General features: G+C 58.7%; 47 protein-coding genes and 4 pseudogenes. 34 read left to right on the top strand and 17 right to left on the bottom strand.

Features of this window, described 5'->3' with window-relative positions; translation table 11 throughout:
• Positions 1–107 precede the first annotated feature (107 nt).
• From ASC96_RS16115 to ASC96_RS16085, 7 genes are all read left to right on the top strand, one after another.
• Positions 108–737 carry a TetR/AcrR family transcriptional regulator gene (locus ASC96_RS16115; protein WP_060504152.1) on the top strand — a complete coding sequence of 210 codons (630 nt, stop codon included), beginning with the start codon at positions 108–110 and terminating at the stop codon, positions 735–737.
• Between the two features lie 7 nt (positions 738–744).
• Complete coding sequence (locus ASC96_RS16110) at positions 745–1,545, top strand: pyrroline-5-carboxylate reductase dimerization domain-containing protein (protein ID WP_244482087.1); 801 nt, start codon at positions 745–747, stop codon at positions 1,543–1,545.
• A 67-nt stretch (positions 1,546–1,612) separates the two neighbouring features.
• On the top strand, positions 1,613–2,614 hold the full coding sequence (locus ASC96_RS16105) for an ABC transporter substrate-binding protein (protein ID WP_060504151.1): 1,002 nt from the start codon (positions 1,613–1,615) through the stop codon (positions 2,612–2,614).
• A 133-nt stretch (positions 2,615–2,747) separates the two neighbouring features.
• Positions 2,748–3,635, top strand: coding sequence for a proline/glycine betaine ABC transporter permease (locus ASC96_RS16100; RefSeq protein WP_060504150.1), 888 nt, complete (start codon positions 2,748–2,750; stop codon positions 3,633–3,635).
• Positions 3,628–4,734: a glycine betaine/L-proline ABC transporter ATP-binding protein gene (locus tag ASC96_RS16095; RefSeq protein WP_060504149.1), complete on the top strand. Its 1,107-nt coding sequence runs from the start codon at positions 3,628–3,630 to the stop codon at positions 4,732–4,734. Before ASC96_RS16100 ends, ASC96_RS16095 begins: the two co-directional genes overlap by 8 nt.
• Before the next feature lie 25 nt (positions 4,735–4,759).
• On the top strand, positions 4,760–6,745 hold the full coding sequence (locus ASC96_RS16090) for an FAD-dependent oxidoreductase (protein ID WP_060504148.1): 1,986 nt from the start codon (positions 4,760–4,762) through the stop codon (positions 6,743–6,745).
• Between the two features lies 1 nt (position 6,746).
• Positions 6,747–7,763: an Ldh family oxidoreductase gene (locus tag ASC96_RS16085; RefSeq protein ID WP_060504147.1), complete on the top strand. Its 1,017-nt coding sequence runs from the start codon at positions 6,747–6,749 to the stop codon at positions 7,761–7,763.
• A 26-nt stretch (positions 7,764–7,789) separates the two neighbouring features.
• Here ASC96_RS16085 and ASC96_RS16080 read toward each other — a convergent pair whose 3' ends face one another.
• On the bottom strand, positions 7,790–8,668 hold the full coding sequence (locus tag ASC96_RS16080; protein ID WP_060504170.1) for a LysR family transcriptional regulator: 879 nt from the start codon (positions 8,666–8,668) through the stop codon (positions 7,790–7,792).
• 124 nt (positions 8,669–8,792) lie between these two features.
• Between ASC96_RS16080 and ASC96_RS16075 the strand changes: the two genes are divergently transcribed.
• The 10 genes and pseudogenes from ASC96_RS16075 (at position 8,793) to ASC96_RS16025 (ending at position 21,692) form a co-directional block, all read left to right on the top strand.
• Positions 8,793–10,031, top strand: coding sequence for an aromatic ring-hydroxylating dioxygenase subunit alpha (locus tag ASC96_RS16075; RefSeq protein WP_060504169.1), 1,239 nt, complete (start codon positions 8,793–8,795; stop codon positions 10,029–10,031).
• A gap of 5 nt (positions 10,032–10,036) precedes the next feature.
• Positions 10,037–11,098, top strand: a complete 1,062-nt coding sequence (locus ASC96_RS16070) for a hybrid-cluster NAD(P)-dependent oxidoreductase (protein WP_060504146.1) — start codon at positions 10,037–10,039, stop codon at positions 11,096–11,098.
• Positions 11,099–11,721: 623 nt separating this feature from the next.
• The gene (locus ASC96_RS16065) at positions 11,722–12,468 is read left to right on the top strand and encodes a GntR family transcriptional regulator (RefSeq protein WP_060504145.1); all 747 of its coding nucleotides are present in this window, start codon (positions 11,722–11,724) and stop codon (positions 12,466–12,468) included.
• Positions 12,469–12,540: 72 nt separating this feature from the next.
• Positions 12,541–14,090: pseudogene (locus ASC96_RS33360) on the top strand (putative N-acetylmannosamine-6-phosphate 2-epimerase).
• Between the two features lie 12 nt (positions 14,091–14,102).
• On the top strand, positions 14,103–15,431 hold the full coding sequence (locus ASC96_RS16050; protein WP_060504143.1) for an extracellular solute-binding protein: 1,329 nt from the start codon (positions 14,103–14,105) through the stop codon (positions 15,429–15,431).
• 144 nt (positions 15,432–15,575) lie between these two features.
• The gene (locus ASC96_RS16045; RefSeq protein WP_060504142.1) at positions 15,576–16,457 is read left to right on the top strand and encodes a sugar ABC transporter permease; all 882 of its coding nucleotides are present in this window, start codon (positions 15,576–15,578) and stop codon (positions 16,455–16,457) included.
• The gene (locus ASC96_RS16040; protein WP_060504141.1) at positions 16,454–17,275 is read left to right on the top strand and encodes a carbohydrate ABC transporter permease; all 822 of its coding nucleotides are present in this window, start codon (positions 16,454–16,456) and stop codon (positions 17,273–17,275) included. Before ASC96_RS16045 ends, ASC96_RS16040 begins: the two co-directional genes overlap by 4 nt.
• A gap of 20 nt (positions 17,276–17,295) precedes the next feature.
• The gene (locus ASC96_RS16035) at positions 17,296–18,363 is read left to right on the top strand and encodes an ABC transporter ATP-binding protein (RefSeq protein ID WP_060504140.1); all 1,068 of its coding nucleotides are present in this window, start codon (positions 17,296–17,298) and stop codon (positions 18,361–18,363) included.
• A 605-nt stretch (positions 18,364–18,968) separates the two neighbouring features.
• Positions 18,969–19,244, top strand: coding sequence for a hypothetical protein (locus tag ASC96_RS16030; protein WP_156397517.1), 276 nt, complete (start codon positions 18,969–18,971; stop codon positions 19,242–19,244).
• A gap of 189 nt (positions 19,245–19,433) precedes the next feature.
• The gene (locus ASC96_RS16025; RefSeq protein ID WP_060504138.1) at positions 19,434–21,692 is read left to right on the top strand and encodes a methyl-accepting chemotaxis protein; all 2,259 of its coding nucleotides are present in this window, start codon (positions 19,434–19,436) and stop codon (positions 21,690–21,692) included.
• A gap of 372 nt (positions 21,693–22,064) precedes the next feature.
• On the opposite strand, the gene ASC96_RS16020 is transcribed toward ASC96_RS16025, so the two are convergent.
• The 3 genes from ASC96_RS16020 to ASC96_RS16000 all read right to left on the bottom strand — a co-directional run bounded on the left by ASC96_RS16020 (position 22,065) and on the right by ASC96_RS16000 (position 24,360).
• Positions 22,065–22,265 carry a CsbD family protein gene (locus ASC96_RS16020; protein ID WP_060504137.1) on the bottom strand — a complete coding sequence of 67 codons (201 nt, stop codon included), beginning with the start codon at positions 22,263–22,265 and terminating at the stop codon, positions 22,065–22,067.
• Positions 22,266–23,330: 1,065 nt separating this feature from the next.
• Positions 23,331–23,825, bottom strand: a complete 495-nt coding sequence (locus ASC96_RS16005; protein WP_060504134.1) for a ferritin-like domain-containing protein — start codon at positions 23,823–23,825, stop codon at positions 23,331–23,333.
• 157 nt (positions 23,826–23,982) lie between these two features.
• Positions 23,983–24,360: a DUF4112 domain-containing protein gene (locus ASC96_RS16000; RefSeq protein WP_060504133.1), complete on the bottom strand. Its 378-nt coding sequence runs from the start codon at positions 24,358–24,360 to the stop codon at positions 23,983–23,985.
• 259 nt (positions 24,361–24,619) lie between these two features.
• Here ASC96_RS16000 and ASC96_RS33835 point away from each other — a divergent pair, with 259 nt between their 5' ends.
• A complete protein-coding gene (locus ASC96_RS33835; protein WP_244482085.1) occupies positions 24,620–25,213 on the top strand; it encodes a hypothetical protein in 594 nt (197 codons plus the stop codon).
• Positions 25,214–25,267: 54 nt separating this feature from the next.
• On the opposite strand, the gene ASC96_RS34260 is transcribed toward ASC96_RS33835, so the two are convergent.
• The 5 genes from ASC96_RS34260 to ASC96_RS15975 form a co-directional block, all read right to left on the bottom strand.
• Complete coding sequence (locus tag ASC96_RS34260) at positions 25,268–25,393, bottom strand: hypothetical protein (RefSeq protein ID WP_280140012.1); 126 nt, start codon at positions 25,391–25,393, stop codon at positions 25,268–25,270.
• Positions 25,394–25,421: 28 nt separating this feature from the next.
• Complete coding sequence (locus ASC96_RS15990) at positions 25,422–25,838, bottom strand: organic hydroperoxide resistance protein (RefSeq protein WP_060504131.1); 417 nt, start codon at positions 25,836–25,838, stop codon at positions 25,422–25,424.
• A gap of 129 nt (positions 25,839–25,967) precedes the next feature.
• Positions 25,968–27,287 (bottom strand): HAMP domain-containing sensor histidine kinase, encoded by a 1,320-nt coding sequence (locus tag ASC96_RS15985; RefSeq protein WP_060504130.1) that lies wholly within the window; start codon positions 27,285–27,287, stop codon positions 25,968–25,970.
• The gene (locus ASC96_RS15980; RefSeq protein ID WP_060504129.1) at positions 27,284–28,024 is read right to left on the bottom strand and encodes a response regulator; all 741 of its coding nucleotides are present in this window, start codon (positions 28,022–28,024) and stop codon (positions 27,284–27,286) included. The genes ASC96_RS15985 and ASC96_RS15980 overlap by 4 nt, the downstream gene beginning before the upstream one ends.
• A gap of 88 nt (positions 28,025–28,112) precedes the next feature.
• The gene (locus tag ASC96_RS15975) at positions 28,113–29,153 is read right to left on the bottom strand and encodes an alpha/beta hydrolase (RefSeq protein ID WP_060504128.1); all 1,041 of its coding nucleotides are present in this window, start codon (positions 29,151–29,153) and stop codon (positions 28,113–28,115) included.
• A 319-nt stretch (positions 29,154–29,472) separates the two neighbouring features.
• Here ASC96_RS15975 and ASC96_RS15970 point away from each other — a divergent pair.
• Together ASC96_RS15970 and ASC96_RS15965 are read left to right on the top strand one after the other, a co-directional pair.
• A pseudogene (locus ASC96_RS15970) lies at positions 29,473–31,247 on the top strand (cytochrome c biogenesis protein DipZ).
• 47 nt (positions 31,248–31,294) lie between these two features.
• Entirely contained in the window at positions 31,295–32,047 is a 753-nt protein-coding gene (locus tag ASC96_RS15965; protein ID WP_060504127.1) for an alpha/beta hydrolase, read from the top strand.
• A gap of 248 nt (positions 32,048–32,295) precedes the next feature.
• Here ASC96_RS15965 and ASC96_RS15960 read toward each other — a convergent pair whose 3' ends face one another.
• Entirely contained in the window at positions 32,296–34,413 is a 2,118-nt protein-coding gene (locus ASC96_RS15960; protein ID WP_060504126.1) for a bifunctional diguanylate cyclase/phosphodiesterase, read from the bottom strand.
• Between the two features lie 631 nt (positions 34,414–35,044).
• Between ASC96_RS15960 and ASC96_RS15955 the strand changes: the two are divergent.
• Positions 35,045–35,611, top strand: a pseudogene (locus tag ASC96_RS15955) (LysR substrate-binding domain-containing protein); the annotation flags it as partial.
• Positions 35,612–35,800: 189 nt separating this feature from the next.
• Here the strand turns inward: ASC96_RS15955 and ASC96_RS15950 are convergent.
• Positions 35,801–36,460, bottom strand: coding sequence for a TetR/AcrR family transcriptional regulator (locus tag ASC96_RS15950; protein WP_244482083.1), 660 nt, complete (start codon positions 36,458–36,460; stop codon positions 35,801–35,803).
• A gap of 197 nt (positions 36,461–36,657) precedes the next feature.
• Between ASC96_RS15950 and ASC96_RS15945 the strand changes: the two genes are divergently transcribed.
• The 8 genes from ASC96_RS15945 to ASC96_RS15910 all read left to right on the top strand — a co-directional run bounded on the left by ASC96_RS15945 (position 36,658) and on the right by ASC96_RS15910 (position 45,685).
• Entirely contained in the window at positions 36,658–37,509 is an 852-nt protein-coding gene (locus tag ASC96_RS15945) for a uracil-DNA glycosylase (protein WP_244482081.1), read from the top strand.
• A 2-nt stretch (positions 37,510–37,511) separates the two neighbouring features.
• Positions 37,512–39,134, top strand: coding sequence for a choline dehydrogenase (locus ASC96_RS15940; RefSeq protein WP_060504124.1), 1,623 nt, complete (start codon positions 37,512–37,514; stop codon positions 39,132–39,134).
• 13 nt (positions 39,135–39,147) lie between these two features.
• Complete coding sequence (locus tag ASC96_RS15935; RefSeq protein ID WP_037103231.1) at positions 39,148–39,468, top strand: NIPSNAP family protein; 321 nt, start codon at positions 39,148–39,150, stop codon at positions 39,466–39,468.
• 58 nt (positions 39,469–39,526) lie between these two features.
• On the top strand, positions 39,527–40,582 hold the full coding sequence (locus ASC96_RS15930) for a BMP family ABC transporter substrate-binding protein (RefSeq protein ID WP_060504123.1): 1,056 nt from the start codon (positions 39,527–39,529) through the stop codon (positions 40,580–40,582).
• 61 nt (positions 40,583–40,643) lie between these two features.
• Positions 40,644–42,206: an ATP-binding cassette domain-containing protein gene (locus tag ASC96_RS15925; RefSeq protein WP_060504122.1), complete on the top strand. Its 1,563-nt coding sequence runs from the start codon at positions 40,644–40,646 to the stop codon at positions 42,204–42,206.
• A complete protein-coding gene (locus ASC96_RS15920; RefSeq protein WP_060504121.1) occupies positions 42,203–43,240 on the top strand; it encodes an ABC transporter permease in 1,038 nt (345 codons plus the stop codon). Before ASC96_RS15925 ends, ASC96_RS15920 begins: the two co-directional genes overlap by 4 nt.
• Positions 43,237–44,124, top strand: a complete 888-nt coding sequence (locus ASC96_RS15915) for an ABC transporter permease (RefSeq protein WP_060504120.1) — start codon at positions 43,237–43,239, stop codon at positions 44,122–44,124. Before ASC96_RS15920 ends, ASC96_RS15915 begins: the two co-directional genes overlap by 4 nt.
• 34 nt (positions 44,125–44,158) lie before the next feature.
• Positions 44,159–45,685 (top strand): amidohydrolase, encoded by a 1,527-nt coding sequence (locus ASC96_RS15910; protein WP_060504119.1) that lies wholly within the window; start codon positions 44,159–44,161, stop codon positions 45,683–45,685.
• A gap of 41 nt (positions 45,686–45,726) precedes the next feature.
• Here ASC96_RS15910 and ASC96_RS15905 read toward each other — a convergent pair whose 3' ends face one another.
• Positions 45,727–46,530: a LuxR C-terminal-related transcriptional regulator gene (locus ASC96_RS15905; protein WP_060504118.1), complete on the bottom strand. Its 804-nt coding sequence runs from the start codon at positions 46,528–46,530 to the stop codon at positions 45,727–45,729.
• Between the two features lie 199 nt (positions 46,531–46,729).
• Between ASC96_RS15905 and ASC96_RS15900 the strand changes: the two genes are divergently transcribed.
• The 5 genes from ASC96_RS15900 (at position 46,730) to ASC96_RS15880 (ending at position 51,656) form a co-directional block, all read left to right on the top strand.
• A complete protein-coding gene (locus ASC96_RS15900) occupies positions 46,730–47,812 on the top strand; it encodes an ABC transporter ATP-binding protein (protein WP_060504117.1) in 1,083 nt (360 codons plus the stop codon).
• Positions 47,813–47,853: 41 nt separating this feature from the next.
• On the top strand, positions 47,854–49,014 hold the full coding sequence (locus tag ASC96_RS15895) for a spermidine/putrescine ABC transporter substrate-binding protein (RefSeq protein ID WP_060504116.1): 1,161 nt from the start codon (positions 47,854–47,856) through the stop codon (positions 49,012–49,014).
• A 193-nt stretch (positions 49,015–49,207) separates the two neighbouring features.
• Positions 49,208–50,068, top strand: coding sequence for an ABC transporter permease (locus ASC96_RS15890; RefSeq protein ID WP_060504166.1), 861 nt, complete (start codon positions 49,208–49,210; stop codon positions 50,066–50,068).
• On the top strand, positions 50,068–50,898 hold the full coding sequence (locus tag ASC96_RS15885) for an ABC transporter permease (RefSeq protein WP_060504115.1): 831 nt from the start codon (positions 50,068–50,070) through the stop codon (positions 50,896–50,898). The genes ASC96_RS15890 and ASC96_RS15885 overlap by 1 nt, the downstream gene beginning before the upstream one ends.
• Positions 50,895–51,656 (top strand): SDR family oxidoreductase, encoded by a 762-nt coding sequence (locus tag ASC96_RS15880; RefSeq protein WP_037103217.1) that lies wholly within the window; start codon positions 50,895–50,897, stop codon positions 51,654–51,656. The genes ASC96_RS15885 and ASC96_RS15880 overlap by 4 nt, the downstream gene beginning before the upstream one ends.
• A 193-nt stretch (positions 51,657–51,849) precedes the next feature.
• On the opposite strand, the gene ASC96_RS15875 is transcribed toward ASC96_RS15880, so the two are convergent.
• The 5 genes and pseudogenes from ASC96_RS15875 to ASC96_RS15850 all read right to left on the bottom strand — a co-directional run bounded on the left by ASC96_RS15875 (position 51,850) and on the right by ASC96_RS15850 (position 57,648).
• Entirely contained in the window at positions 51,850–52,617 is a 768-nt protein-coding gene (locus tag ASC96_RS15875; protein ID WP_156397514.1) for a hypothetical protein, read from the bottom strand.
• Positions 52,618–53,179: 562 nt separating this feature from the next.
• On the bottom strand, positions 53,180–54,046 hold the full coding sequence (locus ASC96_RS15865; protein ID WP_348270803.1) for a caspase family protein: 867 nt from the start codon (positions 54,044–54,046) through the stop codon (positions 53,180–53,182).
• 278 nt (positions 54,047–54,324) lie between these two features.
• Positions 54,325–55,014 carry a hypothetical protein gene (locus tag ASC96_RS15860; protein ID WP_060504111.1) on the bottom strand — a complete coding sequence of 230 codons (690 nt, stop codon included), beginning with the start codon at positions 55,012–55,014 and terminating at the stop codon, positions 54,325–54,327.
• A 139-nt stretch (positions 55,015–55,153) separates the two neighbouring features.
• Complete coding sequence (locus ASC96_RS15855) at positions 55,154–56,308, bottom strand: Fic family protein (protein ID WP_244482079.1); 1,155 nt, start codon at positions 56,306–56,308, stop codon at positions 55,154–55,156.
• Between the two features lie 189 nt (positions 56,309–56,497).
• Positions 56,498–57,648: pseudogene (locus tag ASC96_RS15850) on the bottom strand (RHE_PE00001 family protein).
• Positions 57,649–57,671 lie beyond the last annotated feature (23 nt).

The following is a 57,671-nucleotide window of genomic DNA, read 5'->3' as shown; positions in this document are numbered from 1 at the left end:
CGCGGGAATGTACATATGTGTCAATGATCAAAACACTTCAGATCAAAAGATAGACAGTCATGTACATTTTGCTTGCGGCCGCAGGCGGGATTTGTTAGGAGGCATTCATGGAACAGACGACAAGCGACAGCGGCTGGCGCGGCTCCCAGGAAGGATGGCTGCAAGCCGCATACGACTCTCTGCTCGAGTCCGGCGTGGATTCGGTGAAGATCATGCCGCTCGCTAAACGGCTCAATCTTTCCCGGACCAGCTTTTACTGGTTCTTCAAGGATCGAGAGGAATTGCTCGATGCACTGATCTCGCGGTGGAGGGAGAAGAACACCGGCAACCTGGTCAAGCAATCCGAGGCCTATGCGGAATCGCTCGCCGAAGCGATGCTGAACGTCTTCGACTGCTGGCTGAACAAGGAGCTGTTTGACTCGCAATTCGAGTTTGCCGTGCGCAGCTGGGCCCTGCAATCGCCGGACACACTGGCGGAGGTGCAAATGGCTGACCAGACGCGCATGGAGGCGATCAGCCGCATGTTCATGCGGTTCGGGTATGAAGTGGCCCAGGCCGACGTTCGCGCGAGAACAACCTATCTGGTCCAGATCGGATACATCTCTATGCAGGCGCAGGAAAACCTCGCACTGCGCATGAAACGCATACCGGAATACATCGCCATTTATACCGGACAGGTTCCGCATCAGCGCGAACTCGACCGCTTCTTCGCAAGGCATCAATACAAACCGGAGTGAGTCGAAGGTGGAAACAGACAAGGTTTTGAGGATCGGCGTGATCGGCGGCGGCGGATGGCTTGGCTCCGCTATTGCCGAAGCGGTCCTCGCCTCCGGCATCGCAAAACCTCAGGATCTCGCCCTTTCCTACCGCAGCACGCGTCCGGATCGTTTCCCCGACGCATTCTGGACCTCGGACAACCAGGCCCTCGCCGACCGCTCGAACGTCATTATTCTCTCCGTCCGCCCGGCCGATTGGATCGACCTCAGGGTCGAAGCCGAGGGCAGGCTCGTCATCTCCGTCATGGCCGGCATACGCCTTACAGCGCTTGGCGAACGGCATCGGACTCTCCGCGCCGTACGCACATTGCCGAATGCGGCTGCGCAGGTCCGCAAGTCCTATACGCCGTGGATTGCCACAAAGGATGTCAGCGATACCGACCGCGCTGTTGTCCGGGCAATTTTCGACGCCTGCGGTGTGCAGGACGAGGTAAGGACCGAGGCGGAGATCGATTATCTGACCGGCCTTACCGGGTCGGGCCCGGCTTTTCCGGCCTTACTTGCCGAGGCCATGATGGCAGATGCCGTCGCCCACGGCCTCGACCGTCAGGTCGCTCAACGGGCTGTCAACACGGTGCTTATCGGCACCGGTCGCCTGCTGGAACAGCGCGACGACTGTCCCACCGAAACGGTCCAGACCTTCCGCGACTATCGCGGCACGACGGCCGCCGCGATGGAGGAAATGCTTTCGGCGGGCTTCGGCAGCGCCGTGACACGCGGGCTTGCCGCCGCCTTCAAGAAATCGGTCCGCATGGGGGAACCTTCCTAGCGCCGTCAAGAGCGGGTGTCGCGGCGCCCCGCTCCCAAAAACCAAGCCGCATGCAGAGGGAACGATAATGAAGAAACTGCTTGCATCGACCTGCCTCTTCCTGGGAACCGTCGCCGGCTCTGCGATGGCCCAAGCCGCCGAGTGCGGCGACATCACCATCGCCAGCATGAACTGGCAGAGTGCCGAGGTGATTTCTAACCTCGACAAGATCATCCTCAACGAAGGCTATGGCTGCAACGCCGAGATCACCATCGGCGACACGGTCCCGACCATTACCTCGATGGCCGAAAAGGGCGAGCCGGATATCGCACCGGAAGCCTGGATCGACCTGCTGCCTGACGTGGTCAAGAAGGGTACCGACGAAGGCCGTATCATCAAGGTCGGTTCGCCGCTGCCCGATGGCGGCGTGCAGGGTTGGTGGATCCCCAAATACTTCGCCGACGCGCACCCGGACATCAAAACGATCCCCGATCTCCTGAAGCATCCGGACCTGATCAAGGACCCGGAAGATCCGAGCAAGGGCGCAATCTTTAACGGCCCGCAGGGCTGGGGTGGCACGGTCGTTACCGCGCAACTCTACAAGGCGTTCGAGGCGGAGAAGGCGGGTTGGAGCCTGATCGATACGGGCTCGGCCGCCGGTCTCGACGGCTCGATTGCCAAGGCCTATGAGCGCAAGGAAGGCTGGGTCGGATATTACTGGGCGCCAACCGCCCTCCTCGGCAAATACGAAATGGTGCAGCTCGAAGCTGGCGTTCCCTACGACCAGGCGGAATGGAAGCGTTGCGTGACCATCGCGGACTGCACGGATCCCAAGCCGAGCGCTTGGCCGGTCGATACGATCGTAACGCTGGTCGCCAAGCCCTTCTCCGAAAAGGCTGGCCCCGAGGTCATGGACTATCTGGCTAAACGCTCCTGGAGCAACCAGACTCTCGGCCAGCTAATGGCGTGGATGACCGACAACCAGGCTAGCGGCGAGGATGGCGCCAAGCACTTTCTAGAGGAGAACAAGGACATCTGGACAAAGTGGGTATCGCCGGAAGCGGCCGCTAAGATCGAGGCTGCGCTCTAAACCTTGTTCGATGGCCGCGACTGGCGGCCTTCGCAGAACCGGTGCGATGTGTGCTCGCACATATCGCACCTCACCTGGCGACATACCAAGAACAAGAGGACGTGGCCCGACCTCTTTCCGGATGGGGAACCGAATGGACTGGTTTTATAAATTTCCGCATATGGACGACAACGCGCTCCGTGACCTGAAAAAGGCCATCGATGACGGCTTTCGCGGCTTTACCCGAAGCTATGGCGAGCTGATCGAGGGCCTGTTTACGCCTCTGCAGCACTTCCTGATCGCCTCGGAGCGTTTCATGCTCAAGACCCCTTGGCCAATTATCACGCTGCTTATCCTCGCTATCGCCTATGCCGCGACGCGCAGCCTGCGCATCGCCGCCGGCTGTCTCGTCACCCTCATGATCATCGGTTACCTTGACATGTGGGAGGACACGATGCGGACGATCTCGATGATCTTCGTCTGCACGGTGCTGTCGATCGCCATCGGCATACCCATCGGCATCCTCATGGCACGCTCCGACCGATTGCAGCGTATCGTCAACCCAGTACTTGACGTGATGCAGACCATGCCGAGCTTCGTCTATCTCATTCCGGTCGTCATGCTGCTCGGCATTGGTAAGGTGCCGGGCCTCATTGCTGTCGTCATCTATGCCATCCCGCCGATGATCCGCCTCACGGACCTAGGCATCCGCCTTGTCGACAAGGATGTGCTGGAAGCCGCCGACGCCTTCGGCGCTGACCACAAGCAGAAGCTCTTCAAGGTCCAGCTTCCCCTAGCGCTGCCCACGATTATGGCCGGCATCAACCAGACGATCATGATGGCGCTCGCCATGGTCGTTATCGCCTCGATGATCGGCGTGCAGGGTCTCGGCCAGCCGGTGCTGAAGGCCATCGCCAACCAGTACTTCACGCTCGGAATGTTCAACGGTCTCGCCATCGTCGGTATTGCCATCATGTTTGACCGCGTCAGCCAGGCCTATGGGAAGCGCCTCCAGAAACACCGGGAGATCGTCCATGGCTGATCAGGTCTTCGGCGGCATCCAAGTCCGCCATCTCTACAAAATCTTCGGACCCAATGCGGCCAGCCACGTTGAGGCCGTCAAGAACGGCCTCACCAAGGCCGAGCTCAACGCCCAATACGGCCATGTACTCGGCCTACGCGATATCAACATCGAAATGCCCTCCGGTTCGATCCAGGTCATCATGGGCCTTTCCGGCTCCGGCAAATCGACGCTGATCCGCCACATTAACCGGCTGATCGACCCGACGGCCGGGGAGGTTCTTGTCGACGGCATCGACGTCGTGAAAATGCCGGAGGCCGAACTGCGCGAATTCCGCCGCCATCAGACGGCGATGGTGTTCCAGAAGTTCGCACTTCTGCCGCACCGCACGGTGCTCGACAATACGATCTTCGGCCTCGAAATCCAGGGCGTACCGCGCCAGAAGAGCCTCGACACAGCCATGCGTTGGCTGGAACGTGTCGGGCTCAAAGGGTTCGAGGAAAAGTATCCCAACCAGCTCTCCGGAGGCATGCAGCAGCGCGTTGGCCTTGCGCGTGCCCTCGCCAATGATGCGCCTGTCCTCCTGATGGATGAGGCTTATTCGGCGCTCGACCCATTGATCCGCGTGGACATGCAATCGGTACTTTTGGATCTCCAGAAGGAGATCAAGAAGACCGTCGTCTTCATCACCCACGATCTTGACGAGGCGCTACGGCTCGGCGATCAGATTGCCATCCTGCGCGACGGCGAGGTCATTCAGCAGGGCACCAGCCAAGAAATCGTGCTGCGCCCCGCTGATGACTATGTCGCCAACTTCGTCAAGGAAGTGAACCGCGGACGGGTCGTTCATGTAAAAGCGGTCATGAGCCCGCTTCGTGCAACAGCGACAACGGCCGGAGCAGCTATTGCCGCCGACGTTACGATCGAAGACGCCGTGCGTACTCTTGCCACGGCACCCGAGGGCGACATCACCGTCATCGATGCAGCTGGCAATCCGCTTGGTACCGTGACCTTCCGTCAATTGGCGAGCGCAATGGTCAATGCACACGACAGCGGCCACCGGGTTGATCTTAGCAGAGCCGAAGATAGTGCCGGCCCTGCCACCTCGGCATCCCAATAGTCATTTCTAGGTTCGGAATTCAGCGATGTCGAAAAAATTCCCCCGCCTTTTCTCACCGCTGAGGCTACGTTCCCGGATGCTGAAAAACAGGATCGTCTTCGGTGCGCACACTGCCAACATGGCCGTCGAAGGCCTCCCGACCGAACGCCATGCCGCCTATTATGAGGAGCGCGCGATCGGTGGCGCGGCTATGATCGTCGTCGAGCCCATGCCGGTGCACGCCGCCGCCGTGCTCACCCGGGGTAATTTCCGTCACTCAGACGATGCTGTCATTCCTCATTTCCGAAGGGTGGTCGAGGCCATCAAGCGGCACGGTACCATCGCGATCCAGCAACTCTACCATGTCGGCGCGCATGGCGATTCCGACAATTCCTTCCACCCCCACTGGTCGCCCTCTGGCGGGCCGAGCTATCACGACAGCGACGGCTCGCACCCGATGAGCAAGGCCGAAATCCACGAGACGATTGACGGTTTCGTGGCGGCTGCGCGTCGATGTCACGACGCCGGTTTCGACGGAGTCGAGGTCTGGGCTGCCTATCTCGGCTTGGTCGACCAGTTCTGGACGCCTTGGTGCAACCGGCGCGAGGATGAATGGGGCGGCTCGCTGGAAAACCGGACGCGCATGTCACGCGAAATCCTGTCGCGCATCCGTGACGTCTGCGGCCCCGACTTCATCATCGGTCTTGCCGTCTCCGACGAGCCGGATGTGAAGGTTGCCCTTCAGAGCGACGAACTCGCCGAGATCGTTAAGCTGCATGACGATCTCGGCCTGATTGACTACGTCACCTGCGGCTCGGGTGGCTATCTCGATTTCTATAAGCTGATGCCGACCTTCCTCTACCCGGAAAAGCTCGGCGCGGACCTAGCTTTTGTACTGAAGGGCGTCGTCAAGAAGGCTGTAGTCATCGCCGAAAGCCATATTCGCACCCCTGACAATGCCGAAACGGTGCTTGGCGAAGGCGCGGCGGATCTCGTCTCCATCGTGCGTGGCCAGATCGCCGACCCGCATCTCGCCATTAAGGCCGGCGAGGACCGGCCGGACGATATCCGAGGCTGCATTTCCTGCAACCAGATGTGCTGGGGGCGCCGCTCCCGCGATTACTGGATTAGCTGCCTGATCAACCCTTCCGTCGGCCGCGAGGTCGAATGGGGCGGCGACCGTTTCCGTAAGACCGACGAGCCGAAACGCGTGCTGGTGATCGGTGGGGGCCCGGCCGGGCTAGAGGCCGCCCGTGTCGCCGCCGAGCGCGGTCATCGGGTGACGCTTACGGAAGCCGCCACGCGCCTCGGCGGCAATTTTCTTCTGGCCGGCATGCAGCCACGACGGGCGCAGATTCTCGATCTCATCGCCTGGTATGAACGCCAGCTCGAAAAGCTGGGCATCGAGGTTCGCCTCAACAGCTATATGGACGCCGAGGAGATCGATCCTTCCGAGTTCGACATCGTGATTGCCGCGACCGGCTCTTATCCGCCCGAGACCGGTTTTCAGAAGGCGTTGCCGGCGGTGGAAACCATGCCCGGGATCGAGAAAGGCAATGTCTTCACGGTGGAAGCCGTTATGGCGCGGCAGGCCCGGCCGGGCAGACACGTGCTGCTACTCGACGAAGGTGGTGGCTGGCGCGGTGGTGGCACGGCCTGGAAACTTTCCGAGGAAGGCCATCAGGTGACGATCCTCACGCCAGACCCCTTCGTCGGCAAGGAACTACAGCGAGCCGCAGCAGACGTGCCGATGCGCCAGACGCTGCGAAAGCTCGGCGTCGACTGGATCGTAGAAGCCAGCATCACCGAATGGCACGGCAACGGCGCGACCATCATCGACCACAGTACCGGTAGGCATCGCTTCATAGAGGCAGACACGCTCGTCACCGCGACCACGAACGTTGCGATGGACTGGCTGATGCCGGGGCTTCGGGAACGAGGCATAGCGACACACCAAATCGGCGATTGCGCCGCGCCACGGCAGGCGCCGTATGCGTTTTTCGAGGGCCGCAAGGCCGGATTGGCGATTTGACATGGCAGACGAAATCGAAATTGAGCAGAAGGAAATTGAAGAACTGGCGTTAAAGGCTTGCCGCGGCGCCGGGGCCGACGAAGCGAGCGCGCAGGCTCTCGTAGATGCGACGCTGTCGGCAGCGCGCTTCGGCCCAGCGACACTCGGCTTTCCGCATATGGTGGATTACCTGAACAGCTTTCGCGAAGGCCGCATCAACTGTGCACCCGTACCGACACTCACCCGGCCGTATCCCGCCATGCTCGTCTCCGACGCCGACGGCGGCGTCGCCCAACTGGGCTTCGACCTTGCCTTTAGCGATATCGTCGACGCGGCGCGAAGCTTCGGCATCGCGATGTTTACCCAGACCAACAGCTACACGGCCGGCGAACTCGGTTACTTTGTGCGTCGTCTCGCAAAGGTAGGGCTTGTCGGATTGGCGGCAACCAACGCCAACGCCATGGTCGTGTCGAAACCCGGTGGCCCTTCCGTCTTCAGTACCAATCCCATGGCCTTCGGTTTTCCACTAGGCGAGACATCACTGCCCTTGATCATCGACCAGGCCTCCAGCGCGACGGCCTTCGTCAATATCGTTGCCGCTGCGGCCGAAGGACGCCCAATTCCCAAGGGCTGGGCCTTGGACACGAACGGCGCCGACACGGAGGATCCGGAAAAAGCTCTTGGCGGGGCCTTGCTTCCCTTCGGCGGGCGTAAGGGCGCAAACGTCGCCCTGCTTGTGGAAATGCTATCGGCAGGCCTTTCCGGCGGGCCATGGTCAATCGATACGGCGGATTTTCGCTCTGGCAGTACGCGTCCGGCGGTCGGGCTGACCGTGCTGGCCATGATGCCAGGCCCTCCCGAACATGGGCGCGTCGCCCGTGCCCACGCGCAGACCCGTCGGCTCGCGGGGCTCGATGTCTATATTCCTGGCATCAGCAAGTCTGAATTTCCGCCATCTCACACGAAGAAGTTGATGATCCCGGCCGCGATCTATGAGGCCATTCACGCATTTGCAGCTGGCCGTTCCCATCCCAAATAGGGTGATGAGACGCGAAGCCATCTTACCTATGTGGTCTTGACCAGCCAGTCGACGAATACGCGAGACTGAGCGGTCGCCCTCGCATGGATTTTCAAATGGAAGGGCACTGGCGAGGAGACGGATTCGGGCACTAAGGGAACAAGCCGTCGAGCGTCCAGCACGCTTTTCACCAGCCTGTCCCAGCCGAGCACCGCTCCAACATCGTCCTGGGCCGCCTGGAGGGCGATCATATAGTTGTTCACGTAGAAACTCCGCCCCTTCGGCGCCGCGCATCCCAGCGACCGTAGCCAGTCGGTCCAGGTCGTCCAGCCGTTTTCCTCATTGCTCATATGGATAAGCGGAACCTTGAGCAGGTCCTCGACGCTCGCGATGCGGTATTGCTCGGCGAAGGCCGTCGTTCCCAGCGCGACAATGCGATCCTGAAAGAGGATGCGGTGCTCAAGGCCGCTTTCATCCGGATCGCCGTAATGAATACTGAGGTCGCAGGGCCCGCTGACGCCCGGAATATCGCTGATAATCTGGGAGACAGTCACAGCCGGATAGATTTTCCAGAAGGCGGAGATCTTTGGTGTAAGCCAGAGGGAACTCACCGCTGTCGTCGTGCGGATCGTCACGTCGACTGTGTCGCGGCGCTCGCGCATTTGCGCGACGGTCTCCGATATTGCCTCGAAGCCGCGCCGGATCGAGAGAAACAGGAACGCTCCCTTTTCCGTAAGTTCAACGCCGCGGCTGCGGCGGATGAACAGGCTGCAGCCGAGGTCCATCTCGAGCGCTTTGATTTGGTGGCTGATGGCCGCCGGCGTCACATTCATTTCCTGCGCAGCGTCCTTGAAACTCGCCTTGCGCGCGGCGGCTTCGAAACAGGCAAGAGCCGTCAGGGAGGGAAGATCATATGGTCTTTGCATGGCGTCACCCGATCGTTTCGACATTAGATCATCTAATCTCACATCAAAAAAAATGCCGTTGTCAATTGGCCTTGGCGCAAAGACAATTCCTGTCAGTTAAACCCTCGGAATGTGGACATTCGCCATGACAGCCTCCTCGCCATTCATCCACGATCTTTTGGCTCGCCGCCTTCCGGGCCACGCGCTCGAACAGGCCTTTTACACCTCACCAACTGTCTATGATCTCGACCTGGAGCACCTCTTTTACCGAGAATGGCTCTATGCCGCGCCAGCATGTCAGCTCGCGAAAGCTGGAAGCTATGTAACCATGCGGGTCGGAGCCTATGAGGTGATCATCGTGCGCGGCCGCGACGGCGAAATCCGCGCCTTCCACAATTCCTGCCGGCATCGCGGTTCGCTCATCTGCAAGTCCAAGCAGGGACAGGTGGCCAAACTCGTCTGTCCCTATCACCAGTGGACCTATGAACTCGACGGCAAGCTGATCTGGGCGAATGACATGGGAGCCGATTTTGATGCTTCGAGACACGGCCTTAGACCGGTGAACCTGCACAATCTCGAAGGGCTGATCTATATCTGCCTATCGCAGACGCCGCCCGATTTCGACGCCTTCGCTGAGCTCGCGCGCCCCTACCTCGCCATTCATGACCTTACTGATGCCAAGGTCGCCTACACCTCGACGATCGTAGAGAAGGCGAACTGGAAGCTGGTCTGGGAAAACAATCGGGAATGCTATCATTGTAGCAGCAACCATCCCGCTCTCTGTCGCTCGTTCCCGCTGGACCCCGATGTCGCCGGGGTTTCGCCGGATGGTTCTGTTTCGGCCGTGCTGCAGGCGCATTTCGATCGCTGCGAAGCCTCCGGCGCGACATCAGGTTTTCGCATTTCCGACGACGGGCAGTATCGTTTTGCCCGCATGCCGCTCCAGGAAAAGGCGCTAAGCTATACGATGGACGGCAAGGCCGCCGTTGGCCGGAATCTCGGTCGCGTTCGTTTGCCGGATGCAGGCACGCTTCTGAAATTCCACTACCCGAGCACCTGGAACCATTTCCTGCCGGATCATTCGCTGACTTTCCGGGTGACGCCGATCAGCCCGATGGAGACGGAAGTCACTACGACGTGGCTTGTTCACAAGGACGCCGTCGAGGGTGTCGACTACGACCGCAACCGCCTCACCGAGGTCTGGATCGCGACCAACGACGAGGACCGGGAAATCGTCGAGACGAACCAGCGGGGCATTCTCTCACCCGCCTATATTCCTGGCCCCTATTCGCCAAACCAGGAAAGCGGCGTCATCCAGTTCGTCGATTGGTATGCCACGTGGCTCGAACGTTCGTTGGCGCCGATGCGGCAAGCCGCGGAGTAAACGCCATGAGCGTCTTCAAGAACCTCGCCTTCTGGACCGACGCGGAAATGATCGAATGCGTGACGCGCACGCCAGAAGCACCCGACGTTGTGACCTTCAGCTTCCAGAGCCCTTCCGGCGCACTGTTCAACCATGATCCGGGGCAGTTCGTCACGCTGGAACTGCCCGTACCCGGCGGGCCGCTCTACAGGACTTATACTATATCGTCCTCGCCGTCGCGGCCAACGGCCCTGACGATCACCGTCAAGGCCCAGCGCGCCTCCCTCGGCACACGCTGGATGCTTGACAATCTGCACAAGGGCATGAAGGTCCGGGCGATCGGCCCAGCCGGCAAATTTTCGATCGCCCATCACCCGGCTGACAAGTACCTCTTCATCTCGGCCGGATCAGGCATTACACCGATGGTGGCGATGACGACGTGGATGTACGATTCCGGGCGCGAACCGGATATCGTTTTCATCAATTGTGCGCGCCGCCCATCGGAGATCATCTTGCGTGAGCGGATGGAACTGATGGCGTCGCGCATCGTCGGCATCGACCTGAAATGGGTCGTGGAAGAGGCGGATCCTTTCCGCCCCTGGACAGGGTATCGGGGCATCTTCAACCAGATCATGCTTGGCCTTATGGCGCAGGATTATCTTGACCGAGAGGTCTTCTGTTGCGGGCCCGAGCCTTTCATGCGCGCCGTTCGAGAAGCCTTGGCCGCCCTCGGCTACGACATGAACCGCTACCATCAGGAGAGTTTTTCGGCCGAACCTGCAAATGCCGAAGACGTCCCCGCTGATGTGGTTCCCGATGCGCAGAACCGGGCCGAAATCGAGTTTGCATTCTCGGGCATCACCGCGAAATGTAGCGAAACGGACACCATCCTCGCGGCGGCGAAATCCGCTGGACTGTTCATTCCTTCGGGGTGCTCCATGGGAATTTGCGGCACCTGCAAGATCCGCAAGACGGACGGACAGGTCCATATGGTTCACAATGGCGGCATCACAGATGAGGACATCGAGGACAGCTACATCCTCGCCTGTTGCTCCAAGCCTATCGGCCGTGTGAGTGTGGAGGCCTGAGGAGAGAGTTTCATCAAGTTCGCTCACTGTCTCTTCGTCAGAGAACCTTTAGAACAAGCTTAGATGAAGCGATGATAAGGCTACTCGCTGACATCGATGTTCCTGCGGACAGAACGGTACAGGTCCCTACCGTCAAAGGATTGGGCCCGTGTCACCGGGTTTGATCGAGGGCATACAGTCTGTCCGTTGAGATGGGCCTTCCTTGCCGCTACCCCATGACGACCAGCTATACGAGATCATTCTCGAGCAGACGGGCGGCTCGCCGACGGGTCGCCCGACGGGGCGGGCCTGCTAAAGGCTGGGCCAGACTCCGCGTTAGGGAAAGGCGCCTTTGGTGCAACTGGACAAACGTTCACACTTTCTCGAACAGACAGGAACTCTCGGCCCCCTATTAACTTTGCCACCAACGAGCACGCACCACATCAGGTAGCACCGGCGTTCGCCTGACCAGCGATCGGGCAAAAGCGTCGCCAAGGCGTGACCTTTCCAAGCAGTGGGTTCGTCGCCAGCGGTGCCGGGCCAAACAGGCAAAATACCGCGAACTGGTCGCGGCAGAACAATACCAGTTTACCTATTAAAAAAAATTTTGCATAAGGAAGCTCTCTCTTAAGCGAGTGCTTCGATTGAGCGATCTAGCGGTTCTAACCCTTCTCACAAAAGCTCTGGCCAGCGAAAGTGGCGAGCCGCTTTACCGCAGGCTTGAAGATGCGATCAAGGCGGCGATCGGGACAGCACATATCAAGCGGGGCGCCGTCATCCCCAGTGAACGCGCCTTGTGTGCGGCTCTCGACATTTCTCGGGTGACAGTACGCAAGGCCATAGACAATCTGGTTTCCGACGGTTTTCTCGATCGTCGCCAAGGTGCCAAAACTGTCGTTTCATCGCGTCTCGAAAAATCGCTTGCTACCATGACCAGCTTTTCGGAGGATATGCGCTCCCGTGGTCTGGAGCCCGGTTGCGTATGGATTTCGCGTGATATTTCGCGGCCTTCGCCCGCCGAAATGATGGCTCTGGGGATTTCAGGCAGCGAAAAGGTCGTGCGGCTCAAGCGTTTGCGCACAGCCGACAATACCCCCATCGCGATCGAAATCGCGACCTTACCGGCACGTTTCGTGCCCAACCCGCAGGCCATCCAGGCCTCTCTCTATGAATATCTGGAAGCCAACGGCGCGCTTCCCGTGCGCGCGCTCCAGCGGATGCAGGCAAAGCCCGCCAGCGAGGAGGAGCGCCATCTTCTCGGCACCCCTGAAGCTGCCAGTCTGCTAATCATGGAGCGGCGCTGCTTTCTTGCTGACGGCCAGATCGTTGAGTTCACGCAAACGAAATATCGCGGCGACGTGTACGATTTCGTCATTGAGCTTATGCGGTAATACCAGTTAGAGTCCTGTTGCAATCTGGTCTTGTCCTGCTACCGTGATCACACAACAGGAGAGCCGGACGTGCTGCTTGATATGCAAGCCTTAAAAAATGGACTAATCGTATCGTGTCAGCCGGTAAAAGGTGGCGCGATGGACACTGCCGCGATGGTCGTCGGCTTCGGCTTGGCGGCATTGGATGGCGGTGCGGCGGGGCTCCGCATCGAGTCGGCTAACTATGTCCGCGCCGTCCGTGCGGCAACCGACAAGCCGATTATCGGATTGGTCAAGCGCGACCTCGATGACACGCAGGTGCGCATTACGCCATGGATCGAGGATGTCGATGCATTGGTAGCAGCCGGTGCAGATATCATCGCCTATGACGCAACCAAGCGCATCCGTCCGGTCGACACCAAGACGCTGATCGACCGTATCCACGCACATGGCCGCATCGCGATGGCCGATTGTTCTATTCTGGCGGATGCCGAACGGGCACTGGCCGAGGGCGCCGAGATCGTCGGCACCACACTAGCCGGATATACCGGACCGGTCGAACCCACGGAGCCCGATTTCGCGCTGATCGCGGCGTCTTCGAAGCTTACGCCTCATGTCATCGCTGAAGGTAACGTCCGCACACCCGAGCAAGCTTCGAAAGCCCTTGCAAGTGGCGCCTTCACGGTGGTGGTTGGCTCCGCGATCACGCGCCCGGAACACGTCACCTCCTGGTTCCGCGCCGCGCTCGATGACACCCTCGCTTCGGTCGGAGCATGACCCGCATGATCGACCAGGATACTGTTCTCGCACTCGACATAGGCGGCACCAAGATGCTTGCCGCACTGGTGCGCGGACGCGTTGTCCTGGATAACCACAAGGTCCCGACACCCCGCGGCGGCAATCCCAAACAGTGGCTTGAAGCGCTGTTTGCAGCCATCACTTCGTGGCAAGGCAGTTACGCGATAGCGGGCGCGGCCGTCACCGGCATTGTCGATCAAGGCTTCTGGTCGGCGCTCAACCGCAACACGCTTGACCTCCCGGATCGCTTTCCTCTTGCAGAAACGGTCGCACGCCTTTCTGGAGTGCCGGTTCTCGCCGCTAACGATGCGCAGGCAGCAGCCTGGGGCGAATTCCGTTTCGGCGCTGGCCAGAACGAAGACATGGTGTTTCTTACCATCTCAACCGGCATCGGCGGTGGCATCGTCGTCAACGGCAAACCGATGTTGGGCCTTGCCGGCCATTTCGGGCAGTTCCGCGTCGCCGAGGATGTAGCCGGGACGCTGGAAGATCAGGTTTCAGGTCATTGGATAGCCGGCCAGGCCCAGGATCATCACGCAGGCGCGACCGCGCGGGATGTTTTCGAAGCTGCAGCCGCTGGCAAGACGTGGGCCATGAACATAATCGGCGCATCGGCACGCCAGACCGCCCAGCTTTGCCGCAATATCCATTTTGCACTCGATCCGCCGCGCATTGTCATCGGCGGCGGTATCGGGCTAGCGCCCACCTATCTCGACACCGTCCGGCAGGCACTCGAAGGCCTGCCGCCGCGGCTCACACCAAAAATCCACGCCGCCGCTCTTGGGGAAAGTGCCGGCGTCGTGGGGATCGCCGATCTTGCAAAAATCACCAGAAAAATCAAATAGAGGAGAACTAAAATGACATTGACGACGATCAGGAAAGGCAGCCTTCTGGCAGTTGCCATCGCCAGCCTTCTGGCAAGCTCCGCATTCGCCAAAGTGACCGTGCTCGGTTGGCCGGGCGGACCTGAAGAGACAGCGCTGCGGGCCGTGACCGACGTCTATAATGGGAGACCAGATGTCACTGAAAACGACAAGGTCGAGCTTTTGTTCTTCAACCGCGATGGTTTCTGGGACAAGCTCCAGTCCGACCTCGCTGCCGGTTCCAAGGCTTTCGACGTCAATCTGCTTGCAACCTATTCCATCGGCCGATACGCGCCGTTCATGGAGCCGGTCGAACTTTCGGACGAGGCGGCCTCGGTCTACGGCGAATCCGTGCTCAAGACCATGCAATACGAAGGCAAGCAGTTTGGTGTTCCGACCGACCTTTCGATGCACTTCATGTACTATCGCAAGGACCTGGTCGAGGCCCTCATGAAGGACGACGCCGCAAAGGCGAAGTATGCCGAAATTTCTGAAAAGCACCTTGGCAAGAAGCTCGAACCGAAGAGCCCGGACGAATGGACATGGGATGACTACGCCGCAACCGCGCTGTATTTCACCCAGGCCATCAATCCTGACAGCCCGACGCGATACGGCACCGTTCTGCAGCTGAAGAACCTTCTGTTCAACATGATGGTGTTCCAGTCGTTGCCGCGTGCCTACGGCGGCAATTGGATGGATGAGAGCGGCAAGATCACGGTCAATTCCGATGCCTATCGCAAGGGGCTGGAGACCTACAAGCTGCTCTACGATGCCGGGGCGACGCCTAGCGATTCACTATCGTACGAGTTTGCCGAAGCGAATGCCGCCTATACGTCGGGCCAGGTTGCCGCGATGATGCAGTGGAATGCTGCCGCATCCGACCTGACCAACAAGGAAAAGTCGCCGACGGTCGCCGACGTCACGGAAACGGTTGCTCCGCCCGCTGGCCCCGAAGGTCGCTTCACCCACATTCATGGCCTTGGTTTCGGTCTCAACAAGAACGCCGAAAACAAGGCCGGTGGCCAGGCCTTCATCAAATGGCTTTCGTCGAAAGAAGCTGCTTTGACCTACGCCCGGAACAACGGCGCGCCAGCGCTGACGCCAGAAGTCGTCACCGAAGTCGCGAAAGAACGCCCCGATCTCGTCAAGCTCGGCGAGTTCGCGTCTAAATACGGCTACGTCATGAACGGCGGCACCGCTGCAAAGGCGCTGTCTGTCTACGAACTTCAGGCCAAGGAATTCACCGGTTATTGGTCCGGCCAACAGTCGCTGGACGATGCACTTGCCAATACCGAAAAGGGCATGACTGAGCTGCTCAAGTAGCGGCTTTGCTGGCGGCGGCTTGATCGCCGCCAGCATCTACCGCAAGAACCGGCGCAGCGACGACGGGCCGACAAGCAATCTCCTAACCGAACGGACATGCCGGATGAACGCCTACCCAGTTGCTACAGGAAGGACAGCGGTTCGATGAACACGCAGCGCGCCCATTCTTCGGAGTTTCGGCTGCTGGCCATGCCGCTCGTCCTGTTTCTGCTGGTCTTCCTCGGCTTTCCGGCAATCGTCAACCTGATCTATTCCGTCTCCGACGTATCGTTCGAGACGCTGCGCCAGCCCAAGATCACCGGTGTGTCGAATTTTGCTGCGGTCTGGAACGACAGAGCCTTCTGGCAGGCCAGCTGGTTTTCATTGCGCTTCGGAGCGCTGACCGCGCTGCTCGAATGCACGCTCGGGCTGATCCTTGCCATATTTCTGTCGCCGCTGATCGAACGACGCAGCTGGCTAATGGCGATCCTGATGCTGCCTCTGATGGTGGCGCCGGCGTTGGTCGGCCTGATGTATCGTCTCGTGCTGCACGAATTCGCGGGGCCGGTGCCTTATTATCTCTGGGCCTGGTTCGGCACCAGTGTTTCCTTCCTCGGCCCCACCTCCGCATTCTGGACGCTGATCGTCGTGGAAACCTTGCAGTGGACACCGTTTGCCCTGCTGTTGTTCTATATGGCCTATCGGGCGATCCCTACAGAGATCGTCGAGGCATCCGCGATGGATGGAGCCCGGCGGTGGCATCTGTTGTGGTACATCGAATTGCCATTGATGGCTCCGACGATTGTCGTTGCCCTTCTCATCCGTTTTATCGATGGCTTCCGTGTTTTCGATAACGTCTACGTTCTGACAGGCAGTGGCCCCGGCGGCTCCACAGCCTCGCTATCGATCTATATCTACGAGGCCTTCTTCAAGCAGGGCGCCATCGGCAAGGCAGTAGCTGCGTCCGTGATCCTGTTCGCCGTCTCCTTCGCCGTCCTCTACGGCCTCAATTTCATTGCCAGCCGTCGAAAGGGAGCACTCACATGATCAATGCTCTTCGCTGGCTCGTCTTCGCCCTTGCCGCCTTTGCGATGAATTTTCCGATTCTGGTGACGCTTGTCACCTCCTTAAAGAGCACGCGCGAACTGTCAACCAATCCCGGACTATGGGTGCAGGCGCCGACACTCGACAATTATCTCGCGGTGTTCCAAGTGTCCGATAGGTTGAACATCTTCCTCTACTTGTTCAACAGCATGACGGTTGCCTTCATCGGCACCACGTTAGCGGTTGTTCTTGCCCTCCCGGCAGCATATGCAATTGCCCGGGGCCGGCTCGGCGAACGTACGCTTTTGCCCTTTATCGTCAATTTGCGCGCCGTGCCGCTGATCATCTTTGCCATCCCACTCTATATGATGTTCCAGTGGTTGGCGCTTCTGGACACCCGCCTTGGCCTCGGTCTGATCCTGTCCATCGTCAACCTGCCACTGGCCCTCGTCATCCTGGTCAACGCCATCCGCGACCTGCCTAAGGAACTCGACGAAGCGGCCCTGATGGATGGCGCCAGCCGTACGCAGATTCTTCTCCGTGTCATTGCGCCTGTCTGCCGCCCGGCCATTGTCACCAGCCTGATCTTTGGCTTCATCACCGCATGGAACGAATTCCTGTTTGGCTTGATGTTGACCACCTCGAAGGCAGTGCCGATCACCGTTGGCGCTTCATTCTTCTTCGCTGCCAGTGGAGGCGGCGTGCAATGGGGCGTCGCCTCAGCCGTTATGATCGTCGGCGCATTGCCGCCGGTGCTGCTCGGTCTCATCATGTATCGCCAGATCAGCGGGTCGATGACGGCCGGCGCAGTCAAGGGCTGATCTTATTTCAGGAGATTACCATGGGTAAGATTTCGCTGCGCAAGGCAGGCAAGCAATATGGCACTGTCGAGATCATCAGGGATCTCGACCTGGAGATCGCCGACGGCGAATTCGTGGTCATCGTCGGTCCTTCCGGCTGCGGCAAGTCCACCTTATTGCGGATGATCGCAGGCTTGGAGGCGACGACCGCCGGCCAGATCATCATCGACGGACGCGACGTGACCGAGGCCCTGCCGGTGGAGCGCAAGCTCGCCATGGTGTTCCAGTCCTATGCGCTCTACCCCCACATGACCGTTCGCCAGAACATGGGTTTTGGCCTGAAACTCGCCAAGCTCTCGAGCGGCGCGATCAAGACAAAGGTGGATGCGGCAGCCGATACGTTGAAATTGACTCCGCTTCTCGATCGCTACCCGAAGGAACTTTCCGGCGGCCAGCGCCAGCGTGTTGCCATCGGCCGGGCGATCGTGCGCGAACCGGTCGGCTTCCTGTTCGACGAACCACTGTCAAATCTGGATGCCGCCCTTCGCGTGGATATGCGGCTCGAGATTGCCAAGCTTCACCGCACGCTCGGCGCCACCATGATCTACGTCACCCACGATCAGGTCGAGGCCATGACGCTGGCGGATCGCATCGTCGTGTTGAAAGACGGCCGCGTCATGCAGCAGGGTACGCCATACGAACTGTACGAAAATCCCGCCAATCTTTTCGTCGCCCAATTCATCGGCAGCCCCAAGATGAACATTCTGGCCTGCAAGCGAAATGGGGATGGCCAGCTTGATCTCTCAGGTCAAGGGTTCCTGAAGATGCCGTTAAGGAGCGACGCGGCGCCCGTGCAGCTCGGCGCGCGTCCCGAGCATCTGTCGCTGGTTGCCCCGGAAAACGGGCACTGCCGGGGAACGGTCGAAGCCCGCGAGTATCTTGGCGGCACCACCTCGGTGTTTGTGCGCAATCCTGAACTCGGGCTAATCAATGTCAGCGCACCTGCGGACACGGGGTTTGGCATCGGCGAGACGGTAGGCATCCATATCGACAATGTCCGTTTGTCGCTGTTCGATGCAGCCGGAGCCGCTGTCATTGCTTCACGGTGAAACGCCGTCTTCGATAGCAATTGCCACCCGCGTTGAAGGGATATGAACCACCGACCGTCGCTAACAGCGGCTTCAGACCGTTGCGAACGTCAACAGCAATAGCACTCGCCTGAGATTCATCCTTCGTTCACGTCTACCGTATGTTTTCGAACAGCTCTTGTTTCGGCCCCGCAATCAGGACGAGCCCTGCATGGACGGCCCGTTTATCGAAATGCCGCCCTTGGCGGCGCCATTCAATGAGCGCTCTGTACCTCAACGCCTTCCGATCTGTCCCACCGTCAAACGCCCTGCCCGCAGCGCGTCTGGCTGCGCATACGGATTAAAGCTTGCGTTGTTTCAGGTGCATAACCCACATTAGGCAATCTACATTATTGATCCGCTTGCATCTTCATCTTCCAGCCAATATGGAATGGGCTGCCTCAAAGTGGAGTTTGGTCAGCGAATTTTAGTCCTCATAGTCAATCGAGCGATCCCGCATCGGATACTATGAAGCCCCGCAATCAATTACCAGCGAGGATAGCCTCGACATCACGAACTGGATCGAGTGGTTCCTCGATCGGCTGGGCTATGCTGTTGGCGAGGCGCTGCTGACCCTCGACAACGTGATGGTGAAAAATGATTTCTGGCAGATGCATGCTTCAAGCGATCTCAATCCGAGGCAAGCCGAAGTCCTCAACCGGCTGCTAGACGGAAACTTCCAAAGCAAGCTCACATCGACCAAGTGGGCAAAATTGACGAACGCATCCCAGGACACGGCATCGCGCGACATTGCAGACCTGATGGCGAAAGGCATCCTGCAAAAAGGCGAGGCTGGCGGACGAAGAACGGCCCACGAATTGGTTTTGAACTCTCCGACAAACCACGCTTCTCAATCCGGGTAAGTCAAACCGGTTGGCGGCGAGTCCCACCCCGAGACCGCCCTATACACGTACTTGCTCCTCTCATTCATCACGAGGACAGTGCCCTTTAAAGTAGTGGTCTGATTGCTCTGATTCCAATTATATTACTGTTTACAGAATGTTTCGGAATTTCAACGATACGTGTGCTTCACATTTACAGATGGAGCATCGATGACACACCCACAGATCACCCGCCCCTTGTGGGTCACTATAACCGCCTACGGGTTTGCGGCTGTGCTTTTTTCAAGTCTCGCAATTGGCGGTAGCGCCTGGTATCGGCAATCCGTTTCGAATTTCGAGGCTTTGCAGCGAGAGACAGCTGGCGATCTGGCTCTCATTGAAACGGATATGTCGGCACAGCAAAAGGCGGCCTCGGCGTTGGCACTTGCGCTTGCAGGCCAGCCGGACATTGGTCCACTTGTCGTCTCCAACGCCCGTGACACACTGATTTCCAACTTCAGCGGCTCCATGCCGGGCATCAAGGATGCCGGTGGTCTCCAAAACCTGACATTCGTCGATGCCAACGGCACAGCAATTGCGCGTATTCATACACCAGACAAATTTGGCGACGACCTAAAAGGTCGACGCAAGACGGTAGTCGAGGCACTCACAGCTGGCAAACTGGTTGCCGGGATAGAGCCGGGCAAGTCTGCAGTCGCGATGTTTGCCTCAGCGCCCATCGTCCACGATGGAAAGACCGTTGGCGTCGTGGATGTCGGGACCGGTTTGACGAATGCATATTTTGAACCACTTGCTCGCAAGATCGGTGGTGATGTCACTGTTCATGTTCTGGTTGATGGAAAGTTCGAGGTCCAAGCGGCAACAGGCGGCAAATCCCATCTGTCCGAAACGGCAGTCAAGGCCGCCTTTGACGGGAACTTCACCGATGAGCAGGTCTCAGGTGGTGAAGATAGCTTCATCGTTAACGCGATCGCTCTCACCAATTTTTCGGGCGAGAAAATCGGCGTCTTGGAAATCGCGTCGAATGTGACCACTATTATAACCGGCGCCAAGCATGCTCTTTGGACATCTATCATCGGCACGGCGGTCGTATCGCTGTTGTCGCTCCTCGGTTTTTACCTCTTTGCACGATCACTGGCAGGTGTCGTCGGGCGCATCACAGGCACGATGTCCAGATTAGCAGGCGGGGACCTGGATGCTCAGATCGAGGGTGGCGCTCGCCGTGACGAAATTGGCGCCATGGCGCGGGCAGTGCAGATCTTTAAAGACAACGCAGTTCGCACCCGAGAGCTTGAAGCTGAAGCCGACCAGCAACGCAACCTCAGCGATGACGAGCGCCGTCGCAACGCGGAGAAGGAACGTCTGCGGGCCGAAGCCATGGCCCAAGCCACAAATGGTCTTGCTGACGGCCTCAAACATCTGGCAAACGGTAACCTCAACTTCCAGTTGACTGAACGGTTTACAGAAGACTTTGAAAGCCTGCGCGCCGATTTCAACGGGGCGGTCGAGCAGCTTCGTACAACCCTTGCGTCGGTTGCTTCCGCCACCGCATCGATCGAAGGCGGTTCGCGCGAAATCAGCAGCAGCGCCGACGATCTGTCACGACGGACAGAGCAGCAGGCAGCCTCCCTCGAAGAAACCGCTGCAGCCCTGGACCAGATCACGGCAAACGTTAGCAATTCGTCGAAACGTGCCGAAGAAGCCCGCGCCATAGCCGTGCAAGCAAACGACAGTGCCCATCAATCCGGTATGGTGGTCGGCAATGCCGTGCATGCGATGAGCAAGATCCAGCATTCGTCGAATGAAATCTCCAATATTATCGGGGTTATCGACGAGATCGCGTTCCAGACGAACCTGCTTGCCCTGAATGCCGGTGTTGAAGCCGCCCGCGCAGGCGACGCCGGCAAGGGATTTGCCGTTGTGGCGCAGGAAGTGCGCGAACTTGCGCAACGGTCGGCGAAGGCTGCAAAGGAGATAAAGGATCTCATCAAAACGTCCACGGGCGTAGTCCAGAGCGGCGTGCAACTTGTCAGCCAAACCGGTGAAGCTCTCAAGACGATCGAGGCCTTTATCGTCACCATGAACCAGCACATGGACTCGATCGCTACCTCAGCGAAAGAACAGGCGATAGGCTTGGCCGAAGTTAACACCGCCGTTAATCAGATGGACCAGGTGACACAGCAGAATGCTGCAATGGTTGAGGAGGCTAATGCTGCCGGAGCAACGCTTGCAACCGAGTCGGCCAAGCTGAAGGATCTCGTGGCTCAGTTCCAGCTTGGCACCAACTCTACTCCCAACGAGATTAGAAACACGCCCACGAGACGCCCGGTTGCGTTAAGTCCGGCAAACGCTACGCCGTTTTCATCTCCCGCTCGCACTATGTCAAACAAGTTGACGCGGGCGTTCTCTGCACGCAGTTCGACTGCCACCGCAGCGGCCCCTTCGACTGATAGTTGGGAGGAATTCTGAGGGAAAACCGTAGGCAAGTGTTCCATTTCATGGCGCAGATGCCTGAGCAGCCTACTATTCGGATAGCCACCTACGCGGTGATCGCTGCAACGAGTTCATCTTGGGGGCTCGTTGCAGTATTCGAAAAATTTCACGCTAACGTTGGCGTGACCGCGCGTTGCTGTGACCGCGTCGCTGCCAAAACATAATGAAGCGCGCTGACGAGAGGTGTGTTGACGCATTTTTCGGTTAGACAAGAATGTGCAGTTATGTGGGACGCGTCGGCCTACCGCTGCGCCAATAACTACCCAGGCTGCCGCAGCCCAAAAAACAGCACTTATCTCGACAAAAAGCCCCGCTTCCACGGGGCTTTACTGATTCCACGGCAAAAAATCAGGACTGGCGGCTATACCAGTCGTCCACATCACTCTTTGCTCGATCCTTTTCGATCCCGTAGCGCTCTTGGATCTTGCCTTCGAGTTGATCCCGCTTACCGGCGATTTGATCAAGGTCGTCGTCTGTGAGTTTGCCCCACTGTTCCTTCACGTTCCCCTTGAACTGCTTCCAATTACCTTCAACACGATTCCAGTCCATCTAACTTCTCCTCTGATTTATCTTCCGAGGAACAAACGCACGAGAGATCGTTTGGTTGCAGTTACAGAAAAAGTCACATATTCCCCGCGGCTAATCACCATGACCGCGAATGATTAGAACATGAGCCACTCCGGGGACATCAACCGATCGTAGCAGAGCCTTGAAGCGGAAGAGCTTCAATAAGCCGCGGTTTCAGAACATCGTAATGAGGTTATGAAGAAACTCGCTTCGTGTCTGGGGCCGAACGGCACTTTTGCCCGGGACACCTTGATGGGGATCGCCCAACCGGCGAAATCCCCAAGTGTCACCCACTTGCCGGGATTGTTCGAGACAACACCAGAATGTGACGCAGAAACCAGAACAGAGCAGCGGCTTCAGAAGAAAGGCCTGAATTCGCGCTACCAATATCCATTCGGCGAGCGCGGCCTGAAGCTGTCCAAAATCGCCGAAAATAGTTCGGCCATGCTTCGTCGACAGAGGCGTGCTTGTAGTGACGATCAAACCAGGGTCCTGCAGAGTCCAATGCTGAACCGATAGGGGAGGAAGTTCCGGTTCGTTCAGGACTTTGCTCACTGAATAGAGAATAGCCGGCTCAGACCCGGCCACTGAAAAGCGTGGGCCGTCCACTCCAGGCATTGTCGATGGAATGCGCCCAGGGATTGCGTAAGCGGGATGCCGCCATTTTGCTCCCTATAGCGAAGAAGCGTCATGCCATTAATTCCATGCAGACTTCCCGTCAGTTCCTGTTCAGAACGGGACGGCGAAATAGCGATGAGTGGCGAAAGGATCGACGGCCTGAATATGCCGGAATCATGGCGCAAGCTCTGTAGGCCGTCACCTAGAATTTAGAGACTGCTCACCTGGCTTAGGGCACCTCCGCGCAGTCTAGCGCCTTGAAGGGATGCTAAAGACCGACTACTCCATCCCGCCATCGCGAACTGAGGGATCGTACAGTCGACCTCGTTATGGCCTGTAAAGGTCCGACATCGGCCTGTCTGCTCCCTATCGCGGGCTGAAGAAGAGCCGGCCATGGACCGGCTCTCTATTTTTCGAACTGTGGAAGCGTTACGCTGCCTTCGCCTTGACGGTGGTCTTATTGATCGAGGTCACGGCCAGGTTGGTAAGCTTGTTGTTGGTTGCCTTTTCCTCGTCGAGAATTTCGCTCAGCAATTTGTGAGCCTCGTCATGGCCAAGATCTTTTGCCCATTCTCGAAGCGAGCCGTAACGCGCAATCTCGTAGTGCTCGACCGCTTGGCATGCCGCGAGCAGGCCCGCATCGAGAGCCGTGCCCTCGGCATCTTTCATAAGCCCATCGGCTTCCTTAATTAGACCTTCGATGGCATCGCATTTTTCCCCCGACGCTTTTTTCCCAATGGATTTAAAGACCAGTTCAAGCTTCTTGATCTGGTCCTTCGTTTCTGCAAGGTGGTCCTCGGCAGCCTTCTTCAGTTCCGCGCTCTTGGCAGCCTTTGCTACCTTCGGCAGGGCTTTGACTATCGCGTTTTCGGCATAATAGACGTCCTGCAGCGTGTGTTCGAATACATCGGCCAGTGATTTCATGATGTGTCTCCTCATTGAGTGAAATGCGACACAGAAATCCGCGAGACGAGAATTCGTTCCAAACTTGGGCCACCTGGCCGGTCGATGATATATCTGCATATCCGCTGTCTTCAAATGATAGTCCAACAAGATGCTGTGGGGCAAAAAATTCGGACGCTTAAGCAGGCGACATACCCAGATGGTCGAGGATGATGGCAACATTCCTGCGATGTGACTTAAAATAGACGTCGAACACGTCTCCTATCAAAGGGACTGCCCCGACGACACCGTCTGCTGCAAGGTTGGCCAACATCTTCGCAATCTTGCTGGCGGGCAGACCCAAGCGACGACCTTCGTTGACGATGTACAAACCTACCAATACGCTACCTGCATCTCCGATCACGGGAACCAGTCCAATGACCGCGTCGGCGCCAAACAGGATGTTTGTGCCGGGGATACGAACGGCGGTGTCCATGATTTTTGCCAGCATCTGCAATCGTCTGATGCGTTCAACGATCCCTTGATCGAGCGGCTCAAATATCTGTTCTCTGCTCATCGAAGCTCCCAATCGCCGATACGGAAAGCTGATTGGCGGCAAGAAGTTCCGTCGGGCAGTGCCAGACACGCTTCTCAGCCATGGATATTTGAGTCAAGGAAACTTACCCGCTTGAATAGATGTCAACCTATCGTTGGCGCTTGGCTTGGCTGGAGCGGCGGATGGAATGGCCGTTCTACCGGGTGTAGGCAAACGCTGAGGGCGTCCACGTGGCTCTGACGACGGCGAGTCCGGTGGATCTGTGGACGAGGGATTTTTTGTGACGTTCACCACGGATTGCATTGTCGACCTAATCCGTACCGCCAATGAAATTGGAGTGCTTAGGAACGTTGAGAAAGGGCGTCTCCTCGATCGCTCTGTTGGCGAGATCCGATTTATGCGCGAAGCCGTGGGAATTCCCACCACCGGCACGGATACCGATGCACTAATCCCGAGTGGAATGGTTCCCTCGATCGGCCTTGTTGACGAAACGGACGTTTCGGCCGCCCTCCTTAATGCCGCGGCAATGATCCGGGACCCCCTCTCGCAGATGCTCAATAATGCGTTAGGAAAATTTGAGAGGGACGGAGATGGAAAACTCAACTCTGATGAATTCAAGACATTTAACGAGATCCTGAAACCCGGCATCGACACCGATGAGCAGGGAAAGCCAACGATCGATTACAGCGAACGCATGGAACACGACGGCGACGGATTGATCAGTCAGGATGAAATGAATTCGAAGGGTGTCTTGATGCCGGCTGACCTCAGCGATCCCAGCCTGAAATCGGTGCTGGCTTATCTTCTTCTCAAGGGCGACCCTTTGGCGATCGAAGCTGCGGCGTTGCTGAAGAACGAAGGCGACAAGTCGTGATAGTCAAAGGGAGCGACTGTTTCACAGCCGCTCCTATCCTATTTTCCACTCAGGCTACCCTTGAGGGCCTACCGCTGTGGCGATAGCAGCCAAAGGCGACGGTTCGTTGGAAAACACGTCATAAACGCACGGCGCGGCAAAAACGGCGAGCGCAAGCATGCCAATGATCAGGCGTTTCATGGAACACTCCGTGAGATTGCGGAACGGCTCAAACGAGCGTCAGCTCGACCGCGATGTTGCCCCGTGTTGCCTTGGAATAGGGGCAGGTCTGGTGTGCTTCGTCGATCAGCGCCCGTGCAAGGTCGATATCCAGCCCCGGAAGGCTGACATTCAGCCGGGCTTGCAGAAGATAGGCGCCGTCCCTCATGCCGAGGTCTACTTCGGCATCGACTGCCGTGTTCGCAGGGAGTGCTAGCTTGCGCTTGCCTGCGGCTATGCCAAGGGCGCCGATGAAGCAGGCGGACCAGCCAGCCGCAAAGAGCTGCTCGGGATTGGTACCGGGCTTGCCGCTGCCCGGGGGCGAAAACTTGACGTCGAGCTGCGCATCGTCACTGCGCGCCGCACCGTCGCGCCCGCCGGTGGTGTGGGTCTTGCCGGTATAAAGCACCTTGTCGATCTTTGTCATGGAACACTCCTTCGTTCTGTCGCGTAACGCGACGTGGTTGACGGATGTGTTTTGCCGCATCGACGTATCCGGCATGTTTTCGAAAAGGTCGGAATTGTATCGCAGCGTAGAGGCTGCTGGTCGGGCCTATTAGGGTAGCGATATTTCCGCGGCAAGCCCACCACCGTCGCGATTGTAGATCCGCACCGTTCCACCGATCGAGACGGCAAGCTGTTGGGCGATGGCCAGTCCAAGCCCTGTGCCTCCTGTATCCCGATTGCGAGATGTCTCCAGCCGGTAGAACGGTTGCATGGCGGACTCCAGCTTGTCGTCGGGAATGCCCGGTCCATGGTCCTTAACCGTAATTACCAGAGCTTTTTCGCCTTTGCGTTCAACGCTAATCTCGGCAGCACCCGCAAACTTGAGGGCGTTGTCGATGAAGTTGGTCAAAATACGCCGCAGTGCGTGCGGCTTGGTCACGGCAGTCCCCTGAGCGATACCAGTCACCGAAACCGCGTTGCCGGTATCCTGATAATCGTAAACGATGCTGTAGATGAAGGATGCGAGATCGATGCGCGCGTTTTTCTCGCCATTGCCATGTGAACTGCGCGCATAGGCAATTCCGTCCTGCACTAGGCGCTCGATCTCGCGCAGATCGCTGACCAGCTTGTTCTTGTCGGGACTATCATCCGCCATGTCGGCGCGAAGCCGCATGCGCGTGATCGGCGTCTGCAGGTCATGGGAGATTGCTGCGAGAATCTGCACCCGTTCTTCCAGGTAATGGGCAATACGGTCACGCATGGCGTTGAAGGCCCGTGCCGCATGCGCAACCTCGCTCGGTCCATCCTCGTTCAGGGGCGAACCTTGTCTGCCGGGATCGAGTGCATCGGCGGCAGCGGCGAGAGCGCCAAGCGGACGAATTGCGAGGCGCACCGCAAACCAGGTGCAGAGAATGAGCAGAACCATCTGGGCTGCAAAAACATATGGCAGCCATTCGGCCAGGGGCATTACTCCGCGCGGGGTCACATCGATTGTCAGTGGCGAACCGTCCGACAGCGTCAGATGCGCCTGCAGCCGCGTGAGGTCGCCCGGGATGGCTTCGACGCGGATCGGAAACCTGTTGCCGGCCGCCTGGCCTATCCGGTCCGCGATCTCAGCACCACGACCCGATAAATCCGGAACACCTGGAAGCCCGGGCCCGAGAACAAGGCGGTAGCTTCCGCGGCTCAGCCGATCCAGCCAATCCGTCCGCTCGTTGGCGGGAAGACGGTCGAGAATTGCGATCGACGTTGCCAAATCGCTTTCCAGTGTCCCGAGCATGACAGCCTTGGCTGACATGTAGCGCTCGGCAAAAAGAATGCTGAAGGACAACCCATAGGCGACAGCCAGTCCGGCAAACAGGATCAGGAACAATCGCGAGCGAAGCTTGCTTGGCCACCAGCGGTAACAGGATTTGCCGCCTACACTCATGTTCTGGGCACCGAGATTTCGACCGGCACAGAGAACACGTAGCCCTCGGCCCGCACCGTCTTGATATAGGTCGGTTCGCGTGCATCATCACCAAGCCGCTGGCGCAGGCGACTGACCAGAAGGTCGATCGAACGGTCGAACAGTTCGGCATCGCGGCCCTGCGTCAGGTTCAGGATCTGGTCGCGATTGAGCACACGTTGCGGATGATCGATGAATACCCGCAGCAGCCGATATTCGGCGCCGCTTAACGCGATCTCCGTGCCGTCCTTGTCCAACAGATTACGGCCGACTGTGTCGAGCCGCCAGTCTCCGAACGTCAGCAGTTTCCCGGCCTCACTGATCTGCAGGTTGGGCGGCAACATTCGGGTCCGCCGCAGCACCGCCTTGATGCGGGCAAGAAGTTCTCGTGCCGCAAACGGCTTCGGCAGATAGTCGTCGGCGCCCATTTCCAGCCCGATGATCCGGTCCATTTCATCGTCACGGGCCGTCAGCATGATAACCGGCGTTGCCTTGTGCTTGCCGGCGCGCAGTTCCCGGCACAGCACCAGGCCATCATCGCCCGGCATCATCACGTCGAGGACGATCAGGTCAACAGTGCTGGCCTCCAGGAAACTGCGCATCTGCCGGCCGTCGGCGGCAACCGTCGTTCGAAGGCCGTTCTTCTTCAGATAGCTCGACACAAGTTCGCGAATTTCGCGGTCGTCATCGACGATCAGAATGTGGTCGACATGCTCCATCTCTTGCCTTTCAAGCATCCGCACTCAGGCGACATTTGTTTCGTCTCGGCTGTTGCGAGTAAAGCGGTTTCTCGCAACAGCCCTGCAATCAGAATTTCGCGACATCGAGGATGGCCTGAGCGAATGCCTCCGGCGCTTCCTGCGGCAGATTATGCCCGATAGCCGCAACATCCCGGTGCTCATATTGCCCCGAGAACTTCCTTGCATAGACCGATGGCTGCGGATGGGGCGCACCATTGGCATCGCCTTCCATGGTGATCGTCGGAATGGTGATGTCCGGACCCATCGCGAGCTGCTTCTCGAAGCCATCGTATTTCTCCTCGCCTTCTTCGAGACCGAGCCGCCAGCGATAATTATGGATGGTGATGTCCACGTGATCCGGATTGTCGAGGGCGGCGGCAGAACGATTGAACGTCGCGTCGTCGAACGTCCAGGTGGGCGATGCCGTCCGCCAGATGACCTTTGCAAACTCGTGCGTGTTGGCGGCATAACCGAGCCGCCCCCGCTCGGTAGCGAAATAGAACTGGTACCACCAGGAGAGTTCCGCGGCCGGCGGCAATGGCTTGCTGTTGGCGGCTTGGCTGCCGATGAGATAGCCGCTGACCGACACCATCGCCTGGCAGCGTTCCGGCCAGAGAGCCGCCATGATGTTGACAGTGCGCGCACCCCAGTCATATCCGCCCAGGATCGCCTTTTCGACACCGAGTGCATCCATGAAGGCGATCATGTCGGCAGCCAGTGCCGCCTGCTGACCGTTGCGCGGCGTCTCATCCGAAAGGAAACGCGTCGTCCCGTAACCACGCAGATAGGGGATAAGCACGCGGTAACCTGCATCGGCCAGGATCGGCGCGACATCGACATAGCTATGGATGTCGTATGGCCAGCCGTGAACGAGCAGGACTACAGGGCCATCTGCGGGGCCGGCTTCTGCATATCCGACATCAAGCAGACCTGTCTTGATCTGCTTGAGTGATGCGAACGAAGTATGCCCTCCTGCCTTGACCGAGGCAGGGGACGCAGCGGGCGCTTGGGCATGGGCGATCGTGCTCATGCCCAATTGGGTGGCAGCCACGGTCATGGCGGCGATACCGAAGAAGCGGCGGCGCTGGTGATTGATTTGAGGTGACATCGTTCTCTCCATCTCGATTGATCGTGATGGGAAGAAGCCGACTGCACGTATCCCGCATGTGTCCCGTCAAGCGCAGAATTGAATGCGGATGTAGCCTCCAGCGCCCTCGATACAGTCTGATACAATTCGCACCAACCGCCGACCGGGCTGGCCAACGATTTGATCACTGTGTCGTGGAAAGGCCGGGCCCTACACTGCGGTACATTTCCGATGGAAGCCGGACACATCCGGGATACGTCGCTCCAGCCAGATTGGTCCTGTTGCTGGTCGTGCCCCATCGCCGTCCAGAACCCGACCAACCGGTTTCAAGGAAACGACGATGACACTTCTCATCATTGCCTATCTCGGAGGGGCGCTGACCATCCTCAGCCCGTGCATCCTTCCCATTCTCCCCTTCGTATTTGCCAGGGCCGGGGAGCCCTTCATCAAAAGTACCCTTCCGATGCTGGTCGGGATGAGCGTCACGTTTGCATTGGTCGCGACACTCGCAGCGGTCGGCGGGAGTTGGGCGATCCATGCCAATGAATACGGTCGTCTCGCCGCGATACTGCTGCTCGCCATCTTCGGGGTCAGCCTGTTGTCACCCCGCATTGCGAGCATCGTCACCCAACCAGTCGTCGATTTGGGCAACAGGCTGCTGAACGCGTCGGGTAGACCCGGCTCAGTGCGGACTGCCGCGAGCTCCTTCATCCTCGGCGTCGCGACCGGGCTTCTCTGGGCGCCGTGCGCCGGGCCTATCCTCGGCCTTCTGCTGACGGGTGCGGCGTTGGATGGCGCGAACCTCGAGACAACGTTTCTGCTCGCCGCCTATGCCGCTGGTGCCGCGACATCGCTTGCTGTTGCCCTGCTTATCGGGGGTAAGATCTTCGCCGGCATGAAACGGTCGCTCGGCGTCAGTGAGCGTATCCGCCAAGCACTGGGTGCCGCGGTTCTGGTTGGCGTTGCCGCCATTGTCCTCGGTCTCGATACCGGTCTCCTGGCGCGGCTTTCCTATGCCAGCACGGCCACATTCGAACAGGCTGTGCTTGACCAATTGCACGACAAGGCTGCTGACGATGCAATGTCCGGAGTTACCAGCAGCGGTGCGATGCCACCTGTCGTCGATCAAGTTCAGCCGTTTCGGAGTGATTTGCCTGTCGAGGGCGAAGCGCCGTCGTTGAATGGCGCGGTCGAGTGGGTGAACTCGCCGCTAATGACCACGGTACAGCTTCGCGGCAAGGTCGTCCTTGTCGATTTCTGGACCTACTCGTGCATCAACTGCATCCGAACCGTCCCTTATGTCCGCGCCTGGGCAGAAAAATACAAGGATCAGGGCCTCGTCGTGATCGGCGTGCACGCCCCTGAATTCGCCTTCGAGAAGAAGATCGACAATGTCAGTAAAGCGATTGACGATCTCAAGATCCGCTATCCGGTTGCGATCGACAACGACTACAAGATTTGGCGCGCTTTCGAAACAGCTACTGGCCGGCACACTACCTGATCGATGCAAAGGGCCAGATCCGCTACCATCATTTCGGTGAGGGCAACTATCGCCAGACCGAGCAAGCAATCCAGGACTTGCTTCACGAAGCTGGCAAAGAGATGGCGGCGACCACAACGATAACGCCCGATGCCAAGGGTGCCGAGGCAAGCCCCGACCTCAAGAACATCCGCTCCGGTGAGAGTTATCTTGGATACAAGCGTGCCGTGGGCTTCGTCTCTCCGGAGGGCCTGCATGCCGACGCCGCCAATGCATATTCTATCTCGCAGCCGGGCCTGAATGAATGGGGTCTCTCTGGCACCTGGACCGTGGGTGCAGAACGCGCCGTACTGGACCAGCCGGATGGCAGCGTCGTCTATCGTTTCAGCGCGCGCGACCTGCATCTTGTGCTCGGACCCGGTGCTACCGGCAAACCCATTCGCTTCCAGGTGACGATCGACAGCAAGGCGCCGGGGCTCGATCATGGTGCAGATACCGATGCCGACGGCCGCGGTACCATAACCTCCACCAGGCTTTACCAGCTCGTTCGCCAGTCGGGCGACGTGGGGGAACGGACGTTTGAGATCCGTTTCTTCGATCCAGGTGTCGAAGCTTACGCCTTTACCTTCGGCTGACCCATCCTCCGCATCAAGATCACTTAACGACAACAGGAGTAAAACGCATGAACCGACATTCCATCTCGATCCTCGCACTCGCCTTCGCCACCAGCATCATCGCATTTTCGGCGCAGGCCGCCGAGGTCAAAAACATCGTCATCGTCCATGGCGCACTTGCCGATGGTTCGGGCTGGCGCAAGGCGTCTGATATCCTTGTCGAGCGAGGGTTCAATGTTACCATCGTCCAGCAGCCGATTACGTCGCTCGCCGACGATATCGCCGCCACCAACCGGGTGCTCGATTTGCAGGATGGCCCGACGCTTCTCGTCGGTCACAGCTATGGCGGTATGGTGATCACCGAGGCAGGTCGTAGTCCCATTGTCGCCGGTCTCGTTTATGTTGCCGCTTTCCAGCCGGACAAGGGCGAAAGCCTGCTCAGCCTTGCAAGCTCAAAGCCTGCTGGCGGCATGAATATCCGCGAGACGAAGGACGGAAAATACGTCTATCTCGACCCCGCCGCCTTCGCGAACGACTTCGCCGCCGACCTGCCAAAAGACGACGCAGCGTTTCTGGCAAGGTCGCAGGTCTTCGCCTCCAAGGAAGCTTTCTCGGCCAGGATCGCCGATCCTGCTTGGAAGACAAAGCCAAGCTGGGCCATTGTGGCGACCGCGGACCGATCCATCAATCCTGAACTGGAACGCGAGATGGCGAGGCGTGCGGGCAGCACTGTCACTGAGGTTGTATCCAGCCATGCCGTCTTCTCCTCTCAGCCCCAGAAGGTTGCTGACGTCATTGAGACAGCGGCGAAGGCGCTCTAGCGTTGGTACAAAGTGGCGATCCCGCACCATGGATCGCCACTGAGACTATTTCGCCTTGAAAGGATCAGAACCTACGACCTGTAATGCTGGTGAAGATCACCGGGGCTTTATCTCGATGACAACCCGACCTCGACCCTCTGGCCGCCAGCAGACCTGGCGGGCGTTACATGGCGGATGTTCTTTCACCATGCTCCCGCTCCTTGCGTGTTCCAAGTCGTTCCAGCGGCCTACATCCCAACCGCCCGATGCTATGCGGCAGCCTTGAGGAAAGCATCTTCGATTTGCTTTGCGCCCATTGGCTTTCCAACGAAGTAACCTTGAAGCTGATCGCATCCGCATGCAGTCAAGGTATTTGCCTGTTCCTGGGTTTCAACGCCTTCGGCAGTCACTGGAATATCGAGAGCGTGCGCAAGCGAAAGCGTTGCGCTGAGGATTCCAGCGCCCTTCTCCTCCTGCAGCGCCGTCACAAGCGAACGGTCGATCTTCATTCGGTCAAATCCGAACTCGCGCAAGGCGCCGATACTTGCATAACCGCAGCCGAAATCGTCCAGAGCAAATTTCACTCCGATCGCCTTCAACCTGGCAATCGAACGCTTCGCTTGCTCCGGGTTTGACATCAAAACCCCTTCGGTAATCTCAAGCGTCAATCGGCTTGGATCGAAACCTCTCGTTTCCAACACTTTTTCGACAACTACAGCGAATTCCGGATTGCGCAGTTGTACGGGTGACACATTCACCGACAAGCCAATGTCATTCCAGCTCGAAGCCGTTTCTATGGACATCTCAAGGATTTGCCGCCCCAGTTCATCGATGAGACCTGCCCGTTCAGCGACGGTGATGAACACTTCCGGGCTGACCGGTCCCGTATCGGGAACCCAGCGTGCAAGCGCTTCAACCCCACGCAACGACCCGGTCTTAGCGTCCACCAGTGGCTGAAACGCCGGGCGGACCTCTCGATTTTCGACAGCTCGGCGTAGCTTGTCTTCCATTGCGGCTCGCTGATTGCGCTGGAGGTCAAGTTCGCCGAGATAGTCGACTATCCGACCTCGACCGCTTTCCTTCGCCTCGTAGAGCGCCATGTCGGCGCGTCGCAGGAGCTCGTAGCCATCTGGAATATCTGATGTAAGCAACGCGGTCCCGATGCTGGCGCCCACTTCGATCGTACGGCCGCCGATACGGAATGGTTCCTGTAACGCTTGTACCAGTGCTTTCGAGCAGATGCCGATCTGGTTGGCAGAGCCCAGGAACGCAAATTCATCACCCCCGAGGCGGCATATCGTTTCCGTGTGCGTCAACGTCTTCGTCAGGCGATTGGCAACTAACTTGATCAGTTCATCACCAATCGCGTGACCCCATGCGTCGTTAACGTCTTTAAAACCGTCCAGATCGATTAGCGCTAGTGCCTGTTGTCCGGTGAGTGACGATTTCGCCACGTCGATCTCGTCCAAAAGGCCCGCCCGGTTCAGTAGGCCCGTTAGGCTGTCGTGGGTAGCCTTAAACCGCGCCGCGACGGTATCACGCTGCAGGCCACGTATCACCGCCACCGCGGTCGCGATGATCGCGACGACAAATATCAAGAACAGCGTGCCTGCGGCAAGCAGCGACCGATAAACGCCGTCAAATGTCAGATTGCCCGGCATCCGACTCGGCCAGTGCAGATAAGCGACGGAGCGACCATGATTGCCGAGGAGCGGCATGCTCAATTTGTCAGGTGATGGAGTAGCAACGAGCCTAAGGCCCCCAATGTCGAATGTCTCGTCGAGCTGGGCAACGATGTCAGGCGTCAACAGTTTTGCGAATACAAGTGTGCTGAGCGCCTCTTGCGACGGACCGTCCTCAAATGGCTGTATCGCACCAGCCGCAGCAAGATAGACACCTTCCGTCGTTGGCACGAAAGAGGTGACCGCCCGTTGCCCCGAAGCAGACGCCCGAGCCGCCAACTCGCCAATGCTGTTGCCGAATTCGGAGTGTGCATCGAAGGGAGCACCCTTCCTATAGGCGCTCAAAACAGCACCTGTAGGTTTCAAAACGACGGCTACATCATACAGAGGATAGTCCTCGCTGGTCTTGCCCCAGTTTTCATAGGCCCAAGCGGATGCGTTTGCGGATCCAATACTTTTAAAGGCGTCGTCCCAAACAGCGTTGTCTTGAACTGTGGAGGCAAGGCGAGTTTGAAAGGACCGAATTGCAGATGTGACAGCTCTGTTCGCGCGCGCATCATCGATTTTGTTGGCTTCATCTCTCATGTAGACCACAGCAGAGAAGACGAGGCTGGCGATCAGACTGACGACGGCTGTGAAAAGAATAGTGACCAAGCCAACGCGCTTCTTGCGGGAAGTGGCGCGCATATTCGAAATCAATTTCATGGATTTACCTGCGTTCTGCAATTCTAAAGGCAGAATGCAAGCAATTCACCAATGATCACTTAAGGAGACGTAGCTAGATACCGCACGCACTGGGCGCTTGATAGCGGTTGGAACATTGTTATTCCGGCGGCGCGAACCTAAACAACGTGAAAGATCCTTCCGTCCCGCACCGATGAAACCACGGTGAATTCTGGATTGCCATGCGGTGATTTACATCATCCCGTCCGGTCCGTCCGATAAGGTATCGGGCCGGCGCGGCCGGCTATCTTGAAGCAGAGGCGTTACCTTCTCACCCGGGTCCAGGATTTTGAATCCGCAGTTTTGTATTGTGTTGAGACAGATGCGGTTCCGGTCGTCGATCCCCAAAACCGTCGGTTGGCTCCGTGCCGGCGAACTTCTCTGCTTTCCCGTGCTGCCGACCTTTACGATCAATGATGAGCGGCGATCAAGTTGCCTTAAGGCCGCCTGCATCTCATCGATTGAGACCGGCCCGGGCGTTCCTGACAGACGCCGGAGGGACGGTTGCGAATCCACCGCGTACAGGTCGGATACCCAAGCGCCTGGATCGCACGACGGTCATCAAGCAAAAGGGATGGCAGGCGGACGACATTCATCGGCCGCTGAAGCTCAAACCTTGCGGATCAACGCATTTGCGACGGCAGCCCGCGAGGTGATGGAGCCGTTAATCCTGTCGTTCATGCAGCGCTATCCGCAGGTGCATATCGATCTGGTCACCGAGGGACGGATCGTCGATAATGTCGCTGCTGGTTTCGACCTGGGCCTCAGGCCAGCCGATCTCGTCCCAGCCGACATGATCGCCGTGCCTCTGGGCCTGAAACGAAGCAATGCCGTCGTCGCATCTCCGGAGTCTCTCCACACGCATGACACGCCGAGGATTCCTCCCGACCTTTACCGGTTTCGATGCATTCGCCCCCGTCTTCCCAACAATGCGCTGTTTCGACGGAAATTCGAGAAGGATGGGGAGGCGGTCCAGATCGACGTTCAGGGCTCGATCAGCCTCGACGAATCCAGTCTGGTGAAGATAGCGGCACAAAGGGGCGTCGGCCTTGGATATGTCATGGAGGCTGACGTCCGCGAAAACATCGCAGCCGGGCGACTAGTCCGCGTCCTGGCAGACTGGACGCAATCATTAGCACCGTTGGCGCTATACTATCCTGGTAGGAAGAATTTCCTTTAAGCGCGCCAAGTCACGTGGCGACGCCGGAGGCACACGCATGCATTGCCATGCGCCACCAATCTGCGGTCTAACTCTGGTCTATCCAGCTGTCTGTCGTCATAGCGATGTCCACCCACACCAGGAATACAAAAGCCACCTCCCATTTCCGTCCACCCAAGCGCAGCTGTTTCACAAATGGAAACCTAGGCGTCAGATCTGTCCTGCGGGGAGAAGACCTCGCAACACAGTTTCGCTGATCGTTGCGGCGGCATGCGAATAATCCATGCTCTTGAGTTTAGTCGTGTGCAGAGCGTCGCAAGCCAGCGGCTCAAAATCTGCGTAAAACTGAGTTGCCGACCACAGCATGATAAACAGGTGCCTGGGATCCACAGGCAAAAGTTTGCCTGCAGCGATCCAATCCTCGATGACCTTCACTTTTTCATCAGTGACCGTGCGCATATGCTGGCGATCCTTGCGCGACAGAAATTGCGCGCCGCGAATGATCTCGTTGGCAAACAGGCGCGATTCGATGACATTGCGACGGGTGTAGGCCAGCTTGGCCGCGACATAGGACCGGATCGCATCCTGCGGCTCACGATCTCCCGAGATATGGGTGAACGCGTCGTCCCAGCCTTCGATCAGGTGTTCGATAACGGCGCGGTAAATCTCTTCCTTCGAGGAAAAGTAGTAGTAGACATTGGCCTTCGGAAGGCCGGATGCCTCGGCAATCTCGGCGATGCGCGCGCCGTCGAAGCCCTTTCTTGAAAAAATCTCCGTCGCAGCCTTCAATATCTCGCGGATGTTGCGGGCGCGAATCTTTTCGTCATCGCCCCCGTCCTTCGGGGTCTGGTTGGGGGGCATCTTTGGCATCTTACGTCGCTCATTTATTCCAGATTATTGCGGTGAAGACAGGCAGTGATTACCGGCCCCGCAACCATACCTTTTCACACTTCATCACGCACGTCGATATAATCTGACGATCCGGTCAGGTTTTTTCGTTTAATAAGTTGACACTTTGGTCAGCTTTTGACTAGCATCACAGCCGATGACAAGGGAGGGGTGTCGAAATGTCTTCGTCACTGAGAAATGCGATGCGGGAGTTTCTTGACGGGTGGCAGGCAGATATGCCGCCAGCCTGGCGGGACCTTTGCACAGGTGCAGCGCCCGACTTAGAAGCAATCGACGGCGATCTTGATCTTGAGATCTGGGAGCCGATCTTTCCTGTTCGCCGCAGTCGTCATTTTCCTGGCATGCCCAAGGGCGCACATCTGTTTCGCGCCTATGACGGCATTGCGCCGGAACAGGTCTCTTGCGTCATTCTCGGCCAGGACCCTTACCCCGAGCCGGGCTTTGCCACCGGCCGGGCCTTTGAGGCCGGTAACGTTGCCGAATGGCGTGAGCTCGACAAGATGTTTTCCCGCAGCATCCGTGCTTTCACGCAACTGATCGTGGCGGCACGCACCGGTGATGCCTCCTATGCCAGTGGCTTTTCCGAGTGGTCAAGAACGCTTCGCGATATCGAGCAGGGTTCGGTCGAAATGGAGGCGCCGTCAGCGGTCGCCGATCGATGGATCGGCGAAGGCGTGCTCCTGTTAAATGCCTCCTTGACGCTGACGCGCTTTCAGGTGGGCATCGACCCGCATCAGTCCCACGGCCACGTTCCTCTCTGGCGCCCCCTCATTCAAAAAACACTGGCCATGCTGGCCGGCAGCGGCAGACCGATCGTCTTCATCGCCTTTGGCGATGTGGCCGCCGAAGCCTTCGCGGCAGCCGGTATTCACGAGGGGCGCAACGGCAGCATCGCCGCAATCCTGCGGGATCATCCAGCCCGCGCTGATGCGGTACTAGAGCGCGCCAATCCCTTCATTCTCTGTAACGACTTTCTAGAGGACATGGGATCCAATCCCATTGCGTGGTGACCATGGCGCGAAGCGATCATTTCGATTTCATCATTATCGGTGCGGGGTCTGCGGGGTGCGTACTGGCGAACCGGCTTTCGGCAGACCCGGCCAACCGGGTGCTGTTGTTGGAAGCAGGAGGCAAGGATCGCAATCCGCTGTTCCGCTTGCCGATGCTGATGGGCAAGCTTTTTCACTCCGGCCTTTATAACTGGCACTATCACACGGAACCCGAGCCCTATCTCAACGGCCGCTCTCTGTATTGGCCTCGCGGCAAGGTTTTGGGTGGAACGTCAACCATCAACGGCATGATCTACGTGCGTGGCAATCGTCACGATTATGATCGCTGGTCGCAGATGGGCCTTCCAGGCTGGTCCTACGACGAGGTACTGCCCGCCTTCCGCCGCTCCGAAGGGCACCTCGAGCGCGACGACACCTTCCACGAGAAAAATGGCGAGCTGACCGTCTGCCGTGCACGCGGCTGGAACAGGCTGCTGAATGTTTTCAACGAAGCTGGCCACCAGGCCGGCTATCCGCTCAACGATGATTTCAACGGTATCGAACAGGAGGGGTTCGGGCGTTACGATTTCACGATCCGCCAGGGCAAACGCTGGTCGACATCTTTTGCATTTCTGCGCCCGGCCCTGTCGCGTCCCAACCTGACAGTGATGACACAGGCGCACACTCACCGCGTCATGGTCGAGAAAGGCCGCGCCGTCGGCGTGGAATACCTTCATCGCGGCACGATGCAGAAGGCCTATGCCGAGCGCGAGGTCGTTCTCTCCGCCGGAACAGTCAATTCGCCGCAGACACTGTTGCTCTCAGGCATCGGCCCGGCCGACGAACTACGCACGCATGGCATTGATACTGTGCTGGAGCTCCCTGGTGTGGGCAAGAATCTTCAGGATCACGTCGATTGCGTGATGTCCTGGGAGTGCCGCAAGCCGGTGACGCTCTATTCGGATCTGCGTGCCGACAAGCTAACGTTGTCCGTCATTCAAGGCATGCTTTTCGGGAAAGGCATCACCACGACATTTCCCTACGAGGCTGGTGCCTTCGTTCGCTCGCGGCCGGACCTTATCGCTCCGGATATCCAGCTTCACTTCATGCCGGCTCTGGAGAAGACCGCCAATTTGCACTTTCCAAACCCCTTCAAGCGCGAGACGGTCGAGGCCAACCATGGCTTCACCCTGCGCGTCGGGCCGGTCAATCCGGAAAGCCGTGGCGAAATCACCCTGCGCTCATCTAATCCGATGGCGGCACCGAAGATCCTTGCCAATTATCTGCAGACCGATTTCGACATGCGCACCATGATCGACGGCATCCGGCTGACCCGCGACATTATCAGCCAACCCGCTTTTGACCGATATCGCGGCAAGGAACTGGCGCCGGGACCGGCAGCGCTCAACGATGCCGATCTGTCGAAATGGCTGCGGGCAACCGCGATGACGACGTTCCATCCCGTTGGAACCTGCAAGATGGGCAACGATCCGATGGCAGTGGTAGATGCGCGCCTGAAGGTGCAAGGCGTCGAAGGACTGCGGGTCGCCGATGCCTCCATCATGCCGATCATTTCCAGCGGCAATACGAACGCACCGGCGATCATGATCGGCGAGCGTTGCGCAGATTTCATTCTCAACAGCTGAAGCGAGACCGGCAATGATCCTGGAACACCGCACCTATACTTTTCGCCCCGGCACGGTTGATGGCTGGATGAAAAAATACGAGGCAGAAGGCCTGCCGGTACAGAAGCGGCATCTCAACCGGTTTGTCGGCCTCTATGTGTCGGAGATCGGCACCCTGCATACGACCGTGCTGATGTGGGCCTATGAAAGCCTTGCGGATCGCGAGGCCCGGCGGGCGGCCATGTATGCCGACCCAGACTGGCAGAAATTCATCGGCGAAATCTGGGCGCTAAACGCAATCGAGCGCCAGGATGTCATGATCATGAACCCGGCTTCCTACTCTCCGCAAGTTTGAAGAAAACCGGGCAGCAGTGCTGCCCGGTCAACCAATCAACCAAAAAAGGGAACAGAAGATGACTGCCAATATTTTTAACCAGAACTCGTTCGATCGGCGCGACTTTCTGAAAATTTCAGCCGGCACGGCGGCGTTGGCGCTGGCTGGCGGATTACTGCCTGCGGTTGCCCATGCCGAAGGCGGACTTGTCGCTCTCGTCCATACGCAATCGGCAGGCGACAGCGGCCCTGTCGATACGATGATTGCCAATCTGAAGAAGCTCTCGGAGGAAAAGGGCTTCGAGTATCGTGCCGTCTATGCACAGGATCCAGCCACCTACGAGACGATCTTCCGCACGCTTTGCGATGCTGGTGCGACCGTCATCGTCTCGACCTTCAATGAAGTGGCTGAGCCCTTCAAGGCCCTGGCACCATTGTACCCCGAGATCAAATGGATCCAGCTCTTCGGTGACCCGATGGAGCCCGCGATCCAAAACGTCGTTACCGTCTCTTACGACTACTATCTCGGCTGCTATCTCTCGGGCATTTTCGCCGGACGAATGAGCAAGTCCGGCAAGGTCGGCTTCATTGGCGGCATTTCCATTCCGCCGATCAACGCGGATTTCAACGCCGTCAAGGCAGGTGCTCTCTCCATTAACCCGCAGGCAACAGTGACTGTGGCTTTTGCGGGCTCGTTCCAGGACCCGGCGAAGGGGCAGGAAATCGCCGCGCAGATGTTCAATGACGGTATCGACTTCATCCAGACCGATTCAGCGGCGACCGACGCTGGCATCATCGCTGCGGCAAATGAGAAGGAAGGCCGCATCGTTAGCGTTCTCGACAAGGCGCAGTTCCCGCAGGGGCCAAAGTCGATCAGCAGTATCGTTCAGCTTGATTTCGGCGTTTCACTTTATAACGAAGTGACCAAGGCACTCGGCCCGGACTGGAAGGGCGGAACGCATGAAAAAACCGGACTGGAAACCGGCGTTATCGATTTCATTGTGTCGCCACTCTTCCTGGAGCAGGGCCCGGCGGACGTCGTCGCCAAGATCAAGGACATAATGCCGGAAATCGAAGCTGCCAAAAAAGGCATTCTCGACGGCTCGATAACTGTTCCCTTCAATACGACAATCTGATGAGCAGGCGGGTGGCGTTCACGCCGCCATCCGTCATCTCAGCCACGTGAATGGGCCTCCCATGACCGATCCTCATGCCCCGGCGCTTTTGTGCCAGAACGTCTCGGTGACCTATGGGCCGGTCACCGCTCTCGATGCAGTATCGACCGTATTCAATGCCGGCCTTATTCACGCCGTGGTCGGCCAGAACGGCGCAGGAAAAACGACCTTCGCTCGCGTTGCATCCGGTCTCGTGCGGCCGGCCGCCGGCCATGTCGCGATCGGTGGCCGGGTCATGCGCGGTGGCAATGTCGGTGAGGCACGCGCTGCCGGTGTCGAACTGGTTCACCAGAGCTTCGCGCTGCCGCCATCGTTCACCGTGGCAGAGGCCATGGAGTTCGGCGCAACGGGAACCGGGCGGTTCTTCACCCGCAGGAGCCTGTTTGCGCGTTGGCGGGCCCATCTCGAAAGCCTCGACATATCGGTCGATCTCGGCGCCCGCATTCGCGACCTGCCGGTCGAGAGCCAGCAGGGGATCGAAATCGCCCGGGCGCTGGTCACGCAAGCCAAGGTTCTCATCCTCGACGAGCCGACTGCAGTATTATCGCCATCCGGCATCGAGAAACTGTTCGAGCGCGTGCGCCGGCTGAAAGCGCAGGGCGTTACCGTGCTTCTCATTCTTCATAAAATTCGCGAGGTTCTTGCCGTCGCCGACACGGTAACCGTGCTGCGCGCCGGGCGGCTTGTCGATGGTCCGCTGATGAGGACGGATGTGGATGGAGCGCGGTTATCCAGGCTCATCATCGGGGAGGCAAACCGCGGGCTCGCAGCCGCCGATGCGCAGGCGCTAACCGGCGCTGGCACGGTGGAACACACTTCGACTGTCGCAGAGGCGGCAACGGCCGCACCGGTTCTCAAGCTTTCAAACATCACCACGTTTGTCGATCAGGAAGGCCCGGCTTTGCAGGATGTGGACTTTCACGTTCGCCCCGGCGAGATCGTCGGTATCGCCGGCGTCGAAGGCAACGGCCAGCGGACGCTCGTCCGCCTAATCGCGGATTTCGCCAAGGCGAGCCATGGCGAAGTCCATCTGGCAGGACACGACATTACCGCCCAGTCCCTCGCTCAGCGCCGTATCATGGGGTTACGTATCATTCCCTTCGAGCGAAACACGGAAGGGCTTAGCCTCACCTCCAGCTTGTGGGAAAACTGGACCGCCCGTGCGCTCCTTGAAAAGCCGCTTCTGCGTCTGGTCAATCCGGCGCGGTTGCGCAGCGAATGCGACGCCGCCTTGAAAGCATGGGGTGTCCGTTATGACAATGTCGCCCAGAAGGCGGGAGCGCTTTCCGGCGGCAACGCGCAAAAGGTCATCCTGTCACGCGAAATCGACCCGGATGCGAAGCTGATCATCGCGGCGCAGCCGACACGCGGCCTCGATATCGGCGCCACCGCCTTTGTCTGGGACGCACTCCGCCAGGCGCGCGATCGTGGCTGCGGCATCATCCTGATTTCGTCCGACCTGGATGAGTTGTTCGATATCAGCGACCGCGTCGTCGTGATGCTATCGGGCCGGGTCGCCGGGACATTCACGGCTCCCTACGACATTGGTGCGGTCGGAGCCGCAATGATTGGGGGTTCCCGATGATAGCGCGCGTTTCCTATATTCTTCGCAGCTTGATCTTTGTCATCTTCGCATTGGTTCTGTGTTCCATCGTCTTTCAGATTGCTGGGTATTCTGCGTCCATGGTGCTGACCAATGTAGCAGATGGGGCATTCCTGCGGCCCGGCGCTCTGGCGCAGAGCCTCCGATGGGCATTGCCGCTCTTCATTACCGCCGTTGGGGTTGGGATTTCATTCCGTGCCGGATTCTTCAATATCGGCGCGCAGGGACAATTCTATGTCGGCTCCATTTGCGCGGCCTTCGTCGCAGAATGGCTTTCGGGCGCTCCGGCGTTCGTTGTCATACCGGCCTGCATGGTCGCTGGCATGGTTGGGGGCGCACTGTGGGCGTTTTGGCCGGGATACCTTCGCATCCGCTCGGGAACCGATGAGGTCATAACGACACTGATGGGGAATTTCATGGCGGGCCTGCTTTTGGTCTATGTCACTTCCGGGCCACTCAAGGACCCATCGGGCTCCGGGCAACAAGCCTCCAGCCGCCCGCTTGAGGCAGCCTATCGCCTCTCGACATCGTCAGGCCTCTCAGTCAAGATCATCGCCATTGCTGTGGTCGTCGGCCTGGCCATGTGGCTACTCGTCAACCGCACGACTTTCGGGATGTTGGCAAGCCTCGCCGGCCGCAACCCGGTGATGGTGCGATGGCAGGGCGCGCTTCTCTGGAAGCTCGGCATCACCAGCTTTTTGTTGAGCGGTGCTTTGGCGGGTCTTGCCGGAACGATCGAGCTCATGGGACCGAACGGGCGCATCGCCAGTGGCTTCCTGCCGGCACATGGGTTCACTGCCATCCTGATTGCCCTTGTTGCCAACTTCTCCGTGGCGGGAACGGCGATAGCGGCCCTGTTTTTCGGCGGGCTCGCTTCAGCGGCGCTCTACCTGCCGGTGATGGCGGGGCTACCGTCAGCCGCGATCGACGTTATCAACGCGGCGATCGCCCTTTTCATCACAGCCCGGTCGAAACTGCTCGACAAGGTCCTGCGCATAGGGGGACGTTCTTCATGAATGACATCGTCATAGCCATCCTGCGCTCCGGCACCCCACTCGTCTACGTAACCCTTGCCGGCGTCATAGCCCAGAGAGCGGGCATCTGGAACCTCGGCCTTGAGGGTCTGATGATCATCGGCGCCTGCGCCACGATCCTGGGCATAGTCGTCACCGGTTCGGTCATACTTGCGCTGCTGATCGCCATGCTCTTTGCGGTTCTGGCTTCAATCCTCCTCTGGTTCGTAGTCGAGAAACTCAAAGCCAATCCGATCATCGCCGGACTTGGGTTGACGGGCCTAGGGCTTGGCGGCACGGCGCTTGCCATCCAATCCTTCTTCGGCAGCCAGTCCGCAGTCAACGCGCCTTTTGGCCTCCCTCGCCTCGGACCTGCCTTCGGCGCTTACGGTGTTCTCTCGATCCTCGTGGTGCTGATGCCGGTTGTGGTATTCGCACTGTGGTTTCTTCTGTGCCGCACACGCTTCGGCCTACAACTATCGGCCTGTGGCGAACATCCGTTTGCGGCCCGCAGCGTCGGTGTCAACCCATCGATGATGCGCCTGATCGCTCTTTCGATCGGCGGTATTCTGGCAGCATTGGGCGGCGCAGAGCTGGCAGCGGGCAGCCTGCAATTTTTCGGGCAGAACATGACGGCGGGACGTGGCTTCATGGCGTTTGCCGCGGTCATCTTCGGGGCTGCGCATCCAATGGGCGCCACACTGGCGGCGATGTTCTTTTCCGTGCTGAGCGCCATCGGCATCCGCGCGCAGCTCGTGTTCGGCGATAGCGTGCCGCACGATCTCATTCAGGCGCTCCCCTATCTCGCGACGGTCTTCGGTCTCTGGCTCAGCAGCCGCCTGAGAGGTGATAGCAACGGTGGCATCACCGAGTTACGTGACAACTGAACGGGCGAGCCCCAGAGCCTTAGCGGAGACGCCTATGAAAACGCTGTTTCGCAACGCAACTCTCCTGGCGATGGACAAGGCGCATGGAAGCACGGCCTTTGCCGGAGATCTTCTGGTCTCGAATGGCCGTATTGAGGCCATAGGTCCGAACCTCGCAGCCGATGGCGCGCGGATAATCGACGCGACCGACAAACTGCTGATGCCCGGCCTTGTCAACGCGCATACGCATTCGAGCGAAACTTTTCTGCGCGGCCGGTATGAACGGATGCCGCTGGAAATATGGCTGCTCTACGCCTACCCGCTGCTGATGGGCCCGCAGGTCGACAAGCGGCTCGTCTATCTACGGAGCGCGCTGTTGGCGATGGAATCGCTGAAAAGCGGTGTCACCACACTCTGCGACGATTTCTTCGACCCGCCCGGCCACGATATCGAACGGCTCGCCTGCGCCTTTTCTGCCTACGAGGATGCGGGCATTCGCGCGAATGTCTCCAGCGCGGTGATGAACATTCATACGTTGGACGCCCTGCCCTATGCGCGAGAAATCATGCCGGAAGCGCTGAAGGCAAAACTCGATTTCGGACCGCCGATGCCGGCCCATGCCTATATGGACTATTGCGGCGCGGTGTTTTCCACCCTCCATGGGCGGGCAAATGGACGGCTTCGTTTCATGGTGGCCCCTTCAGCGCCGCAGCGGTGCACGGCCGACATGCTGCAGGCGTGTTATGCACTTGCGCTTCGCCACGGCGTTCCCATGCACACGCATGTGCTGGAGACAAAAACCCAGGCCGTGACTGGCCCGGAATTCTACGGGAAAAGCCTCGTTGCCTACCTTCACGATCTAGGCGTCCTTGGGCCAAGCACGACGATCGCCCATTCCGTTTGGGTCAGTGATGCGGACATCGACTTGGTGGGCGAAGCTGGATGTTCCGTCGCCCACAATGCGATCTCAAACCTCAAGCTTGGCGCAGGTATTGCGCCCATCCGACGCCTGCTCGACGCCGGCGTACATATAGGTCTTGGCACCGATGGCCTTTCTTCCAACGATACCGCGCGAATTTTCGACGTTATGCGCGTTGCCGCTTTGGTGCAGAGTGCAACCGGGCCTGAATTTGGTGATTGGCTGAACGCCGGCGAAGTCCTCACCATGGCAACGATCGGCGGCGCACGAACCGCCCTCCTCGAGGGGGTCACCGGTTCGCTCGAAACCGGTAAGGCAGCCGACCTTCTGATGCTCAATCTCAACAGTATCGGTTTTGCGCCACTGAACGATATCGGCAAGCACCTGGTCTATAGCGAGAACGGCCGCTCCATTGAACTGGTGATGGTCGACGGACAAATCGTCGTTGAGAATGATCGGATGACAACGATAGACGAGGCGGAAATTCTTGCCGAAATTCGTGAGAGAATGCCGGCCTTTCAGGCTACTCATGCTCAGCTGGAACGCGCGAACGCAATATTTGAGCCAACGATGGCTGAGATCCATCGTCGGGCGACATCCGCAGAGATCGGCTTCAGCCGCTATTTCAACGGCATGGGCCAAACGGGCGCCATCCAGACATGACACCGCCAGAAATCAGCATCATCTGCCTATATTGTCCTCCCCTACTGCCCAAGATTCTTGAGGTAAATTGACAGCAACTGCGTCTGCGACGAGATGCCAAGCTTACGATATACGTTACGGCGATGAACTTTGACGGTACCGGTGGAAATGCCCAGTCGCAGACCGACCGATTCCGACGAATGCCCCTGCAGGACAAGCTCGATGATCGAGGCTTCCCTTTCTGTAAGGTTGAGATTGCGCCACACCCGATCGGCAGCCGGATGCGCGGACTTGCGCCCGCCCCGTTCCCGCTTGGCCAAGGCGGCATCGAAGCGCCGGCCGAGCTCCGGCCAGGCATGGCGAACCAGACCGCCCACCAGCGGCTCTGCCTTTTTCAGCAAGGCAAAATCGGCCGCAGGAAACACACCTGACCGTTCCCTCCGCATCAGCGACAGGACCACAGCGATACCGTCCTCCAGCACGATGAAGAACCCGATCTCTTCCGCCAGCCCTGTCTGGGTATAGTAGCTGCGGAAATATTCGCTGGAAAAGAACCGGTCCGGGGCAAGCTCGCGCATACGCCAGACACCCGGTCTGAGCTCGCGCGCCGCATGGTAGAATGGATCGAGCAGAAAGGGCCCGGCCTGATACAAGCTCACGAAAATGACGTGTTCATCCGGCGTGAAGGTGCTGTAGAGATCGATCGGCCGCTCTTTTTCACGATAGGCAAAGACGACGGCATAGTCGAAACTGACCAGTGAACGCATCAACGTACAGAAAAGACGACCCGCCTCCTCGTCGCCGATCGCGGCGCCACCGACCATCGGCCCGAGCGTCTTGAACAGTGCCTCCAGATCGATGCCCATATATCCTGTCCAGCCAGCAAAAAAGAGTGGCAATTGCCTTCAGGGTATACACCTTCCACAGCGGAGAATGGCTTGAAATACCCCTTTCGGGGTATATACCGCCAATGGCCGTTTTGAATAGGCTGCTGGCCAGACGGTGAGAAACCGGGCAGCCGCGAGGTGGCCCGGTATTCTAAAAACAACCGCGGGGAATTTTTAAGTGACAGCCGCTCCAGCGAACGACATCGAGTTCCGTTCGGTCACCAAGTGCTATGGCAGTGTGACCGCCGTTTCGGACATCAATCTGGCCGTGCCGAAGGGTGCCTTCGTGGCGCTGCTTGGGCCTTCCGGCTGCGGCAAGACCACGTGCCTCAGAATGATCGGCGGCTTCGAGCAGCCGAGCGAAGGCACGGTTCTGATCGACGGCCGCGAAATGAACGGCGTCCCGCCCTATCGCCGTCCCGTCAACATGGTCTTCCAGCACTATGCGCTCTTCCCGCATTTCGACGTCGAGCAGAACGTCGCCTACGGCCTGAAACAGGCGCGGCCGAAGCTGGCGGTGTCCGAGATTTCCGCCCGGGCGCGCGAGGCTCTCGAGATGGTCCGCCTCGGCGGTTTCGAGAAGCGTCGCATCCATGAAATGTCAGGCGGCCAGCAGCAGCGTGTGGCGCTTGCCCGCGCCATCGTCAACAAGCCCTCCGTACTTCTGCTCGACGAGCCCTTAGCGGCGCTCGACAAGAAGCTGCGCACCGCCATGCAGATCGAACTGCAGACGCTGCAGCGCGAACTCGGCATCACCTTCGTGCTGGTCACCCACGATCAGGAAGAGGCGTTGTCGATGAGCGACATGGTCTGCGTGATGAACACCGGACGGATCGTCCAGATGGCCAAGCCCCAGGAAATCTACGACCGGCCAGCTGATCTCTTCGTGGCCGATTTCGTCGGCAAGACCAATCGGATTTCGGTAACCGTCGAACCCGATGGCACCACTTTGCGGCTGTCGAACGGAATGGCGCTCGCGGCACGGTCTTGCCTCAAACCGGGTGCTGCGATCGTGGCGCTGAGGCCGGAAGCGATCGACCTCGTCCGGCAGTCGACTGGTGACGGCAGTTCGCTGGCCGGGATCGTCACTCACCGCATTTTTCTCGGCTCCACCGCCGAATACCAGATCAGCGTCGATGGCCTTGGCGATTTCCTCGTCACTACCGACCGGCGCAGCATGCAGGAAAGCGATCTCGTCGAACCGGGCGAGCGGGTCGCTCTCACTTTCGATCCCGGCAAAGTGCATGTTTTTCCGGCCTGAGGAACGGCCGTACACGTCAAAACAAAGAAGGGAACAAAGTCATGACAAAGTGGTACAGAGAAAATGCCCCGATATCAGCCGAAAACCTCACTGACGAATGGATGCGCCTGAAGCGCGGCTCGGTCACCCGCCGCCACTTCCTCGGCGTCACCGGCCTTGGCCTCGCCGCAGCCGTTCTTGCCCGCCAGCCCGGACTGTTCAGTTCCACCGCCTACGCCGAAGACCTCGGTACGACCATGTCGCTTGCCACCTGGCCCAACTATCATGACCCGGCGACCTTCGAAGCCTTCACGGCGGCGACCGGCGTTGCTGTCGAAGTCAACGTCTTCGGCTCGAACGAGGAAATGCTGGCGAAGCTCCAAGCCGGCGGCACCGGCTGGGATCTGTTCGTGCCGACCAATTACACGATCTCCACCTATGTGAAACTCGGCCTGATCGACCCGCTCGACATGTCGAGGGTTCCCGCTTTCTCGCAAGCCACAGAATCGGCGCGTTTCACCTCCGAAGGCGCCATCGACGGCACGACCTACGCCTTGCCGAAGAACTGGGGCACAACCGGCATGGCCGTCAACACCTCCAAGATCAAGACGAAGCTGACCTCCTGGAAGGACTTCTTTGAAGTCGCCATGACCGAGGCCGACGGCCGCGCCATGGTGCATGACTACCAGTTGACCACCATCGGCAGCGCGTTGGTGTCGCTTGGCTATTCCTTCAACTCGATCAAGCCGGAAGAATTGGCGAAGGCAGAGGAACTGTTGATCAAGGTCAAGCCGCATCTCTACGGTATCAACAGCGACTACCAGCCGGGCATGCGGGCGACGGACGCCTGGATGACCATGTGCTGGACCAATGACGGCGCCCAACTCAACCGCGACATGCCAGAAATCGCATACATCCTCGGCGCCGACGGCGGTGAAATCTGGACCGATTTCTACGCAATCCCCAAAAGCGCCGCCAACAAATCGGCGGGTTATGCGCTGCTCAGCTATCTGATGACGCCGGAAAACGCCGTCAAGGAACATATCGCCAACGGTGCGCCCACCACCGACAGCCGCGTGCTCAAGCTGCTTCCGGCCGATGTAACGTCGAACAAGATTGTCTATCCGGACGAAGCATCACTGACCAAGCTGGAATTCGGCGCGGCGGTGACGCTGACCGATCCGGCCCGTGCTGAGCTCATGGCGCGGTTCAAATCGGCGTGATTTCTCTTCTCCTCAACGGGGAGAAGGTGGCCCGCAGGGCCGGATGAGGGCGCGCGAAGCCCACCGGGTGTGGTTCCCCTCATCGCCTTACTGCGTTCGGCTCCTCTCCCCGCTGGGGAGAAGAGAATGTTCACGGCACGATTCCGTCCAGACTTCGAGCGAAGTCGCAGCTATCGAAAGTCGAATGAAGCCCATGACAACCGACAGAAAGAGACAGCTGGTTACGGCCGCACTTATAGCGCCGGCCGGGCTCTGGCTGTGCGTGTTCCTCGTCCTGCCCTTCATGGCCGTGGTCGTCTTCGCCTTCGGTGAGCGCGCGCCGGAAGGCGGATATCAGGCGGCCTTCACGTTCGCACAGTTCGCCAATCTACCCTCCCGCGCGGCGGCCTTCTGGAACACCATGATGATCGCGCCTATCGGCGCCTTCCTCTGCCTGATCGTAGCCTATCCCGCCGCCTATTATCTGGCGATCAAGTCCAATCCGAAATACCGGTTGGTGCTGGTTTCGCTGGTGGTCGTGCCGTTCTGGACGAGCCTGCTCGTGCGCACCTATGCGTGGATGTACATTCTGGGTTCGCGCGGTATTCCCAATCTGCTCGGCATGATCGGCATCGAGGATATCAGGCTGCTCAACACGCCCGGCGCCGTGCTGCTCGGTATCGTCTATGGCTACCTGCCGCTGATGATCATGCCGATCTATGTCAGCCTGGAAAAACTTGACCGCCGCCTGCTCGAAGCTTCGGCCGATCTCGGAGCAAAACCCGTTTCGACCTTCCTTGGCATCACTCTGCCCCTGTCACTTCCCGGCGTCATGACCGGCGTGGCGCTGGTGACTATCTTACTGCTCGGCGAATACCTGATCCCGCAGCTGCTCGGCGGCGGCAAGGTGTTCTTCATAGGCAATGCGCTGGTCGATCTCTTCCTGCAATCGCGCAACTGGCCGTTCGGTTCGGCCATTGCGGTCACGCTGGTGGTCGTGGTGGTGATCGTGCTCAGCGTCGCCATGCGGATCGCATGGAAAGTCTCCGGCTCAAGACAGGTGGATCTCGTCTGATGCGCGCGCTGATCACCTTCGTCTATCTGTGCCTCTATGCGCCGATTGCGCTGGTCGTGATGTTCTCCTTTAACGCCGGCCGCAATGCCAGCGAGTTCACCGGCTTCTCGACCATGTGGTACGGCAAGGCGCTGGGCAACACGTTCCTGATCACCGCGCTGCAGAACAGTCTGATGATCGCCTTCACCAGCGCCGTGCTTGCGGCGGTTTTCGGCACGATGGCAGCGCTCGGCATGCAGCGGCTCAGCAGCCGCGGCCGTGCCATCTTCGACGGCCTGTTTGCCGCCGCCATCGTTGTGCCCGGCGTGGTCATCGGCATCGCCACGCTTGTGGCGCTGGTCGAAGTGTTCTCCTTCCTCAATCCCGCGCTCGCCTTGATCTGGCCGGGCGAAAAACCACCGCAGCTTGGCCTTGGCTACGGCTCGATCATTGCAGCCCACGGCCTGTTTTCCCTGGCCCTGGTGACGATGATCGTCAAGGCCCGCATTGCCAGCCTCGGCCGCGATATCGTCGAGGCCTCCAGCGATCTCTATGCCACGCCATTCACCACCTTCTGCCAGATCGTCCTGCCGCAGATCCTGCCATCGGTGCTGGCAGGCTTCCTGCTCGCCTTCACCTTTTCCTTTGACGATTTCATCGTCGCCTTCTTCGTTGCCGGCTCGAAGACGACGCTGCCGATCTACGTCTTTGCCTCGATCAGGCGCGGCGTAACACCGGAGATCAACGCGATCGCCACCATGGTTCTGATCGCCTCTTTGCTGATGATCCTGATTGCCCGCGTGCTGATGCGGGACAAGACACGAAAAGTGCAAGCCGGGAGTAGACGATGATCCTGAAAGACCGGGTGGCTATCGTAACCGGCGCCGGCTCCGGCATCGGCCAGGCGGGTGCTGCGATCATGGCGCGCGAGGGGGCTCATGTCGCCGTCGCCGATCGTAGCGCCGAAGGTGCAGCCGAAACCGTCGCGCTGATCCGAAATGCCGGCGGCAGCGCCGAAAGCCTCGTCCTCGACGTCACCGACGATGTCTCGCTTGAAACTGGAATCGCTTCGGTACTTGCCCGTCATGGCCGCATCGATATCCTGCACAATCATGCCGGCGCTCAGGTGGCGGGCGATCTCGAACAGGTGGAGATCGAAGGCTTCGATCGCTCCTGGAGCCTGAATGTGCGTGCCCATTTCATGGCCGCCCGCTTCGTCATGCCGGCGATGAAGGCGCAAAGCGCCGGCGTCATCCTCAACACCTCGTCCTCTTCCGGTGTGCTCTACGACCGCGAGATGATCGCCTACACGACCACCAAACATGCCGTCATCGCCATGACCAGGCAGATGGCCGGCGATTACGCAAGGTTCGGCATCCGGGTCAACGCGCTCTGCCCCGGCTGGGTCGATACCCCCTTCAACAGCCCCTTCATCGCCCAGATGGGGGGGCGCGCAGCGATCGAGGCTTATGTGCGGGAAAAGGTGCCGATGGGCCGATGGGCCGATGTCGGCGAGATCGCCGAATCGATCCTATTCCTAGTTTCCAGCCGCTCATCCTACATGACCGGCCAGATCCTCGTGGTGGATGGTGGCGAATCTGTCGTCTGAGAATTCCGGCCCACCGCTTTCTAATTCGTCTGCTGCCACTTGTTGTTGACCGCCTTGAAGGGATTAGAATTGTCGACCCCCTTGAAAAATTAATAAGGCGTTGGAAATAAAGATTTTCATGTCGGAGCTTGCTTCGCGGCCGATCTTCTCAAAATTGAAGGGTGTCGGCCGCTGGTGATACCGTACCGAACATTCACGAAGCGACATCGATCCGGTTGGTTGTCACATGTCCCGATACTACAACACTATAGGTTTCACTTGGCAGTATACCACTCCGCAGATTATCAGCAGAACGCTCCCATGAATAGAAAGGTCCGTTCCTGATCTTTGCCCGGCCACGGTTTGACCAGATCCTGGCCTCGGATTTCGCTTGAGATCGAACGTCCGCGCTCGTTGAAGAAAGTGCGAGTGCATTCAGCGTTTCGCCGATTATTTCGCCGGTTGCCGAAAAGTATGGGCGGCCAAGCTTTCTAGCTTTCTTGAGCGCTTGAAGGCAGCGCTCATCGATCTGCGACGATGGCTTTTCGGCCTTCGCAGCGATTGCCCAGGCCCAAAGGACATACGCATCGGAAACGTTGTCGAATGCCGACCACAGCCAAGGTGTGGCGAAGGCGTCGTCGAGGCGTTCCCCGGCGCGAACTGCAGAAAGGCCCACAGCGATCGCTGCCCAAGGATCTTTCTGCGGCTGGAACATCGTTTCCCGACCTCGGAAGCCCGAGACGGTCTCCATCCCACTGGGGTAGGATCCGAGGGTGCTTGCGAGAACGAGAGAGAGGCTGGGATCCACAGCACTCACCTGCAGAGTCAATTCTGGACCAAAGTCCGCTACTGCGGACCAAATCGTCGCCCGCAGACCGCTACTGAAGAATGGTAGATAAATCTGCCAGACCCGTTCGGTTTCAACGCTGAGGCTGATACGGACCTTTTCCCCAACAGGAGCGATAGACTGATTGAATTCCAATGTCAGTTTCTGTGGATCCGAATGAACACGGACATCAGGTTTCCTTCTCAGAGCCCGCCATCCCCCACGTTTCCCAGGCGTCGTGTCGACAGACAAACCAACCGAGAATCTTTTTTCTGGGTGCCGACCAATGCATCGTTTAGGGTTGCGGAGATTGGTAGCTGGAGGCGAAGGTTGTTGAACCGGGGCGAGATGACTGGAATAAGGTCCGGATCATCTGTCGTTACGCCACTCAAGGAGCCAAGCGCTTGGTAGGCAGTCGCTCGGCTGGGCCGAAGGTTCTGCAAGAGCAGCCCCTCGCCTCGCCTCCCATTTCCAACACGGACGCTCAGGTCATTGGGATCGCCGTCAAGGATCGCGAATTGTGCTGTCTCCGCTGTGCCGCGTGAGAGGTTTTCGGCGTAACAAACATAGCGTCCCGTCTCGAGTCTCGCTTCCGCCTCCCCATTTGCGTCGCTGAGGATCTCGGCCAACACACCCCGGTCCGGTGGACCCACGATTTGAAACCGATAAGGAACGGGACTTGATCCGATTAGCCGAACAACATGTGTTTCGCCTTGGGTCATTCGGTCAGCTCCACGATCTGCGCCGGCGGCGCGGCGATAAATGAAGCGGGCTGGTAAACAGGGTGAGGACCCGCAAACTGCGCCTGCGCCGTAAAGACAGCCTGATCGGGCTCCACGCGAAATCTCCAGGCAAGGTCATTACCAACCTTCGTGTACGTCCGGCCGTTGCCGTCGGAAGCGGTAACAGAAACGGCAACGGACATATGATTTTCCGTGGCTGTCCTGACCACCACCGGGATCATCGGTGCAGCGACGCGGAGGAGCTTAACTCTCCGATTGAATTGCGTGAGGAACTCTGTCTGCAAACCCGCATTGTTCAGCGCTGCATTTGCGATGTGATCCAGATTGAACAGGATCTGCAAGCCGGTCACCATCCAGCCCTCACCAGCAAAGAATTCCACACCAGCCCCACGCAACGCCTCGATCAGTGCTTGCGTGAAGAACGGAGGATTGCCATCGGTCGGCGCCCACGCGGTTCCTCCCAAGCGCGAACCTGCCAATGCAACAGAGCTTGTCCGCCGCCTGGCCAAGTCAGTTACGCTATACGTAATGAGAGGCTGGCTTTGCACACCATTGACCTGTTCCAGGATCTCGGGAACGACCTCTTGGCAAGCATCAAGGAACACCCAGCAGCCATCCGCCCCGAGGATTGGCAGTGCTGTCGCAAGCTGGGTGACATTGATGGATTGGCTCCAGGGACGGTGCGCGGCGCTTTTGACATCCTCCAGCACGCCAACCGCAGTCGCATCGCTGTTGGCCACGCCATGCGAGGCCATATAAAAGAACATATGGTCACCGGGCCTGCAACGGCCTACCCATAAGTCACCGGCGGTCCTGTAATTGGCTTCGGTTGCTGGCGACACTAGATCGTCAGGCCGCGGATCATGTTGCAGGAGGCCTATGCCCAGCAAATCTTGCCCAGGCTGAGCGGTAGCATCGGACAGCAGAACTTCGACCGAACCCAGTGGCGCTACCAATGCGTCTGCTTGGTCGATTAGAATGCGCGCAAGCGCCCTCGCGCCGGCGGTGGTGGCGACGGCATTTGCTGAGCCATCGGGGCGAAGGCTTGGAAACCGCCCACATCCTATAATGAAGACGTGGGTCTGCGGGTGATCGGCAGGTGGCCGCAAATAAACTGTTGTCAATTGAGCAACCCAGCTTCTTTAAGCCGAACGTTGAGACGCGTGTAGAACATGGCGCTGAGGAAATACGCGCCATGGGCATCCCGCACGCCAGCGACCGTATCGACCGAGAAATCCTTCGGGCCATCGAACACGGTTTCGGTGACGAACGACAGCACATCCATCTTATCAAAAGCGTTCCACCACGCTTGCACGACCGCGGGCGGCGGAACACGCTTGCCCGCAGCGGAGTAGTCGGCAGAGCTTGCCTTGTACAGTTTCATCTCTTCAAACAGGGCGATTTTTGAACCGACGGATAGGAAGAGATCGACCTTGAGATCGCGCCCAATGGCCCCCGACATCTCTGCGACTGCCTCTGGATCAGACAGAAGGTCGTAAAGAATGATGCCTCCCATGCTATGACCAATCAGCACAAGCGGTTCGCCCTGCTTGAGATCTTTTGCGGCCGCAATGATGTCGTTCGAGACGACCTCACGTATTTTTTGGCGCGGATCCGCCTCGCGCAGATATCGGAACACGTCGCCGATTAATATCGCAAGGCCTGGCGTGATCTTTTCGCATCCCGCCCGGGCTATCGGACCATTGACTAGATTTGACGCGCCGCCCTTGAGCTTCTCGGCGGCGGCCTTGACCTTGTCTAGTATCCCAAGGCCTTGGATAGCAGCGCCGGCTTCCGCTTCTTTTCTCAATCGCTCGTAGAATTCTGCATCGGTCGTGACCGTTGGCAGCCAAGCTGGATTGGGCTGTCCCGAAGCGTACCGGGCCGCCGCGGCCCAGAATTTTTCTTCGGCCTCGAGCTGATCGACCTTCGCCTCGGCGAGCGCCCGACTATTGAACGGCCGGGTAGAGACGCGGAAGCCATCGCTCGATTATTTCCACCGGGAAACCGAGACGGACTTTTCCCTTTGAGCTGGGCGAAGTGAGTACACCGCGGTCCAGCAGACCGGATAGGACGGTGCGGGCTTGCCGTTCTTGATATCCTGTCAGAGATTGTACCTGCGAGCGCGCGAATTCACCTGCAAGAATAGCTTCACGCAACAGCGGCCAACTGCCTTTTGAAAGCCGCTGCATTTGAACTTCTTCGGCGCACCAAACTTCGACTCGATTCAACAGCTCCTCTGGCTTGAGAATAGTTTCCATGAAAGTGACTTGGTCCAGACAGCAGGTCAGAAAGAAGGAGGTGAATTCGGCCAGGCCAGCTTGAGTTAGGTTGCCCCGTCCATCAAGATCTCCGCGGCGGGGCTGATCAGCTTGGGCAAGCAACCGCTTGTAGTCGGAGACATTTCTGGCAAGCCCTCGTGACACAGACCACAGTTCTGAACCGATCCCGAGATCTCGAAGAAGCGCATGAGAAAATAGCCGTGAGACACGCCCATTGCCGTCAAAGAATGGGTGGATCCACGCGAGGCGGTGATGAGATGCGCCAACCCCGATGATCTTCTGCAACTTGGAAAGCATCTTGAATGAATAGGCCTCGACAAACCTCCCGATTAGCGGCCTGATCATGTCAGGCTCCGGCGCAATGTGTTCGCCGACCTTCACATGCCGTGTTCTCAGCTGCCCGGGAACCATTTTTATTTCTTCGCCCGTGTCTGGATTGCGGACGGTGAGCAGCTCATCGGGTAGCCGCCGGCAGAATTCTCCGTGTATCCAGCAGATGCCGTCGAGCGACAGAACAGGAAAAGGCATTTCGCTGCTATCGATCAGCTGTTGCACTTCAATATGGGCACGCGCCTCAAGCTGAAGGTTCCGTTTTTCTGGTTCTTGCGCATACTCCCCTGCCATTGCGCGGTCGATGTCGATAGGAAGCGTGTTGTGTCCCTCGATGAGATTCGAGTAATAACAGTTCATCGAACGCACGAGGTCTCCGACCGACGCCCGCATAATCGGGTGCAGTCGTGCCGCGAACCGATTGGCCGCCGAGGTAAGTTCGATGGCGACGTCTTCCAACTCTTTGTTGCTGTCGGGAAGCAGTGGTTCCATGCTCGCCAAGGTGACCATATTTTGCCGCTTTTAATGCCGTTTGATTTCTCTTTGAGAACATAGCGATAGGTTGCATCTCAAGCAATCATATTGCCGGTATTTTTGCCGGTCTATGACAAACCAGAGAACGTTGACCGACTATGAGGCCAGCGAGATTCCGGCGAACGATATAAGGTCGCTATCGGCTTGTCACAATACACCCCACGCCCGAAACCTCCCCCTCCCCCTCATCTCTCTGAGGCCAAGTTCCAAAACGATCCGCCGCGCCGCCTGCGGCGTCACCTCAAGTGTTTTCGCCACCATTCCTGCCGACACCAGCGGTTTCGCCATGACGAGCTCGACCAGTTCCGGCAATTTTGAAGACGTCCGACGCCCCTCGAGTTTTCGCTCGAACATCGTTTTCGCCAGCGTCAGCCGGTCATGCTCCTTCATACCGATGTCGGCAGCTGCCAACATCCCATGGGCAATGGCAAGCAACCGCGTCTCTCGGTCGCGATGCCGGCGCTGATCGACGGGGATGGTTTTGAGGCCGAGGTTGATGGCGGCGAGATGGGTACCTGATGTGATGCTGGCTTCTCGCAGGATCGAGGCGGCAAACAACCGGCCGAGCCAAGGCGCATGCTGCAGGACCAAAATCTCGTTCTAGGCATCGAGTGCGACGATGGCCCGAAACACCGCCGGCAGATGATCCGTCTGTCGCAGCACGGCGCGCCACTCTCCAGCCGCGCGTCCTCGTCCCAGTCGGGATCGTAGACGAGTGGATCGCGATCCTGCGACCGACTTGTCGGATCGGCAGCGTTTTTCAGTACCGCTTCCGAGCGCGCCAACACCGCATCGATGGCGGCCAGCTCGGCGTCGAAGACGCTGGCGTCGTCGTATTCCCCCTCCCCGTCTCCCGCCGCATCGGCATGCACCGAGACGCTTTCACGCCCAACGCCGCCGTCCTCACCCACTGATGGTGCAGGCCACGCCTGCCCGGCGACGACGTTGTGGCGACGCAGGCTGCGGAGACCGTCCGGGCTGAGCGCCCAGCCGGGCGGCTGCCCGGCGATGCGCCGGCGGGTGCGCAAGACGTCGCGGGCAATGGTGAGTTCGTGGGTCGGGGTGCGGATATCATGGCTGGCATCGTGCAGGACGAGGTCTTCGAGGTGGACAAGCTCGCCGTCGATCCACAGCGAGGCGCAGGCGTCGCTGAAATGGGATCGTTCGATCCAGCCGCCGCCGACGGGCGAGCGAGAAATGCGCTCGTCGAGCCGGGTGAGCGCTATGCCGGCGTCGAAAGCCGGCCGCATCAGGGCTATCATACTGATTTTCGCGAGATCGTAAGTCACTGAAATCATAGTAAATGATTTGTTAAAAATCT

It is taken from the genome of Rhizobium sp. Root1204, assembly GCF_001424965.1.
Classification (GTDB): domain Bacteria; phylum Pseudomonadota; class Alphaproteobacteria; order Rhizobiales; family Rhizobiaceae; genus Pararhizobium.
Note: the sequence above shows the minus strand (reverse complement) of the source record. Positions and strands in the feature narration are given on the sequence as shown.

Coding starts and splice junctions, on each gene's coding strand:
- ASC96_RS16115 (WP_060504152.1), top strand. CDS start 108: ATGGAACAGACGACAAGCGACAGCGGCTGGCGCGGCTCCCAGGAAGGA.
- ASC96_RS16105 (WP_060504151.1), top strand. CDS start 1,613: ATGAAGAAACTGCTTGCATCGACCTGCCTCTTCCTGGGAACCGTCGCC.
- ASC96_RS16100 (WP_060504150.1), top strand. CDS start 2,748: ATGGACTGGTTTTATAAATTTCCGCATATGGACGACAACGCGCTCCGT.
- ASC96_RS16095 (WP_060504149.1), top strand. CDS start 3,628: ATGGCTGATCAGGTCTTCGGCGGCATCCAAGTCCGCCATCTCTACAAA.
- ASC96_RS16090 (WP_060504148.1), top strand. CDS start 4,760: ATGTCGAAAAAATTCCCCCGCCTTTTCTCACCGCTGAGGCTACGTTCC.
- ASC96_RS16085 (WP_060504147.1), top strand. CDS start 6,747: ATGGCAGACGAAATCGAAATTGAGCAGAAGGAAATTGAAGAACTGGCG.
- ASC96_RS16080 (WP_060504170.1), bottom strand. CDS start 8,668: ATGCAAAGACCATATGATCTTCCCTCCCTGACGGCTCTTGCCTGTTTC.
- ASC96_RS16075 (WP_060504169.1), top strand. CDS start 8,793: ATGACAGCCTCCTCGCCATTCATCCACGATCTTTTGGCTCGCCGCCTT.
- ASC96_RS16070 (WP_060504146.1), top strand. CDS start 10,037: ATGAGCGTCTTCAAGAACCTCGCCTTCTGGACCGACGCGGAAATGATC.
- ASC96_RS16050 (WP_060504143.1), top strand. CDS start 14,103: ATGACATTGACGACGATCAGGAAAGGCAGCCTTCTGGCAGTTGCCATC.
- ASC96_RS16045 (WP_060504142.1), top strand. CDS start 15,576: ATGAACACGCAGCGCGCCCATTCTTCGGAGTTTCGGCTGCTGGCCATG.
- ASC96_RS16040 (WP_060504141.1), top strand. CDS start 16,454: ATGATCAATGCTCTTCGCTGGCTCGTCTTCGCCCTTGCCGCCTTTGCG.
- ASC96_RS16035 (WP_060504140.1), top strand. CDS start 17,296: ATGGGTAAGATTTCGCTGCGCAAGGCAGGCAAGCAATATGGCACTGTC.
- ASC96_RS16030 (WP_156397517.1), top strand. CDS start 18,969: ATGGTGAAAAATGATTTCTGGCAGATGCATGCTTCAAGCGATCTCAAT.
- ASC96_RS16025 (WP_060504138.1), top strand. CDS start 19,434: ATGACACACCCACAGATCACCCGCCCCTTGTGGGTCACTATAACCGCC.
- ASC96_RS16020 (WP_060504137.1), bottom strand. CDS start 22,265: ATGGACTGGAATCGTGTTGAAGGTAATTGGAAGCAGTTCAAGGGGAAC.
- ASC96_RS16005 (WP_060504134.1), bottom strand. CDS start 23,825: ATGAAATCACTGGCCGATGTATTCGAACACACGCTGCAGGACGTCTAT.
- ASC96_RS16000 (WP_060504133.1), bottom strand. CDS start 24,360: ATGAGCAGAGAACAGATATTTGAGCCGCTCGATCAAGGGATCGTTGAA.
- ASC96_RS34260 (WP_280140012.1), bottom strand. CDS start 25,393: ATGAAACGCCTGATCATTGGCATGCTTGCGCTCGCCGTTTTTGCCGCG.
- ASC96_RS15990 (WP_060504131.1), bottom strand. CDS start 25,838: ATGACAAAGATCGACAAGGTGCTTTATACCGGCAAGACCCACACCACC.
- ASC96_RS15985 (WP_060504130.1), bottom strand. CDS start 27,287: ATGAGTGTAGGCGGCAAATCCTGTTACCGCTGGTGGCCAAGCAAGCTT.
- ASC96_RS15980 (WP_060504129.1), bottom strand. CDS start 28,024: ATGGAGCATGTCGACCACATTCTGATCGTCGATGACGACCGCGAAATT.
- ASC96_RS15975 (WP_060504128.1), bottom strand. CDS start 29,153: ATGTCACCTCAAATCAATCACCAGCGCCGCCGCTTCTTCGGTATCGCC.
- ASC96_RS15965 (WP_060504127.1), top strand. CDS start 31,295: ATGAACCGACATTCCATCTCGATCCTCGCACTCGCCTTCGCCACCAGC.
- ASC96_RS15960 (WP_060504126.1), bottom strand. CDS start 34,413: ATGAAATTGATTTCGAATATGCGCGCCACTTCCCGCAAGAAGCGCGTT.
- ASC96_RS15950 (WP_244482083.1), bottom strand. CDS start 36,460: ATGCCAAAGATGCCCCCCAACCAGACCCCGAAGGACGGGGGCGATGAC.
- ASC96_RS15945 (WP_244482081.1), top strand. CDS start 36,658: ATGTCTTCGTCACTGAGAAATGCGATGCGGGAGTTTCTTGACGGGTGG.
- ASC96_RS15940 (WP_060504124.1), top strand. CDS start 37,512: ATGGCGCGAAGCGATCATTTCGATTTCATCATTATCGGTGCGGGGTCT.
- ASC96_RS15935 (WP_037103231.1), top strand. CDS start 39,148: ATGATCCTGGAACACCGCACCTATACTTTTCGCCCCGGCACGGTTGAT.
- ASC96_RS15930 (WP_060504123.1), top strand. CDS start 39,527: ATGACTGCCAATATTTTTAACCAGAACTCGTTCGATCGGCGCGACTTT.
- ASC96_RS15925 (WP_060504122.1), top strand. CDS start 40,644: ATGACCGATCCTCATGCCCCGGCGCTTTTGTGCCAGAACGTCTCGGTG.
- ASC96_RS15920 (WP_060504121.1), top strand. CDS start 42,203: ATGATAGCGCGCGTTTCCTATATTCTTCGCAGCTTGATCTTTGTCATC.
- ASC96_RS15915 (WP_060504120.1), top strand. CDS start 43,237: ATGAATGACATCGTCATAGCCATCCTGCGCTCCGGCACCCCACTCGTC.
- ASC96_RS15910 (WP_060504119.1), top strand. CDS start 44,159: ATGAAAACGCTGTTTCGCAACGCAACTCTCCTGGCGATGGACAAGGCG.
- ASC96_RS15905 (WP_060504118.1), bottom strand. CDS start 46,530: ATGGGCATCGATCTGGAGGCACTGTTCAAGACGCTCGGGCCGATGGTC.
- ASC96_RS15895 (WP_060504116.1), top strand. CDS start 47,854: ATGACAAAGTGGTACAGAGAAAATGCCCCGATATCAGCCGAAAACCTC.
- ASC96_RS15890 (WP_060504166.1), top strand. CDS start 49,208: ATGACAACCGACAGAAAGAGACAGCTGGTTACGGCCGCACTTATAGCG.
- ASC96_RS15885 (WP_060504115.1), top strand. CDS start 50,068: ATGCGCGCGCTGATCACCTTCGTCTATCTGTGCCTCTATGCGCCGATT.
- ASC96_RS15880 (WP_037103217.1), top strand. CDS start 50,895: ATGATCCTGAAAGACCGGGTGGCTATCGTAACCGGCGCCGGCTCCGGC.
- ASC96_RS15855 (WP_244482079.1), bottom strand. CDS start 56,308: ATGGAACCACTGCTTCCCGACAGCAACAAAGAGTTGGAAGACGTCGCC.